Here is a 55,559-nt window from a genome sequence, read left to right as displayed (position 1 = left end):
TGGAAGAAGGCGAGCCGCGCGAGGCGGCACGTGATCCGCGCGCGTTCATCAATCCCGAACTCTCGTGGCTTAGCGAGGAAACCTCCAGCTACAACGAAGGCTGTCTGTCGATTCCTGAGCAATATGCCGAGGTCACGCGCCCGACGCGCTGCCGGGTCAAGTGGCTCGACACCACCGGCGCGACGCAGGAGGCCGAGTTCGACGGGCTGATGTCGACATGTATGCAGCATGAGATCGATCATTTGAACGGCGTGCTGTTCATCGATCACATCTCGCGGCTGAAGCGCGGGATGCTGCTCAAGAAGCTCGACAAGCTTCGCCGCGGCTGATCCGGAGCCGGGCGGGCGGCAATTAACGGTTGTCGCCGCTGCCTCGTTCGATCTATGTTCCGGGCATGATCGAATACGTCCTCGTCGCCCTGATCGCCCTCGCGCTCGGTGCCCTGCTCGGCTGGCTCGCCGGCAAGCGCGAAGCGGCCGGCTTTCGGCAGGAGCGCGACGCCCAGGTCGAGCAGTTCAAGCGCGCCATTACCGATCTCGCCGGTGCCGAGGAACGCGCGCGCGCCGCCGGGACGCTCCGCACCGAGCTGGCGCAGGCGCGCGACGAGCGCGAGGCCGCGCGCTTGCAGGTGTCGCGGCTGGAGGCCGAAGGCCGCGCCGCCGAACAGCGGATCGCCGATCTCCGCGCTGCCGCCGACGAGATGAGCCTGCGCTTCCGCGAGGTCGCGCAGAACGCGCTCGGCGATGCGCAGAAGCAATTCCTCGAGCGCGCCGAGGCGCGTTTCCGCCAGGCCGAGGAGCAATCGGGGCAGGGGCTGCGTGCGCTGCTCCAGCCGGTCAACGACCGCCTGCTCCGCTACGAGGAAGGCGTCGCCAAGATCGAGGCCGAGCGCCGCGACGCATTCGGCGAGCTGCGCGGCCAGATCGAGGCGATGCGCGTCGGGCAGGAACGCGTCTCCGGCGAGGCCGCCAAGCTGGTCAACGCGCTCCGCAACGCTCCCAAGGCGCGCGGGCGCTGGGGCGAGCAGCAGCTCCGCAACGTCCTCGAATCGTGCGGGCTCGCCGAGCACACCGATTTCCGCATGGAGGTGAGCGTCACCGGCGACGAAGGCGCGCGGCTGCGCCCAGATGCGATCGTCCGCGTGCCGGGTGGCAAGTCGCTGATCGTCGATGCCAAGGTGTCGCTCAACGCCTATCAGGACGCGTTCGGCGCGGTCGACGAGGCCGAGCGGCAGCTGGGGCTCGCCGCGCACGCCGCCTCGATGCGCGCGCACGTCAACGCGCTGGGCGCCAAGGCCTATTGGACGCAGTTCGACGACGCACCCGAATATGTCGTGATGTTCGTCCCCGGCGAGCATTTCCTGTCCGCGGCGCTCGAACATGATGCGGGACTGTGGGATTATGCCTTCGAGCGCCGCGTGCTGCTCGCCACCCCGACCAACCTGATCGCGATCGCGCGCACCGTCTCGGCGGTGTGGCGGCAGGAAAAGCTGGCGCGCGAGGCGCAGGAGATCGGCGCGCTCGGCAAGGAACTCTATCAGCGGCTCGCGGTGATGGGCGGGCATGTCGCGCGGCTCGGCAAGAACCTCGACACCGCGATGGGCGCGTACAACAGCTTCGTCGGCAGCCTCGAAAGTCAGGTGCTGACCAGCGCGCGGCGCTTCGAGTCGCTCAACATCGACACCGGCAACAAGACGATCGACACGTTGCCGGTCGGCGAACAGGCCGCGCGCCCGCTGACCAAGCTGGTCGCGGTCGAGGATGCGGCGGAATAGCGGAAGAGGGCAGCGCTATTGCTTCTTTTTCGGCGCAGAGCCCGACGTTTCTCCCAGCCAGAAGAAGCCGTCGAAGTCTGGCGTTACTTTCTCGCCCGGCAAGGCACCGATGTGGATGTAGCGCGGCCGGTGTAGATCTGGGCGATCACGATAGGGGAAATCGGCGCATTCAAGGGCATCGGGCGGCAGCGGACGTCCGACTTCGTAATGAACATCGGGCTTCGTCGAGCAATTCCATGCGGTTCCACCAGATGACCGCATATTTAGGCTGATCGTCAGCCCGGATCGCGCGAGATGATTGGCCATCGTGTCAAGTCGCCCAGCCCCCCGGTCGAGCGCGAGACGACTGGCATGGAAGTTGCCCGCCAAAACAATGACGAGATCATACGTCCCGCGCGCCTCGGCGATGCGGATGTTTTCGGCCTGAGCGGCTTCGTGTGGTCCTTGCGACGGGAGGTGTGCCCAGCGCGCCTCCTGCGCCTCGTCACGCATTCCATTGAAACTCGTGATCGAAATCGCCGCACCCCGTGTCTTAAGTCGTTGGAGCCGCACGATCATGTCGAACATCGCCCGACTGTCACGACCATCGTTGGAGAACGTCCACGCGGTTCGGAACAAGGCGTTGGCGAAGCGCCTCTCGGGCAAATTCCAGGCCTTGCGCAATGCCTCATCTTCTGTTGCGGGATGTTCAACAGCGAGCAATACCCGTTTGCCCCGCGCCGCCAACGCACAGACGACCTGCGCCACGAACGCAGGCGCCTCGCGTGTTCCATGTAGTTCCCCAAACACCACATAGCGCGGATGCAGGCCGTCGACCTCGTCCCAGCCCGGCGGCATCGGGGAACGGACGTCGGCCTTCTCAGTCGCATTGACGACGACCTTCGCTCCGGCGGGAGCGAGAGTAAGCAGCAGGAGAGGCAAAATCGACATCGGCCGATTGTATCGCAGTCGCGATCGTTACGTAAGCTGAACGATCGCTCCCTCACCAATGCCGCGCGAGCACCTCATAGGCCATCACCGCCGTCGCGACCGCGGCGTTCAGGCTGTCCGCCTTGCCCAGCATCGGCATCTTCACCAGCAGGTCGCACTCCGCCTCATATTCCTCGGGCAGCCCTTGCGCCTCGTTGCCGGTCAGCAGGAACGTCGGCGCGGCATAAGGCGCATCGCGATAGCCATTGTCGGTCTGCAGGCTCAGCCCGACCAGCTGCCCCGGCCCCTCGCGTAGCCACGTCAGGAACTCCGGCCAGATCACCCGCACGATTGGCACGGTGAACAGCGCCCCCATGCTCGCGCGCACCGCCTCGGTCGAGAAGGGATCGACGCACTCGTCGACGAGGATCAACGCCCCCGCGCCGACCGCATCGCCGGTGCGCAGGATCGTCCCCAGATTGCCCGGATCGCGCAGCCGCTCGGCGACCAGCCAGATCGGCGCAGCACTGCGGTCGAGGTCGGCGAGCACCGTCTCGAACGTGTCGAACACGCCGACCACCGCCTGCGGATTGTCCTTGCCCGACAATTTCGAGAGGATGTCGGGCGTCGTCTCGACCGCCTCGCCATAATCCGCCTCGACCGCGTCGATCAACGCGCGCACCAGCGGATGCCCCGCGCTCGCCGCCGCGAAGAACAGGATGCGCGGGATGCGCCCGGTCTCCAGCGCTTCGGTCAGGATGCGCAGTCCCTCGGCGAGGAACAGCCCTTCCTCGCGGCGATGCCGCTTGTCGCGCAACGCCTGCACGCGCTTGACCAGCGGGTTGGAAAAGGAGGTAATGACCTTGGGCATAAGAAGACCGGGCTGAGGATCAATCCTCGCCGAACTTGCCCTCGACCAGCGCGCACATCGTCGCGACCACGCCCTCAGCCTCGGCGCCATCGGCGGAAATGGTGATATGATCGCCCTTTGCGGCGCCGAGCATCATCAGTCCCATGATCGACGTCCCGATCACCTCCGAATCGCCCTTGGCGACCTTCACCGGCGCGGGCTGGCCGCTGGCGAGCGTCACGAACTTGGCGCTGGCGCGCGCGTGCAACCCGCGGCGATTGGTGACCTCGACGGTGCGCGACACCGTCATGCCGCGGCCTCGCCGAGCACCTCGGACGCCACCGAGATATACTTCCGCCCCGCCTCGCGCGCGGCAGCGACCGCCGCAACGACGGTCATCGCCTTGCGCGCCGACTCCAGCCGGATCAGCATCGGCAGGTTGATCCCCGCAATCACCTCGACGCGCCCGCGCTCCATCAGCGAGATCGCGAGATTGGATGGCGTGCCCCCGAACAGGTCGGTCAGCACGATCACGCCGCGGCCCTCGTCGACCTCGGCGATCGCCGCGGCGATATCGGCGCGGCGCGCCTCCATATCGTCCTCCGGCCCGATCGCGACGGTGCGCACCTGCCGCTGCGGGCCGACGACATGCTCCATCGCGACCACGAATTCATCGGCGAGCCGCCCGTGGGTGACGAGCACCAAACCGATCACTGGCCCCGACATTTGCTTCGACAATCCGTTCATTGACCGTGTGGGCGTCCCTCGAGCGCATCCTGCGGGGCCGCCGCAAGGTCCCGATGCACGATGGTGGGGCATAATCCCGCGTCGCGCAACCGTCCAGCGACGCGCTCGGCGACATGGACCGAGCGATGCTTGCCACCCGTACAGCCGAACGCGACCGTGACGTAAGGTTTTCCTTCCGCGCGATATCGTGGCAGCAACAGCAGCAGCAGCTCCTCGATCCTGCCGACCGCTTCCTCATAGGCCGGATCGGCGGCGATATAGGCCGCCACCGCCGGTTCCTGTCCCGTATGGGGACGCAGTGCCGGGTCCCAATGCGGGTTCCGCAGGAAGCGCATGTCGAACACCATATCGATCCCGGCCGGGATGCCGCGGGCGAAGCCGAACGATTCGATCGTCAGCGTCGTGCCGACCTCGCTGTCGCGCGCGAACGCCTCGCGCACCTGTTGCGCGAGCGTATTGGCCTTGAACGTGGTGGTGTCGATCAGCCGGTTGGCACGCTCGCGCAGCGGCGCGAGCAGGCGGCGCTCGCGCTGGATGCCTTCCACCGCCGGACGATCGTCGGCGAGCGGATGCCGGCGGCGCGTCTCGGCGAAGCGCCGCGTCAGTTCCTCGCCCGAGCAATCGAGGAACAGCAGCCCGACATTGTCGCCGCGCTGGCGCAGCTCCTCGAAGCGGCGCAGCGCGGTATCGGCATCGAAGTTGCGCGTCCGCGTCCCGAAGCCGATCGCGAGCGGGCGGGGGGCCTCGTCGGGATCGACCGGCGGCGCGACGACGCGCGGCAACAGCGACAAGGGCACGTTGTCGATCGTCTCCCAGCCGAGATCCTCGAGCGTCTTCAGCACGGTGGAGACACCGGCCCCGGCCATGCCGGTTACCAGCAGCACTTCGTTCATCGCTCGGCCTTTCCGAAAGGCGGTTGTTCGGCCAGCGCCCATTCGACCTTGATCGGGGCGGAAGGCCAGCGCGGATCGATCACGATCTCGGGAACGCGCACGCCGTGAAGGACGACCGTGCGCGGCTCGGGCATCCGCTCGTCCTCGCTGGCGAGCACCACCGACAGCGCGACCGGCACCGCCGCGCAGGCCGGGCGGGCGACGATCCCGATCCCGCGCACCTCCATCCGCCCGGCGATCGTGGCGGGGGAGCGCGCGATCAGCACGCCATCTTCTTGTGACAGCACGGTATAGTCATCGGCCACCAGAACGGCCCCGCGATCGATCAGTCGCATCGCCAGATCACTTTTGCCCGCGCCCGACGGCCCGGTCAGCAACACGCCGCGCGTGCCGATCGCGACGCAGGTCGCATGGATCGTCGCGGTCACGCGCGCGCCGCCAGCGGCAGCCGCACCACGAAGCGCGCACCGCTCAGCCGGTCCTCGCGCGATTCGACCCCGATTTCGCCCTGATGCGCCTCGACGATCGTCCGCGCGATCGCCAGCCCCAGCCCAGAATGCTGCCCGAACGTCTCCTGCGCCGGGCGTACCGAATGAAAACGGCGGAAGATCGCCTCGCGCGCTTCCTCGGGGACGCCGGGACCCTCGTCCTCGACCCAGACCTCCAGCATCGAGCGGTCGCGCCGCGCCGCGATCGTCACGGTGCCGCCCTCGGGCGAGAAGGAAATGGCATTGTCGATCAGATTGGCGAACACGCGCTCCAGCCGCGCGCCTTCGCCCGCCACGACCAGATCGTCGTCGAGCGGATCGAAACGCAGGCGCACGTCATGCGCCGGCCCGCGCGCCTCGCGCTCGGCGACCATCGCCGCCAGCATCGCCGCGACATCGACCGGATCGAAGGTCGCGCGGCTCAATTGCGCATCGAGCCGCGAGGCTTCGGAAATGTCGCTGATCAGTCGGTCGAGCCGGTGGACGTCGTCGTTGACGATCGCGAGCAGCTTGGCGCGCAGTTCCGGCTGCTCGACGCGGCTGAGCGCATCGGTGGCGGAGCGCAGCGAGGCGAGCGGGTTCTTCAATTCATGCGTCACATCGGCCGCGAACGCCTCGGTCGCGTCGATCCGCGCGCGCAGCGCCAGCGTCATGTCGGACAGCGCGCGCGCCAGCATCCCGATCTCGTCACGCCGTTCGGGCAGGCGGGGCACCGTCACCTCGCGCGCGCGGCCCAGCCTAACCCGCACCGCCGCGCGCGCCAGTGAGCGCAGCGGCACCACGATTGTCCGCGCGAGGAACAGCGACAGCCCGATCGAGATCGCGCTCGCCACCAGCACGACCACGCTCAACCGGTAACGCTCGGCGCGCACCCGCTCGGTGACATCGCGCGCATTGACCACGGTCAGCAACGCGAGACCGCGTCCGAGCGGCGCGGCAGCGGTGATGACGGGTGTGCGATCGGGCGCGCGCCACAAGGTCTGCGCGCTCGCCGCGCCCGCGAAGACCGCGCGCACGTCGGGCCAGCGTCGCCCATCGCGCTGCTCGCGATAGCCGGGGGCGAGCGGGGCGCGGACGATCCGGTCGATCGCGGCGTCGAGCCAGCGCGCGCTGCGCCGCGCCAGTGGGTCGTCGTCGGGATCGTCGAGCCGAAAATTGCCGACGCCCAGCGCGCGGCTATCGGCGAGCAGCGCGCCGCCGCGATCGTACAGCCGCACGCGCGTCCCGGTCTCCTTCGCCAGCCGCGCGATCGTCGCGTCGCGCATGTCCAGCCCAATCGGAGCCAGCGCCTCGGTCATCAGCCGCACCTCGCGCGCCGCCTGCGTCGAGCGCTGGTCGAGGATCCGGCTGCGGAACGACTCGAGATAGAAGAACCCCCCCGCCAGCAGCAGCAGCGCGAGGACGTTGACCGCCAGGATACGCGGCGTGAGCGAGACCTTCCCCGACCACGCCCGCGCCTGCTCGGCGGCGTCACTCCTCCGAAAAGCGGTAGCCGGCGCCATACAGCGTCTCGATCGAATCGAAGGCGGGGTCGGCTTCGCGGAACTTGCGGCGCACGCGTTTGATGTGGCTGTCGATGGTGCGGTCGTCGACGTAGATGTCGTCCTGATAGGCCGCATCCATTAGCTGGTTGCGGGTCTTCACGATGCCGGGGCGCTGCGCCAGCGTCTCGAGGATCAGGAATTCGGTGACGGTCAGCGTAACCGGCTTACCGTCCCACGTGACGCGGTGCCGCGCCGGATCCATCACCAGCCGCCCGCGCTCGATCGGGCCCTGCGTGTCGGCCTCGCCCTCCGCGCCGGCCTGCGCCGGCTCGGTACGGCGCAGGATCGCGCGGATGCGCGCGATCAGCAGCCGCTGGCTGAACGGCTTGGCGATATAATCGTCCGCGCCCATCGCCAGCCCGAGCGCCTCGTCGAGCTCGTCGTCCTTGCTGGTCAGGAAGATCACCGGCAACCGGCTCTTCTCGCGCAGCCGCCGCAGCAGCTCCAGCCCGTCCATCTTCGGCATCTTGATGTCGAAGATCGCGAGATCGGGCGGATTGTCGGTCAGCGCCTTCAGCGCCGCTTCGCCGTCCGAATACAGCCGGGTCATGAACCCCTCGGCCTGCAACGCGATCGACACCGACGTCAGGATATTTCGGTCGTCGTCGACCAGCGCGATCGTGGCGGTCATGGATTGGTCCCGTTCATCACGCCGGATGGGGTAAGCCAAAGCGGCGCGGTGCTCAATGGCAAGCAGATGCGCGTTTAACACGTTTGACGCGAGCGCCGGACCGGCGTATTTCGCCGCCATCGAACGCGCCCGACAAAGGGCGCACATAGGAGGACGGACCCTTGAGCCATCGCATTCCCGACGCCGGGCTGGAGACGCAGGGCATCGAAACCCGCGCCACGTTGCACTGGAACCTCGTCACCGCGCGCCTGACCGAAGCCGCGGTCGCGCGCAGCGAGGGCAAGCTCTCCGCCGACGGCCCGCTGGTGGTGGAAACCGGCGCGCACACCGGCCGCTCGGCGCAGGACAAGTTCATCGTCCGCGATGCCGAAACCGAATCGACCGTCTGGTGGGGCAAGTCGAACAAGGCGATGGACCCGGCGCATTTCGCCGCGCTCAAGGCCGATTTCCTCACCGCGCTTGGTGCCAAGAGCGACCTGTTCGTGCAGGACCTGTACGGCGGCTCGCAACCGTCGCACCGCGTTCGCGTCCGCGTCATCAACGAGCTGGCGTGGCATAACCTGTTCATCCGCACGATGCTGGTGCGTCCCGAGGAGAAGGACCTCAAGGGCTTCGTCCCCGATTACACGATCATCGACCTGCCCAGCTTCCGCGCCGATCCCGCGCGCCACGGCTGCCGCAGCGAGACGGTGATCGCGGTCAACATGACCGAGAAGCTGATCCTGATCGGCGGCACGCGCTATGCCGGCGAGATGAAGAAGTCGGTGTTCGGCATCCTCAACTATCTGCTCCCGCCGACCGGCGTGATGCCGATGCACTGCTCGGCGAACATGGGCGCGGACGGGCGTACCGCGGTGTTCTTCGGCCTGTCGGGCACCGGCAAGACGACGCTGTCCGCCGATCCCAAGCGCACGCTGATCGGTGACGACGAGCACGGCTGGTCCGACGACGCAGTGTTCAATTTCGAGGGCGGCTGCTACGCCAAGATGATCCGCCTCTCGGCGGACGCCGAGCCGGAGATCTTCGCCACCACCAAGCGTTTCGGCACCGTGCTCGAAAACGTCGTGATGGACGAGGTGACGCGCCAGCTCGACCTCGACGACAACAGCCTCGCCGAGAACAGCCGCGGCGCCTATCCGATCGACTTCATCCCGAATGCGTCGAAGGAGAATATGGGCGGCACCCCGCGCAGCATCGTGATGCTGACCGCCGACGCCTATGGCATCTTGCCGCCGATCGCGAAGCTGACCCCCGATCAGGCGATGTACCACTTCCTGTCGGGCTATACCGCGCGCGTCGCAGGGACCGAGATCGGCGTGACCGAGCCCGATGCGACCTTCTCGACCTGCTTCGGCGCGCCGTTCATGCCGCGTCATCCGTCGGTCTACGGCAATCTCCTCAAGGAGCGGATCGCCAAGGGTGGGGTCGATTGCTGGCTGGTCAACACCGGCTGGACCGGCGGCAAATACGGCACCGGCCACCGGATGCCGATCAAGGCGACCCGCGCCTTGCTCGACGCTGCGCTCGACGGCAGCCTGAACGACGCCGAGTTTCGCACCGATCCGAACTTCGGGTTCAAGGTGCCGGTGGCAGTGCCCGGCGTCGACACCGCGATCCTCGACCCGCGCGGGACCTGGGTCGACAAGGCTGAGTATGACGCGACCGCGGCGAAGCTGGTCGACCTGTTCAACGACAATTTCGCGCAATTCGCGGAGCATGTCGACGCGGGCGTCCGCGAGGCCGCGCCCAAGGCGGTGAAGGCCGACGCCTGAACCCAACCGTCGTTGCGAGCGTAGCGAAGCAATCCAGAGCGTCCGGGCTGTGGCCCTGGATTGCTTCGCTACGTTCGCAATGACGAGCGCTTCGGGAGCCGGGTCACTCCCCCCTAGCGATTTTGCCGCATCGCGGTTACATGGCGCGCCACTTCCTCACCCCACAGGATTCGGCGTTCCATGAACATCCGCCTCGGCCTTACCTTCGACGACGTCCTGCTCGTGCCGGCGGAGTCGAGCGTGCTCCCCGGCGAGGCCGATACGAGGACGCAGGTGACGCGCGGCATTTCGCTCAACATCCCCGTGCTGTCCTCGGCGATGGACACCGTGACCGAGGCCGACATGGCGATCGTCATGGCGCAACTCGGCGGAATGGGCGTGCTCCACCGCAACCTGACCGTCGACGAACAGGTCGCGGCGGTTCGGCAGGTCAAGCGCTTCGAGAGCGGGATGGTCGTCAACCCGATCACGATCGCGCCGCAGGCGACGCTGGCACAGGCGCAGGCGCTGATGGCCGCGCACCGCATCAGCGGCATCCCGGTGGTGGAGAGCGACGGCAAGCTGGTCGGCATCCTCACCAACCGCGACGTGCGTTTCGCGGAGAACCCCAACCAGCCGGTCGCCGAGCTGATGACGCGCGAGAATCTCGTCACCGTCTCGACCGGCGTCGCCAAGGAGGAGGCGCGCCGCCTGCTCCACCAGCGCCGCATCGAGAAACTTTTGGTCGTCGACGATGCCTATCGTTGCGTCGGGCTCATCACCGTCAAGGACATCGAAAAGGCGGTGATGTATCCTGAGGCGACCAAGGACGCCGCCGGCCGTCTGCGCGTCGCTGCCGCCACCACGGTCGGCGACAAGGGCTTCGGGCGCACTGAGGCGCTGGTCGACGCCGAATGCGACCTGATCGTCATCGACACCGCGCACGGCCACAACAGCGAGGTCGCGCGCGCGGTCGAGCGCGTGAAGAAATTGTCGAACGCGGTGCAGGTCGTCGCGGGCAACGTCGCGACGGGCGAGGCGACGCGCGCGCTGATCGATGCGGGCGCGGACGGGATCAAGGTCGGGATCGGCCCGGGCTCGATCTGCACCACCCGCGTCGTCGCGGGCGTCGGCGTGCCGCAGCTCACCGCGGTCATGGATTGCGCCGAGGCCGCGGCGAAGGCCGGCGTGCCGGTGATCGCCGATGGCGGGCTGCGCACCTCGGGCGATCTCGCCAAGGCGCTGGCGGCAGGTGCCTCGACCTGCATGGTCGGCTCGCTGCTCGCCGGGACCGAGGAAGCGCCGGGAGAGACCTTTCTGTATCAGGGGCGTGCGTACAAATCCTATCGCGGCATGGGCAGTGTCGGCGCGATGGGCCGCGGCTCGGCCGACCGCTATTTTCAGGGTGAGGTTCGCGACCAGCTCAAGCTGGTGCCGGAAGGGATCGAAGGGCAGGTGCCGTACAAGGGCCCGGCGCGCGATGTGATCCACCAGCTCGTCGGCGGCATCAAGGCGGCGATGGGCTATACCGGCTCGGCGACGATCAAGGACTTGCAGGCGCGCGCGCAGTTCGTCCAGATCACCGGCGCGGGGCTCAAGGAAAGCCACGTCCATGACGTGACGATCACGCGCGAGGCGCCCAACTATCCGACCCGCTGACGCACCGACACCCGCGCCGCTGTCCTACGCGGCGCGGGTCTGGCAGAAGCGGGCGATGACGCTCGCGCAAGATTGCCGGCCGATACTGCCGGGCAAAGGCTCCATCCCGGCCTCCAAATCCGTCATCCCGGCGAACGCCGGGGTCCCGCTTCTTCTTCTTGGCCGGGTGACCACGCGGTCGACATCGCACAGGTTGTCGACCGTCATCCTGCCGGTTCTCCCTCCACCCCTCAGCCCGGCGCACGCCGGGGCCCAATCACGGACCGACTCTGGCAGCGACAGAGCGCCTCCCAACTGGACGCCGGTCTGCGCCGGGGTGCCGAACGAGGTGGGGAACGCGCCTCATCGCCACCCCGCCAGCGTCTCAACATTCGCAACATTCGCGTCCATCCACTATTCGCCCTGAAGCGCGACCGGACACTCACCACCACCGCTCCGCCTCCCATCCCGAAAGCGCAACAATGACCCCCGCCGCCCGCACCCAAGCCGCGATCGACCTCCTCGACGCGATCGTCATCGCCGCACGCGAAGGCGGGGCGGCGGCTGACACGCTGATCTCCCGCTATTTCTCGCAACGCCGCTACGCCGGCTCCAAGGACCGCCGCGCGGTCCGCGAACTGGTCTATGCCGCGATTCGCCGGCTCGGCGAGCGCCCCGCCGACGGACGCGTCGCGATGCTCGCGCTCGCCGCGACCGATCCGGCGCTCGCCGCGACGTTCGACGGCTCGACCCACGGTCCTGCGCCGATCGGCGACGAGGTCCCGGCCGTCGAGGGCCTGCACCCGCGCTGGCTGAGCGAGCGGCTCGCCGCCGCCGGCATCGACGACGCAGAGCAAGCGGCGCTGATCGACCGCGCCCCGCTCGACGTGCGCCTGCACCCCGATCACGCCGATCTCGACCTGCCCGGAGCCGAGCCGATCTCCGGTCTGCCGCTCGCCCGCCGGCTCCCTGCCGGCAGCGATGTCGCCGCCCACGCCGGCGCGCTCGAGGTGCAGGACGCCGGCAGCCAGGCGGTGACGCTCGCCGCAGCGGTCGCGCCGGGCATGACGGTGCTCGATCTGTGCGCGGGGGCGGGCGGCAAGAGCCTGGCGATGGCCGCGCAGATGGCGAACGAGGGCCGGATCATCGCTTCCGACGTCGACCGCGCCCGCCTGTCGCGCCTCGCCCCGCGCGCCGAAAAGGCCGCGGCGACGATCATCGAGACGCGGCTGCTCGATCCCAACCGCGAAGTCGAAGCGTTGGCGGACGTGCAGGCGGACGTGGTGCTGATCGACGCGCCGTGTTCGGGCACCGGGACGTGGCGGCGCAACCCGGAGGCGCGCTGGCGGCTGACCCCGGCGCGGCTCGACCGGCTGATCGAAACCCAGCGCCACGTTCTGGCGATCGGTGCCGGGGCGGTGAAGCCCGATGGCGCTTTGGTCTACATCGTCTGTTCGCTGCTCGACGGGGAAGGGCCGGCGCAGGTCGACGCCTTTCTCGCTGCGCATCCCGGCTGGCAGGCGGAGCCGCTCACCTTGCCGTTCGGCCGTCCGCATCACGCCGGCACCCGCCTGACCCCGGCGCATGACGGCACTGACGGTTTTTTCGTCGCACGGCTGCGGGCGCCATGCTAACCGGGCCGGATCGTGTCGAAGCTGGAGCCGTTCATGCGTTTCACCGCCATCGCCATGGCCGCCTCGCTGGCGCTGGTGTCGATCTCCACCGCGCTCCACGGGCAGCGGCCTGACGACCAGATCGACGCGCGCAGCATGGCCTTGCTGCAACAGGGCAAGGCGGCGCGCGCGGCGGGCAATCTGGAAGGCGCGACCGATCTGCTCGAAACCGCGGTGACGGTTGACCCGCGCAACCGTCAGGCGTTCGTCGCTTTGGCCGGGGTAGCGGAAGCGCGCGGTTTGCCGGGCAAGGCGATCCGCCTCTATCGCGAGGCGCTTCTGCTCGAACCCAATGACGTCAATGCCTTGGCCGGGCAGGGCGAGGCGATGGTCGCCAAGGGCGCGGTCGAGCGCGCGCGGCAGAACCTCGCCAAGCTCCGGTCGCTGTGCAAGGGCGCTTGCCCGCAGGCGACGACGCTCGCGTCGGTCATTGCCAAGGGCCCGCCGATCACGACCGCACAGGTCGGTGCGAACACCACCACCGCCGCCACCGGGACGACGCCGACCTCGGACGATTGAGGCGCTAGCTCAAGCGCCTGGCGATCGCGACGAACTCGGCGACACTCACCGTCTCCGCCCGCCGCGTCGCCTCGATCCCCTCGGCCTCCAGCGCCTCAAGCGCGCCCGGCACCCCGCGCAGCGACTGGCGCAGCATCTTGCGCCGCTGCCCGAACGCGGCGGCGGTCACCCGCTCCAGCGCCGCCAGCGCCACACCGTCCGGCGCTGCGGTCGGTGTCAGGTGTACCACCGCCGACATCACCTTGGGCGGCGGCGTGAAGGCGGAGCGGTGTACCGGCATCGCGATCTTCGCGGTCGATCGCCACTGCGCCAGCACCGCCAGCCGCCCGTAAGCGTCGCCGCCGACCGGCGCGACGATCCGCTCCGCGACCTCGCGCTGGAACATCAACGTCAGCGATGTCCACCACGGCCGCCATTCCGCGGACAGCCAGCCGATCAGCAACGCAGTCCCCACGTTGTACGGCAGGTTGGCGACGATATGCGGCGCGCCCGCGAACAAGGTTCGGGCGTCGATTGCGGTTGCGTCGCCCTCGATCACGCGCAGCTTGCCCGGATAGGCCCCCTCCAGTTCGGCCAGCGCCGGGATGCAGCGCCGGTCGCGTTCGATCGCGGTCACCCGCGCACCCTGCGCCAGCAACGCCCGCGTCAGCCCACCGGGGCCGGGGCCGATCTCCAGCACCTCGGCGTCGGTCAGGTCGCCGGGAATGCGCGCGATCCGCCCGAGCAATTGCGCGTCGAACAGGAAATTCTGCCCCAGCGCCTTGGAGGCCGACAGTCCATGCCGCACGATCACGTCGCGCAGCGGCGGCAGCGCGGGAAGGCTCATGACGTGGCGCAGCGTGCGCGACAGGTCGCGGCCTCGTCCGCCATCAGGATCGCGGCGATCGTCGCGCCGGGGTGCGCCACACCCTGGCCGGCGATCCCGAAGGCAGTGCCGTGATCGGGCGAGGTCCGCACGATCGGCAGCCCCAGCGTCATGTTGACGCCATCGTCGAAGAACAAGGTTTTGAGCGGTACCAGCGCCTGATCGTGATACGGGCAGAGCGCAACATCGTAATGCGCCCGCGCGCGCGGATGGAACATCGTGTCTGCGGCCAGCGGCCCGCGCACGTCGATGCCCTCGTCACGAAGCTGCTCGATCGCCGGACGCATGACCTCGATCTCCTCGCGCCCGAGCGCGCCGTCCTCGCCGGCATGGGGGTTGAGCCCGGCAAAGGCGAGCCGCGGCCGCTCGATGGCGAAGTTGCGCGTCATCGCGCGCGCGGTCACACGTGCCTTGGCGAGGATCAACTCGACCGTCAGCAAGCCCGGCACGTCGGCAAGCGGCACGTGCGTCGTCATCGGCACGACGCGCAGCCCCGGACCGGCCAGCATCATCACCGCATTGTCGCGCGCGATCCCACAGCGTTCCGCGACGAATTCGGTCTGGCCGGGATAGGTGAAGCCGGTCTGGTAGAGCTGCGCCTTGGAAACCGGCCCGGTCACCAGCGCGCGCCCCGCGCCCGAGCGCACCAGCCCGGTCGCCAGTTCCAGCGCGCGCACCGCGCAGCGCGCGCCGTCGATATCGGGCACGCCGGGAACGATCTCGCCGGCGTCCTGCACGGTCAGCACCGGCAAGGCCTCGCCGAACACCTCCGGTACGGCGTTCAAGTCCGATACTGCCGCGACGGGACCGTTCCAGACGCGCGCGATCGCGCGGCGATCGCCCACGGCCACGAAAGGCGGCAGCGCGCGCTCGCGGCGCGCGTCCCATGCCTTGGCGATCGTCTCGGGACCGATCCCCGCGGGATCGCCCATCGATATGACGATCGGCCCGGTCACGCGCGTGTCCTCAACGATATTCGATGACCGCGTCGCGCCGCAGGTCGCGCAACGCCTGTTGCGCGCGCAGGTTGACGCGTTGCTGCTCGAGCTGGTTCTGGATCTGCTGCGCGCCCGGCAACTGCCCGCCCTGCGCCTCGTCGCGCCCGCACATCACGAGCGTGCGGACACCCTCGGTCGGCGAGCCGAACGGCGGCGTCGCCTGACCGACCTGAAGCTTGAGCATGATCGCCTGCAACGGCGCCGGCAGATCGCGGATGCGGATCGCGTCATTGTCGACCACCTCGGCGTTCAGCGACGCGGCGACCTTCGCGACCGAGCCGCAGCCTTGCAGCTTCTGGATCGCCTCGGCGAACGCGCTGGTGCGCGCCGTCGCCTGCGTCTGTGTCGTCCCGGCCGGGAACTTGATCGTCAGCTGCTTGAGGCTGAGCCGCGCGTCACGCGGATCGGCGGTCAGCACCTGGCGCTTGTCGACCAGATACAGGATCGAGAACCCGCCCGGCGTTGCGACCGGCCCGGCGACCTGCCCGACCTGCATCGTCTGCGCAGTCTCGGCGAGCGGCCCCGGCAGCTGCGCGGCGCGCACCCAGCCGAGATCGCCGCCCACGCCACGCGTCGACGCCTCGGAGAAGTTGCGCGCAAAATAGCTGAACGGCGCCTGGCCCTTGCTGATCTCGGCGATCAGCTGCTTGCTGTTGTCGAACACCTGCTGCTGGCGATCGGGCGTCGCGGCGAGATAGATTTCGTTGAGGTGGTATTCCTCGGTGCCCTTCGCGGCCTCGAGCCGGTCGAGGATCGCCTTCACCTCTTCGTCACCGACGTTGACGAACGGCTCGACGCGCTTGCTCAAATAGCGGTTCCACGCCAGCTCGCCCTCGATCTGGCGGCGCAGCGAGCGATCCGACGAGCCCTGTTCACGCAGCCAAGTGGTGAGCTGCGCGGGGGTCTTCTGAAGGTTGCGCGCGACCCCGGCGAACGCCTGATCGATCTCGCCCTTCGTCACCGTGATGTCCGCAACCTTCGCCTGCTGGATCTGCAGCGTCTCGTCGATCAGCTGGCGGAGTACCTGCAATTGCAGCTTCTCGCGCTCCTCGGCATTCAGCTTCGCGTTGTTCGCCGCGGCGATGAAATTGACGCGCTGGTCGACATCGGTGCCGGTGATGATCGACTCGTTGACGATTGCGGTCGCCTTGCGGACGTTCGGATCGACCTTGCCGAAGATCTGGAGATCCTTGGGCAGATTCAGCCCGGTCGTGTCGCGGGCGGTCTCAACGTCCTGTGCGAGGGCGACGCCCGTCACGCCGAGCGCCACGATCGTCCCCAGCAACCGGCGGGTCAGCGCCACGCCCTTTGTCTTCATCATCACGTCCGTCTCGAAATCCCGATGAGGTGCGCCTGTCGCCGCCGCGGCGCTTGTGCCGGAAAACAACTGAACCGCGGCTTAGCGGCCGAGGTTCTTCAAGGAAAGCGTCAACAGATAGCTGTTGCCGCTCCGCGCGTCGCCGACGTTGCGATAATCGCGCTTCCACGCCAGCCCCAGATTGAGACAATCGTCCTCATAGGCGACGCCGACGCGGTGACGGATCGGCGAAAAGCCGTCCGAGGTCGACAACGGGTCCTCGGCGCGGTTGGTCAGGTCGACGATCGCCGACCCCCATGCCGACCAGAAGCGCGTGATGCCGACGCGTCCGCCGACGCGGACTTCCTCGCGGTCCTGCAGATCCTCCAGCACGTCGATGTCGCGGTTGAGCCGCAGGTAGCCGACCGTCGCATAGGTCTGGCGCGTGCCGACCGTCGCGTCGATCTCGTTACGGCGGATCGAGAAATTGTCCTTGTCGATGCGATAGCGATGCGTGAGCGTCACCAGCTCGCCGAAGCGGATGTTGGTACGGCCGACGATGTCGGAAAAGCGGTCCGACAGGCCGGTGCCGTCGGGCAGGATGCTCGGCCGCTCGTTGAGGCGATAGCTCTGCCCGACGTTCGCGGAGATCGCGATCCGGTCGAGGTCCAGCGCCCATTCCGCGCCATAGGTGACGCGGCTCGAATCCTCCCACCGGTCATAACCCGAGAAGCGATTGAGCGCGAACAGGTTTGAATCCTCCAGATCGACCGCGCGCGCGTCCTCGTTGGGAACCTGGATGTTGCGCGTCTTCGGCGTCGCGACCACCTGCACGCGCGGGGTGAATCGCTGGAAGCCGCCGAACAGCTCACCGACGAACGGCCAGCGGACATCCGCCGCCAGCGCACCGATCAAGCGGGTCTGAAACCCTTCGATGCCGCGATAGCTGACGATCGACGTCGCCGCGACGTTCTGCGTGTCATAGGCGTCGGCGCGCCCGAACGCGGTCAGCGTCACTTCCTGTCCGAGCACCGTGATCCCGCGCCAGTCCCACCGCGCGCTGCCGAACGCGCGTTGCGTGTCCTGACCGGCCTTGCGCCCGATCGCCAGCGAGTTGAGTTGGAGCTGCAACGTGCCGCCGAGTAGCGCGTCGGGCACGCGGCGGCGATAGTCGATCTCGGGCAGCGCGACCGGCTGCATCCCCTGCTGGTCGCCGACGCGCAACGTCTGCACCGCCCAGCCGGCGATCGACAGATAGCTGTTCGGATCGACGCGTTCGAGCGCCAGCGTCGTGCGCAGCCGGTCCTCGTTCGAGATGTCGTAGCGGCGCAGGAAGGTCCGGTCGGTCACCAGCCGCAGCGACCCCGACAGACTCCAATTGGGGTCGAACTGGAAGCGTCCCGCGCCATCCAGATAGCCGCGGAACGCACGCTCGGTATCGGAGGTGGTGATATCGGCGAGGTTCTGCGTCCGCCGGCTGCTCGTCGCAAACCCGCGGATGGAATAGGCGCCCAGCTCGTTCAATCCGCTGTAGCGCGCCTCCATCATCGGCACTTCTGACGTGAAGATATGCGGGGCGAGCACGAGCGACTGGTTGGGGCCGAGCGCGAGATTGAACGGCAGCACGAGCTCGGCACCGTTGAGCCGCGTCAGACCGATTGAGGGGGTGAGCAGCCCGGTGTCGTTGCTCGCCGCGACCGAATTGCTGAACCGCGGCAAGGCCGGGCTGGTGAGCCCGAACAGATGGAAGCGCGCGCCCTCGTAATAGACGCGCTCCTTGTCGGGTCGGTAGATGACCTTGACCGCGGTGATCTTCCACGTCGGCTCACGCGGGCAGCCGTCCGATCCCGTGACGGCGCACGGCGAATAGACCGCTCGGTCGAGATTCATCGTCCCGTCCGCCTCGCGCACGCCGCGCACCGCCGCCAGGCGGCCGCCCTGCTCCAGCACGACCAGCAGGTTGTCGACGATGCCGTCTTTCAGCGTGTCGGTCAGCTCGATCGAATCGCCATAAGCGACGTCACCCTGCGGGTTGGTCACCGCGACATTGCCGGTTGCGACGACCTTCCCGCTCTTGCGGTTCCACACCACCTTCTCGGCGCGCAGCCGCTCGCCGGCGCGGCTCATCCGCACCTCGCCGGTCGCGGTCACGACGTCGACGGTATAGTCATATTCGAGCGCACCGGCGCTGAACTGCACCTGATCACTGTCGGCAGGGCTAGTCCCGGCCGCCGGCGCAGGCGCGGCGCCCGCAGGAACCTGAAGCGACTGCGCTGCGGCCGGTGCGGCCAGCGCCAGACACAGCGCAGCGCCGGCGAGAAGATCGAAACGCATCACGTCGTCGTCGTTGCCCCGTTCGCGCGACCGACCGGAAATGGCGGCCACGCCGTTGCCGCCTATCGCATCGCCACGCCGAGCCTGCAACGCTTTGCCATTTCACCGCCCGGTGCCTAGGTAGGCGGCATGTTGGAAGAGGATACAGGAATGCAGATCGCCTTCACCGCCGACCGTCCCGCCGATGCTGCGGTTCTGGCGCTGCCGGTCCGCAAGGATGCGGGCACCGCCGGGTTGATCGCCGGTGCCGACACGCTGCTGGCCGCCGCGGCGGAAGGGCAGCGCTTCACCGGCGAGGCGGGGAGCGTCGCGGAGCTGTTCGTTCCGGTCGGGCAGGGCACGCAGCGCGTGCTGCTGCTGGGAGTCGGCGCCGGGGACGATGCCGCTTTCGAGCGGGCGGGCGGGGCGCTCACCGCCCGGCTGCTCACCTCGGGGGTCACCCGGGCGGTGGCGGATGTGCACGACGCGCCGGCGCTCGCCAGCGCGCGCTTTGCGGCGGGCGTAGCGCAGCGCGCATGGCGCTTCGACGAATATCGCACCAAGCTCCCCGAGAAGCAGAAGCCGACGCTGACCGCGGTCACGATCGTCGGCGACGATGCCGAATGGACCGGGCGCGAAGCCGTAACACGCGGGCTGGGGCTGGCGCGGACGCTCGCGACGCTCCCGCCGAACATCCTCTACCCGGAAAGCTTCGTCGCGCGTGTGCTGGAAGCCGTCGACGGGCTCGGGATCGACGTGACCGTGCTCGGCGAAAAGGAGCTCGCCGATCTTGGCGCGGGCGCGTTGCTCGGCGTGTCGCAGGGCTCGCGGCGTGAGGCGCAGGTGCTGGCGCTCAAGTGGAGCGGCGCCGGGGACGACGCGCCGCTTACGGCGCTGATCGGAAAGGGCGTCACGTTCGACACCGGGGGCATTTCGATCAAGCCGGCCGCCGGCATGGAAGACATGAAGTGGGACATGGGCGGCGCGGCGGCGGTGGCCGGCGCGATGCTGACGCTCGCCGCGCGCAAGGCAAAAGCCAATGTTATCGGTGTCATGGGGCTCGTCGAGAACATGCCCGACGGCAATGCGCAGCGGCCGGGCGACGTTGTCACCAGCATGTCGGGGCAGACGATCGAGGTCATCAACACCGATGCCGAGGGCCGGCTGGTGCTGTGCGATTGCATCACCTGGGTCCAAAATACCCATAAGCCGACGCGCATCGTAGACCTCGCGACGCTGACCGGCGCGATGATCGTCGCGCTCGGTAACGAATATGGCGGGCTGTTCAGCAACGACGATACGCTTGCCGGGCAGCTGCTGGCGGCGGGCGTCGCCACCGGCGACAAATTGTGGCGCTTCCCGCTCTCGGATGCCTACGACAAGCTGATCGACTCGCCGATCGCCGACGTGAAGAACGTCGGGCCGCGTGGCGCGGGATCGATCACCGCCGCGCAATTCCTGCAGCGCTTCGTCGACGAGGGCGTCGCCTGGGCGCATCTCGACATCGCCGGCATGGTGTGGGCGGACAAGGACGGCCCGACCTGGGCGAAGGGCGCGACCGGCTATGGCGTGCGCGTCCTCGACCGGTTCGTCGCCGACACCTGCGAGGGCTAGGCCCGGGCGATGCAGGTCGACTTCTACCACCTGACCCGGATGCCGCTGGAGCGGGCGCTCCCGCAGATCGCGGCGAAGGTGGTGGCGTCGGGCGCGCGGTTGCTGATCGTCGCCGCCGATGAAGAGCGGCGCGCCGCGCTCGACCGGTTGCTGTGGAACTATGCGCCGGACAGCTTCCTGCCGCACGCGCAGCAGGGCGGCGCGGCGGACGAGCGGCAGCCGATCCTGATCGCCGCGGACGTCAATCCGGCCAATCGCGCGCGGCACATCGCGCTGGTCGACGGCGAATGGCGCGACGCGGCGCTCGACTTCGACCGCGCCTTCCACTTCTTCGACGAAGAGCATATCCGTGCCGCGCGCGCGGCGTGGAAGGAGCTGGCGGCGCGCGACGGGGTCGAGCGGCGCTATTGGAAGCAGAACGAGGCGGGGCGCTGGGAACAGACGGCCTGAGCGCTCGCTTGCATCGCCGCCCGCGCCCGCCTAGGGCGACCCCACTTTCCATCCTATCCATTTCAGGAGCCCGTGACCGTCATGGCCGCGAACCGTACCTTCTCGATCATCAAGCCCGATGCCACGCGCCGCAACCTGACCGGCGCTGTCACCAAGATGCTGGAGGAGGCCGGCCTGCGCGTCGTCGCGTCCAAGCGCATCCAGATGACCAAGGAGCAGGCCGAGGGCTTCTACGCGGTCCACAAGGAGCGTCCGTTCTTCAACGACCTGGTGTCGTTCATGACCTCGGGCCCGGTCGTCGTGCAGGTGCTGGAAGGCGAGAACGCCATGCAGCGCAACCGCGACATCATGGGCGCCACCAACCCCGAGAACGCCGCGCCGGGCACGATCCGCAAGGAACTGGCCGAGTCGATCGAGGCGAACACCGTCCACGGTTCGGACTCGGACGAGAATGCCGCGATCGAGATCGCCTATTTCTTCAAGCCGGAAGAGATCGTCGGCTGATATGGACTGGCGCCTGCGCCGTGCGGGGCCGGCGGACGCCGCCGCGCTCTCGCTGGTAGCGGGCGCCACCTTTCTCGAAGCGTTCGCGGGCATCCTCGACGGCACCGACATCGTCGCGCACGTCACCCGCAACAGCAGCGCGGCGGCGTTCGGGGCGTATCTGTTCGACGATGCGATCGCGACGCTCGCCGAAGCCGACGCCGGCGCCGCGCCGATCGGCTATACACTGCTGACCCGGCCCGATCTGCCCGTGGCGATGGAGCCGGGCGACATCGAGCTGAAGCGTATCTACGCGCTCTTCCCCACGCATGGCAGTGGCCTCGGCCCGGCGTTGATGGCACGCGCGATCGACGATGCGCGAGCGCGCGGCCACCATCGCCTGCTGCTCGGCGTCTACGGCCGCAACAGGCGTGCGCAGCGCTTCTACGAGAAGCAAGGCTTCACGGTCGCGGGTACGCGGCGCTTCCGCGTCGGCGCAACGTGGCACGACGATCTGATTTACGCGCGCGCGATCTGAACCGACATTTTCCGACTTGATCCGGTTCGTCGACGATCTTGGAGCGTGATGACGTCAATTTGATCCGTCATCGCGAGCGTAGCGAAGCAATCAGGGCGTCCGGTCCGGCCCTGGATCGCTCCGCTACGCTCGCAATGACGAACGACACGGTCGACCTCACGCCATCATGATCTAGATCCCGACGCGGAACGTGACCCGCACGTCGCGTCCGGCGAGCGGTGCGAAATCCTTCAGCACGCTCGCGGCGCGGCGCGCCTCGACGTCGAAAATGTTGTTCGCCGCCAGCAGGATGCTGCGCCGGTCGCTGCCGCCCCACGGATGGAACGACAAGGACGCGTTCACCATCGTATAGCCCTCGGTGCGCGTCTCGAACGGTGCGGTGCGGTTTTGCGCGAAGGCGCGCTCCACCTCGACGCGCGCGCCGCTGGTGTCGTTGCGCGCCTCGATCCCGCCCAGCAGACGCAGCGGCGGGATGCGCGGCACCGGGCCACGGTCGACCACCTCGGCATGGACGTAATCGCCCAGCAGGTCGGCGGTGATGACATGCGTCCCGATCGTCGCGAGCCGCGCCGAGGCATCCGCCTCGAAGCCGTAATAGCGCGCCTTGGCCTGACGATAACGGAAGCAGGGCAGCTCGACCTCACCCTGCGCCGCGGTCGCGCACGCTGTTTCGGCGACCTGTGACTCGTAGATGTAATTGTCGAACCAGTTGTAATAGGCCGACGCATCGAGGCTGAAAATCTGGTTGTGGGCATGAAGCGTCGCCTCCAGCCCCCACGACGTCTCGGCGCGGAAATCAGGATTGCCCAGCTCATACGCCTGCGTTCCGGCGTGTGGCCCGTTGGCGAACAATTCCTCCGCCGACGGTGCGCGCGCGGTGCGCGATCCGTTCAACCCGATCCGCACGCCCTCGGCGAGCGTATAGGCTCCGCCCAGCGACCCCGACCAGGTGCCGAAGCTGCGATCCGCCCCGGTGAAGCGCTCGGTGCCTTCGCGGAAGCCGGGATCGGCGGTCAGCCGGGTGTGTTCGTAGCGCAGCCCGCCCTCGGCCTTGAACCGGCCGTTCTCGAATTGCTGGAGCGTGAAGAGCCCGGTCTGTTCGGTCTGGTTGCGCGGCAGGAATGCCTCCTCGCCGACCACGTCGAAGGCACGGCTGAAATATTGCACGCCGCTGGCGCCGCGCCATGCGCCACGCTTGGCCTGCACCACCTCGAGCCGCGCCTCCAGCCCCTTGTTGTAGAAAGCGGTACCGACCGAGCCGTCTTCCTCCAGCTCGAAATGCCGGTAATTGGCATGCGCTGCGCGCACCCGGATCGCGTCGACGAAGGCGCCGTGCGGCGTCACCTCGGCGCGGAGATCGTAGCGGTTCTGCACCACGTCGAGCCGCGGCGCTTCCTGTTCCTGCCCGAGCGCGGTCGCATAGCGGACCGGCACGCCGTACACGCTGTCGTAATGGCCGTAGGAGACGCCGAGCATCCCGCCATCGGTGATGATCGACGCACCCGCGCCGGCGGTCCACGTTTCCGCAGCGCTGTTGGGCAGCTTGCCGCGCAGCGCCGCGTTCGCGGCGAAGTCGATCGGCTCGTCGCCGTCCTGCGGCACGCCCGCCAGCGCGAGCGAGGCGCGGCGCGCCGCCCGCGACAGAATGAACCCGCCGGTGCGCAGATCGTCCGCCTTAAGATACGATCCGTCGACGTGCAGGACGAGCGGCCCGGCCGCGGTCACGTCCGCCGCGCCGCCCACCGAGCGCTCGTTTGCCGCGCTGCCATAGGTGCCGATCGCATCGACCCGGGAACCGTTCTCCGGCAGCGCGCGCGGGATGCGCCGGTCGACGACGTTGACGACGCCGCCGACCGCCGACGAACCATAGAGCAACGCCGCCGGCCCGCGCAGCACCTCGACGCGCTCGGCGAGCAAAGGATCGATCACCACCGCATGGTCGACCGAGGTGTTCGAGACGTCGATCGAGCCGATCCCGTCGGTCAGCACGCGGATGCGATCGCCCTGGAAGCCGCGCAGGATCGGGCGCGACGCATTCGGGCCGAACGAGGTCGCCGATACGCCCGGCAGCCGCGCCAGCGTCTCGCCGATCGTCGGGCGCAGCTCGCGGGTCAGATTGGCCCCCGTCAGCACCGACGTGCCCTGCAGCACGTCGGTCTCGCTCGTCTGGATCGGTGCGGTGACGATCACCTCGTCCGAGCGGTGCGGATCGCCCTGGCGCGACCGGTCGACGATCTGGGCGGCGGCGGGCACGGCGAGCGGCGCAAGCGCCACCGCGGCAAACAACATGGTCTTCATGGCGACTCCCTTATCGGACCCCCATAGCGCCATGTTACAACATATCAATATCCAAACGGCTCAGCCGTTCGCCTCGCGGTCGACGCCGTCGATGATCTTGCCGCCGGCCATGAACACCACGATCGTGCACGCACCGAACATGATCCAGCCCGGCAAGCCTGGAAAGCGGTGCAGATAGGTCATGCCGCGTTCGACCGCCCCGGTGGCGATCGCATAGATCAGCATGAACGCCTCGAACTTCGTCTTGACGACGAACAGCCGCGCAAAAGCGCGCCACCAGCGTTGCAGCCGCGCCGTCACGCGCGCAACTCCGTCAGCTCCAGCTCCTCGACCAGCGCGGCGCGGGCGGTCGCGATCCGCTCAAGTACGAGAGGATCGCCGAGATCATCCGGCGCGATGGCTTCGGGCCAATGGCGGTCGATCACCGCCGCAATCCGGTCGAGCCGTCGATCGTCGACGAGGAAGCGCGGGTCGACCGTCGCCGGATCGCAGACGACGCGCAGCCGGAGGCACGCCGGGCCGCCGCCATTGGCCATCGATTCGCGGACATCGACCACCTCGACGCGCCGGACCGGGCCGTTGCCGGCGAGATGCGCCTCGATCCAGCGCCACACGCTCGGGTTGGCGCGCGCTTCCTCGGGCACGATCAGCGTCGGAACGCCATCGGGCGGGGTGACGAGCTGTGCGTTGAACAGATAGGAGCCGATCGCGTCGGCCAGGCTCACCGCCGCCGCCGGGACTTCCACGATCTCGATCTCGGGAAGCAGCCGGCGAAGATCGGCGTAGAAAACGTCACGATCCGCGAACGCCTGTTCGTGCGCCAGCAGAATGCGCTCATTGGCGACCGCGACCACGTCGTTGTGGAACGCCCCGGCGGCGATCGCCTCGACCGATTGCTGGACGAACAGCGTCCGCGCCGGATCGAGCCCGTGATGCCGCGCCACCGCGCGGCTCGCCTCGACATGCTGGCGCGCCGGGAAGGCACCACCGGACACGCCGTAGACGAACACCTCGACGCCCGGCGCATCGTGCGCGCTGCAGAGCCGCATGTGGTTGGCCGCTCCTTCGTCGCCGAACGGCGGCAAGACCGGCGGCCGCACGACGAACCGCGCGGCGTCGGCGAAGGCGACCTGCAATTGTGCGAGCGTCGCTGGCCATTCGTGGCTGCGATGCGGCATCGTCACCAGATTGGCGACGGTCAGGTGGCAGCGCCCGTCGGCGGTGTCGGGGGCGGGCGAGACGGTCGCGGCATTGGCGGCCCACATCGACGAGGCGGACAGCGCCTGCGCTTTCAGGTGTGCCGGCGCCGACTCATAGTCGATCGCGAGCCGCGCCAGCCAGCCGTGATCGGGGCGCGGCGGCGGGATCAGCACGCCCTGCACCAAGCCGAGCGCGAGATTGGCGCGCATCTTCGCCACGCCCTGCAACGCCGCCGCGCGCGGATGCGCGACCTGCCCGGCATTGGCGGTGGCGGCGAGATTGCCGGGGCTCAGCCCGGCATAATTGTGGCTGGGGCCGACGATCCCGTCGAAGTTGATCTCGCGTATCATATCCGTCCGATCCAGCTCACGCGGTCGCCTTCGCGCAGCCGTAACGCCGCCGCCGCAGCCGGGTCCAGCGTGACGCCCTCCTCGGTCGTCCCGATCCGGGCATAGGCGCACCGGAACGCCGCGAGCCGGCCGGTCGCGACCAGCGCCTCCGCGGAGCCACCCTCGCGCACCGCCACGACCGTCGCATCCTGCGCGTCGCGCAGCGTTCGGATCTGGTCGGTCTTCACCGTCATCGTCGGTCCGCCGTCGAAGATGTCGATGTAATTCTCGAACGCAAAACCTTCATTCTCCAGCATCCGCATCGCGGCGCGCCCGGAGGGATGCGGCAGCCCGATCGACGCACGCGCATGGTCGGAAAGCATCGCGGTATAGATCGGATGCTTGGGCATCAGGTCGGCGATGAATTGATGCCCGTGCACCGCATTGAACTCGTCGGCCTGCTGGAAGCCCATGCCGAAGAACCGCCCGGCGAGCCCGTCCCAGAACGGCGACCCGCCCGCCTCGTCGATCACGCCGCGCAGCTCGGCCAGCGTCCGGTCGGCGAAGCGCGGGCGATGCGCGCGGATGAACAGATAGCGGCTGCGCGCCAGCAGCAGCCCCAAACCGCCCGCGCGCTCGCCGGGGTGGAGGAACAGTCCGCCGACCTCGCTCGCGCCCTCCAGATCGGTGGTCAACGACAGCATCTCGGCCCGGAACGTCCGCGACAGCTCGCGGCTGTGCTGGGTCAGCGTGCCGAGCCGGTAGCTGTAGAAGGGATGCTTCTGCCCGACATGCGTGAACAGCTGGCATGTCCCGCGCACCTCGCCGGTGACGTTGTTCTCCAGCATCAGCACGAAGAGTTCGTCGCTCACCGCGGTGTCGTCATGTCCGAACGCGACCGCGCTGCGGTCGAGCTTCGCGGTCAGCGCGTTGCGATCGGGGGGCAGGTTGGTGAAACCGCCGCCGGTCAGCTTCGCCATCTCGTAGAGATGCGACAGATCGTGCCGGTCGGCGGCGCGGATCACGAACGTCATGCCAGCGCTCCCTCGGCCAGTCGCAGAATCGTCACCACCGACAATGCGGCGCGCTCGGCGAGGCTGTCGACGATCAGATATTCGTCGGCGGAATGGATCGCGCCGCCGCGCGCGCCCATCGTGTCGACCACCGGCACGCCGCACGCCGCGATATTGTTGCCGTCGCAGACGCCGCCGGTATCACGCCACGCGATCGGCTGGCCGAGGTCGGCGCCCGCGCCGCGGACCAGGTCGAACAGCCGCGCGGCGCCCGCGTCGATCGGTTTGGGCGGCCGGTTGAAGCCGCCATGTACCGCCACGCGCACGTCATGGGCTTCCTGCACGGCGGTGACCGCGGCATCGATCGCGAGGCGGGCGCGCGCGATCTCGGCGGCGTCAGCCGGGCGGAAGTTGACGCGCAGGACCGCGAGATCGGGAACGACATTGTTCGGGCCGCCGCCGTCGATGCGCGCCGGGTTCACCGCCAGTCGGGACGAGCGCTCGGCGTGGAGCCGTACCGCCAGCGCGCTCGCCGCGACGATCGCGTTGCGGCCGTCCTCAGGGTTGCGCCCGGCATGGGCGGCGCGGCCGCGCACCACGATCGAGAAATTGCCGGTTCCGCCGCGCGCGCCGGCCAGCGTGCCGTCGGGCAGCGCGGGTTCGTAGGTCAGCGCCGCCAGCTTGCCGCGTGCCGCCTCCGCCAGCAGTCCGGCGGACGACAGCGAGCCGGTCTCCTCGTCGGAATTGATGACCACGTCATAACCGAGCCGCGTACCGCGCGCTTCGATCGCCAGCAGCGCTTCGAGCATCAGCGCCAGCCCGCCCTTCATGTCCGCGACGCCGGGGCCGTTGAGCACACCGGGCTCGCGCCATTGCAACGACTGGAACGGGTGATCGGCGGGATAGACCGTGTCCATATGCCCGGTCAGCAACAGCCGCACCGGCGCATCGGGGCGCACCGACACCCGCAGATGCCGGCCATGCGAGAGCGGCTCGATCCGCCCGTCGGCCGCGACGCTGTCGGCTGGCGTCGGCTCGACCAACTCGATCGCGCCCGGCAGCGCGGCAAAGGCGTCGGCCAGTTCCGCCGCCATCGCCGCGCAGCCCGCGACGTTGCGCGTGCCGCTGTTGATCGCGGCCCAGCGCTCGACCCGCGCCAGCATCGCGCCCGCGTCGATCCTCTCCAGCGATGCCCGTTCAAAGGGCGATAGATTGTTCATGCCGCCACCGTAGCGACCCGATCGCCGAAACGGAACACAGCGCCGTTCACCGCGCTTCGCGACGGCATCGCCTCAGAAGGCGTAGACCAGCGACGCGCGGCTGGTGGTATCGGTCGTCACGCGCCCGTTGGGCGGTTCGCTTTCATATTGCAGCGTGTACGACAGCCGCGCCGACAACGGCCCGAGCAGCTTCGCCTCGATCGCCGACACGCTGCGGATCGTGCTGTTATAGCGTTCCCAATAGCCCGACGCGCTCTGCGTCGCCGTCAGGCCGCTGAACAAGGTCCAGTTCAGCTCCACGCTGCCGCGCGCGGCGAGACTGCCCTGCATCGTGCGATCGGTAAAGTCGGTCTGCCGGAACGCCGGCCCCAGTTCGACGTCGAGCGTCAGGCCGTTGCGGCGAAACACGCTGTAGCCCGCACCGACCGACGCCGAATAACGGTTGAAATAGCCGAGGAAGCGATCGGACTCATACTGACCGTTGCCGTAGATATAGCCACGATCGTTGAGCTTGTAGTTCGGCTGATACCCCAGCGCATAGCGTTCGCGGCTGGTCACGCCGCCGGTACGCTGGAAATCGGCCTGTGCCGTTACGCGATGCCGCCAGCGCAGCCCCTCGCGGCTCAGGTCGGCGACGCCGGTGATGCCGGTGACGTCGGAATTGCCGGTCGAGACGAATCCGCCCGCCTCGACCCGCCCGCTCCAGAGCTGGAACGCGCTGGCCTGGCGTACCCGCTCGTTGCGCGCGCGGGCGCGGGCTTCCTTCCACTCGGTCGCGCGGCGCAGCACCAGGTCGCGCGAGCCCGGATCGCCCGCGCGCGCATATTTGACGAGCGTGTCGACACCACCTTCGTCGCCGGCCTGCATCGCGGCATCCAGCATCGCGCGCATTTCCGGCGAGATTTCCGGGCCGGGGATCCTGCCGAGCGTGACCCCGACATCGTTGAGCACCGGTTCCGGTACGTCGAGCGGCGGCGCGGTGATGAGGACCTGCTCGACCTCCAGTTCGGGCCGTTGCAGCGTCGTCTGCCGCCGCGCGCGCCGCGCCGATGCGCGTCGTCGCGCCGGCGCGACAGCCGGCTCCGGCAGCGCGGCAAGGCACACCGTCCCGATCAGCACCGACAGCATCGCGCGGGGCCGCCGTTCAGCGCGGCGTCGCGCCGCCACCCGGCAGATGCGGGGCAAAAGCGGCAAGCACGTCGCGATACAATTGCGCCTTGAACGGCACGATCAGCTGCGGAAGGTCGGCGGGCGCCGCCCAGCGCCACGCGCGGAACTCCGGATGCGGCGTGTCGATATGGATGTCGCTGTCCTCGCCATCGAAGCGGAACAGGAACCAGCGCTGCCGCTGTCCGCGATATTTCCCCTTCCAGACCTTGCCGATCATCTCGGGCGGCAGGTCGTAGCAGAAGTCCTCGGGTGCCTCGGCGATCAACGTCACCTTGTCGGCGGTGACGCCGGTTTCTTCCCACAATTCGCGAACGGCAGCGGCTTGCGCATCCTCGCCGGGATCGATCCCGCCCTGCGGCATCTGCCACGCCTCCAGGACATTATCGATCCGCTGACCGACGAACACCTGCCCGTCGCGGTTGATGAGCATCATGCCCGCGCACGGGCGATAGGGCAGGGAGTCTGGCGCAGTCATGCCGGTCGAATAGGCCGCACCTCGAAGCGCTTCAAGCCGCCGCTTGCGCGATTGCGATAGCGTGCGGCGCCGCTGCGACCGCCGCGCGCACCGCGGCCAGAAATGCCGCGAGATCCTGCTGGCTCGACGGGATCGCACGCCGCAGCGTCGCAAAGCCGTGGATGTTGCCGCGCGCTTCCTGATAAGTGACGGGTACGCCCGCCAGCGCAAGCGCCGCAGCATAGGCGCGCGCCTGGTCGCGGAGCGGATCGAGCCCTGCCGCGACGATCACCGCCGGCGGCATCCCCGCCAGATCGGCGACGATCGGCGAGAAGCGCATGTCCTGCGGATCGGGGCGATAATGGTCGCCGAACCACGCCATCGTCTCGCGCGTCAGCAGAAAGCCGTCGCAGAACGCATCGAACGACGCGTAGGAGCGGGTGGCGTCGGTCGCCGGATAGATCGGTGCCTGGACGATCACCGGCGCGGCGGCCGGCCGGTCGCGCAGCGCCATGCTCGCCACGATCGCCAGATTGCCGCCCGCGCTGTCGCCGCTCAGCACCAGCCCGGTGACGGTCCGTTCCAGCGCCGCCGGACTCTCCGCCACCCACCGTACCGCCGCCTCGGCATCCTCGACCGCGGCGGGGAAGGGCGCTTCCGGAGCGAGCCGATAGTCGACCGAGATCACCGGCAGATCGAGCTGCCGCGCCATCTCGGCAGCGAGGCTGGCGTGGCTGGTGACGTTCCCGACCACCCAGCCGCCGCCATGAAAGAACACCAGTGCCGGACCGGCGGGGCGCTCGGCGCGCGCATCGAACAGCCGCGCGGGCAGCGCGCCGGCCGGACCGGGGATCGTCAGGTCGCGCACCACCGCCAGATCGCCGCGCGGCGGATCGGCGACGTCGCACATCGCCAGCATCGCGGCGCGCGCCTCCGCCACACTCATCTGATGGGTGCGCGGGCCGGGCAGGTTGTTGAGATAGCCGAGGAAAGCAGCGACATCTGGGCGGACGAACGGCGGCTTGGCGATGGTCGGTTCGGTCATTCGCTACTCCTGCGCGGGCGCGCCAATCCCTATCTTAGGCCGATGATCGCCATCGTCCACCATCCCGATTACGTTACCGAGGCACCCGCGCGCAGCACCTATCGCTGGGGCAAGAATGGCGCGATCCGCGATCTGCTCCGCGCCGAGGGCGAGCGGATCGCCTGGCACGAGCCCGAGCCGATGCCGCAACGCTGGCTGGAGGCCGCGCACGACCCGGACTATGTCGCGCAGGTGCTCGCCGCGCAGGTTCCTCCGCTGAAGGAGCGGCGGATCGGCTTTCCCGTCACGCCGCTCGTCGCGCGCCGCGCGCAGATGGTGCCCGGCGGTACCTATCTCGCCGCCTTGCTCGCGATCGAGCATGGCTTCGCCGCCAATACCGCGGGCGGCAGCCATCATGCGCTGGCGGACACCGGCGCCGGCTATTGCGTGTTCAACGATCTGGCGGTCGCCGCGTTGCGGCTGGTCGAGGAAGGCACGACCGCGCGCGTGCTGATCGTCGATGTCGACGTGCATCAGGGCGACGGAACCGCGGCGCTGACCGCCGGGCATCCGCAGATCGCGACCTATTCGATCCATGCCGAGAAGAACTTTCCCGCGCGCAAGGCGCAATCGACGCTCGACGTGCCGCTCGCCGATGCGGTCGGGGACGACGCTTATCTGGCGGTGCTCGAGGAGACGCTCGCGCCGATGATCGCCGACTGGCAGCCGAGCCTGATCCTCTATCAGGGCGGTGTCGACCCGTTCGCGGGCGATCGGCTCGGGCGGCTGGCGCTGAGCGAGGAGGGGCTGGTCCGGCGCGACCGGCTCGTCGCGCGGCTGGCGATCGCCGGCGGCGTCCCGCTCGCCTGCACGGTCGGCGGCGGCTACGGCGACGACGTTATGGCGATCGCGGCGCGGCATGTGCGGGTGATTTCGACGCTCGGCGAAGCCTTTGCCGGAACCGTGCGGGCGGATCGTTCGTAGCGCGAACGATGACCACCTTGCTCTGGCTGCGACAGGATCTGCGGCTCCACGATCAACCGGCGCTCGTCGCCGCCGCGCAGCAGGGGCCGGTGATGCCGGTCTATATCCTCGACGACGACGCGCCCGGTGCGTGGCGGATCGGCGGCGCGCAGCGCTGGTGGCTGCATCACAGCCTTGCCGCGCTCGACAAGACGCTCCGCGACCAGGGCAGCCGGCTGATCCTGCGCCGCGGCGATGCCGTGTCGATCCTCAATGAACTTGCCGAGGCAACCGGCGCCGAGGCGATCCACGCGATCCGCCACTATGAGCCATGGTGGCGCAAGGCGGAGACCGCGCTCGGCGAGCGGCTGTGCCTTCACGACGGCAATCATCTCGCCCCGCCCGAGCAGGTCAGGACCGGATCGGGCGGGCAGTTCCGCATCTATTCCGCCTTCTGGAAGGGCCTGCAGGAGCATCTGCCCCCCGAGAAGCCGCTGGCCGTGCCGGACGAAATCCCTGTCCCCAAACACTGGCCGAAGAGCGATACGCTCGCCGACTGGCAGCTGCTGCCGACCAAGCCGGACTGGTCGGGCGGGTTCGACTGGACGCCGGGCGAGGACGAGGCGCACCGCAAGATCGCCGATCTCGACCTCGACGGCTATGACGATCGCCGCAACCTGCCGGCGGAGGAAGGCACGTCGCGCCTGTCGCCGCACCTCCACTTCGGCGAAGTGTCGCCCCGCGCGGTCTGGCACGATACTGCCGCGGACGATGTCACCTTCCGCAAGGAGCTGGCATGGCGCGACTTCACCGATGGCGTCGTGCTCGCCTTGCCCGATTATGCCGACAAGAACGGCCGCGACGCCTTCGACAGGCTGCCGTGGCGCACCGGCACGGCTGCCAGGGCCGACCTTCGCGCGTGGCAGACCGGACACACCGGCTATCCGATCGTCGATGCCGGGATGCGGCAGCTGTGGCAGACCGGCTGGATGCACAATCGCGTGCGGATGATCACCGCCTCTTTCCTCATCAAACATCTGCTGATCGACTGGCGTGAGGGCGAGCGCTGGTTCTGGGACTGCCTGGTCGACGCGGACTATGGCAACAACGCGGTCAACTGGCAGTGGGTGGCGGGCACCGGGATCGACGCCAACATGTTCGGGCGGATCATGGCGCCGCTCACCCAGTCCGAGAAGTTCGACGCGGGCGATTACATCCGTCACTGGGTGCCGGAGCTGAAGGATGTCCCGGACGCCGCGATCCACGATCCCGACGCCGCCGGCTGCCGCCCCGACGCTTACCCGCCGAAACTGATCGGTCATCGCGAGGCACGCGAACGCGCGCTGGCGGCGGGCAGGAAGGTGCGTTAGGGCGCGTCCGCCATGGACGCGGCCACCTCTCATCCTTCGCCTGCCCGGGGCCGGGCGCGGCTGTTCGCGCCGGTCTGGCACCGCATCCTCGACCGCATCGACCGCGGGCTGCGCGAGGGCGCGATCGAGGCGCAGTTGCCCGATGGCACCCGGCGGCTGCTCGGCGGCCAGGCGGCGGGTCCGATCGCGACGGTGCGGCTGGTACGATGGCGCGCGTTGTGGCGCCTCGTCACCGCCGGGTCGATCGGCTGGTATGAGGGCTGGGCGGCCGGCGACTGGACGAGCCCCGATCCGGTGCCGGTCTTCGATCTGTTCGTTCGCAACCGCGCCGCGCTCGGCAATGTCGCGCGCGCCAAGCACGTCGCGCGGCTGGCGGTGTGGCTCGGGCATCGGCTGCGTCGCAATCATCGCAGCGGTGCGCGGCGCAACATCGCCGCGCATTACGATCTCGGCAACGACTTCTACCGCGAATGGCTCGATGCGACGCTTACCTATTCCAGCGCGCTCGGCGTGGCGGAGGGCGAACCGTTGGAGATCGCGCAGCAGCGCAAGCTCGACGCGATCCTCGCGCGCACCGCGACCAGCACAGGACAGTCGATCCTCGAGATCGGCTGCGGCTGGGGTTCGTTCGCCGCGACCGCCGCTGCCGCGGGGATCGCGGTCCACGGGCTGACGCTTTCGACCGAACAGCGCGATCAGGTGCGCGCGCGTGGGCTTCCGGGCGTGACGGTGGCGCTGACGGACTATCGCGACGTCGCGGGCAGCTATGACGCGGTCGCCAGTATCGAGATGGTCGAGGCGGTCGGCCCGGAATATTGGCCCGTCTATCTCGCGACGATCGCGCGCGTGCTGAAGCCGGGCGGTCGCGCCGCGCTGCAATTCATCACCATCGCCGACGATATCTGGGATGCCTACAATGGCAGCGCCGACTTCATCCAGCGCTACGTCTTCCCCGGCGGCTCGTTGCTCTCCGCCAGCCGCTTCCGCGCGCTGGCCGAGGCGCACGGGCTGGCGTGGCAGGACGAGCAGCGCTTCGGGCGCGATTATGCCGAGACGCTGCTCGACTGGCGTCGCCGCTTCGACCGCGCTGCGGCGGACGGACGATTGCCCGCCCGCTTCGACGCGCGCTTCCAGCAGCTTTGGCGCTATTACCTGATGTATTGCGAGGGCGGGTTCCGCGGCGGCGGCATCGACGTGATGCAGGTGACGCTGGTCAAGCCCGGCTGACGGGAGCCGTCGCCCGAACCTTGTCCGGCGCGACGGTGGCTCGACCTTAGCCCACCCGCTCGCGATGGTTCGCCGGAAAGCCCTCGACCGCCAGCGCCACGATCCGCGCCGCGACCGTCTCGGGCGGCTTGACCGAAGCGGGATCTTCGCCGGGATAGGCGCGCGCGCGCATCCTGGTCCGCGTCGCACCGGGATCGAGCACCGCCACCCGGAGCTTGCTGACCTCGGCGGTTTCGTCGCCATACGCCTCGAGCAAGGTCTCGAACGCCGCCTTCGATGCGCCATAGGCACCCCAATAGGCGCGCGGCGCGCGGCCGACCGACGAGGTGACGCCGATCACCCGCCCCCCGGTCGAACGTCGCAGCATCGGGTCGAACGCCTGGATCAGCGCCACCTGCGCCGAGACGTTGAGCGTCAGCACCTGCGCCAGCTCCTTGGCGTCGATCGCCGGCACCGCGGCGAGCGACCCGAGCATCCCGGCGTTGAGGACCATCACGTCGAGCGCCTGCCAGCGCTCGCCGATTGCGGTCGCCAGCCGGGCGATCGAGTCGCTCTGCGCGAGATCGAGCGGCGCGATCGTCGCCGACCCGCCCGCGTCGAAGATCCGCTGTTCGACCTCTTCCAGACCGCTGGCGGTGCGCGCGGTGAGGACGACGTGCGCGCCCTGCTCCGCGAGGGCGATCGCGGTCGCCGCCCCGATCCCGCGGCTGGCGCCGGTCACCAGCGCCAGCTTGTCCTGCAGTAGCTTGTCCATGTGCGTCAGTTCACCCGCTCGGCGAGCATCGCGAACTGGTCGACCGCGCTCGATTCGTCATGATCGGTCAGCGTCGTCGGATAATCGCCGGTAAAGCACGCATCGCAATAGCGCGGCCGCCCTTCCGCCCGCTGCGCCTCGCCGAGTGCCTTGTAGAGCCCGTCGATCGACACGAACGACAGGCTGTCGGCATGGATGAAGTCGGTCATGCCACCCAGATCCAGCTTCGCCGCGAGCAGCTTGGCACGCTCGGGCGTGTCGACGCCGTAGAAGCAGCTGTGCCGGGTCGGGGGCGAGGCGATCCGCATATGGACCTCCGCCGCGCCCGCCTCGCGCATCATCTGCACGATCTTGAGCGAGGTGGTGCCGCGCACGATCGAATCGTCGATCAGCACGACCTTCTTGCCCTGGATTAGCGCGCGATTGGCATTGTGCTTCAGCTTGACGCCGAGGTGCCGGACCTTGTCGCCGGGCTGGATGAAGGTGCGCCCGACATAATGCGAGCGGATGATTCCCAGCTCGAACGGGATGCCCGATTCCTGCGCGTAACCGATCGCCGCCGGCACGCCCGAATCGGGCACCGGGATGACGAGATCGGCATCGACCGGCGCCTCGATCGCGAGCTGCGCACCGATGTTCTTGCGCACCGAATAGATCGAATGATCGTCGACAATCGAATCGGGACGCGAGAAATACACCCATTCGAAGATGCACGGCCGCGGCGCGACCTCCTCGAACGGCCGGATCGACCGCAACTCGCCGTTCTGGACGATCACCAGCTCGCCCGGCTCGACCGAGCGTTCGAAGGTCGCCCCGACCACGTCGAGCGCCACCGTCTCGCTGGCGAAGATATAGGTCTCGCCGAGCTTGCCCATCACCAGCGGACGGATGCCGAGCGGGTCACGGCACGCGATCATGCCATCCGGGGTCATCACGATCAGCGCATAGGCGCCCTCGACCTGCTTGAGCGCGTCGATGAACTTGTCGAGCAGGGTGCGATACTGGCTGGTCGCGACGAGATGGATGATCGTCTCGGTGTCGGAGGTCGACTGGAAGATCGACCCGCGCCGCACCAGCTCGCGCCGCAGCCGCATTGCGTTCGAGATGTTGCCGTTGTGCGCGATCGCGAACCCGCCCGACTGCAATTCGGCATAGAGCGGCTGGACGTTGCGTAGCGCGGTCTCGCCGGTGGTCGAATAGCGGACGTGCCCGCACGCGACATCGCCGGCCAGCGCGCGGATCACGTCGTCGCGGTCGAAGTTGCCGGCGACATGGCCCATCGCGCGATGCGTGTGGAAGACATGGCCGTCGAAGCTGGTGATGCCCGCGGCCTCCTGGCCGCGGTGCTGGAGCGCATGAAGGCCGAGCGCGACGAGCGCGGCCGCGCCCTCCGAGCCCGAAGCACCGAAGATGCCGCATTCCTCATGCAGATGGTCGTCGTCGAACGGATGTGTGGTCAGCATAAGCGGTGGGAGGCTCGCGTTGTGCGGGGCTGCATATAGCGACCGTCGCGCGAATGTCATCAACCGCCGCGGACCGGATGGCGATATCGCGCGTTGTGACGCGCCGCGCGCTGTTCTACGCCAGCGCCGAGATGAGCGATCCACGAGAGATTGGCAGCGATTTCCTGCCCAGATTCGATGCCGCCGGGCTGGTCACGGCGGTGGTGACCGATCGCGAGGGCGGCGGCGTGCTGATGGTGGCGCATATGAATGCGGAAGCCATCGCCGCGACCCGCGCGAGCGGCGAGGCGACCTTCTTTTCACGCAGCCGCGGGCGGCTTTGGAAGAAGGGCGAGACCTCGGGCAATGTGCTGCGCGTCGTCGAGATGCGCGTCGACTGCGATCAGGACGCGCTGTGGATCGTCGCCGACCCCGCCGGACCGGCCTGCCACACCGGCGCGCCGAGTTGCTTCTACCGACGCCTGACCGACTCGGGGCTGGAGCGCGTCGACGGATGATGCGCGCGGCGGTGGCGCTGTCGCTCCTGCTGGCCGCCTGTTCCCCCGCGCGCGACGTTCGCGATGAGGATGCGGCCGGCAAGGCGCTGGAGACCGCCGCCCGCGCCGCCGGGATCGTTGGCGATAGGGCCGATGCCACCGGCATCTATGCGGTCGGCGAGGATCGGCTCTGCCTGACCGGCACCGCACCGCGCTATCGGATCGGTGTCAGCGTCGACTTCGGCGAGGGGCAGCGCTGTGTCGCGCACGGCACGGCACAGGGGCGCGACGCGCTCGCCATCGATCTCGGCGACGGCTGCCGCTTCACCGCATCCCGCAACGGCGACCGATTGTTGTTCCCGGTGCGCACCCCGCCGGCGTGCGCGCGTGCGTGCCAGGGCCGCGCGACGCTCGACACGCTCGTCCTCCACCGGTTGAGCGAAGCGAGCGGCGAGGCGACCCGGTTGCGCGGTGCCGATGGCCGGTTGCTCTGCGCTGATTGACGTTCACGTAAAGGGAAGGTATGTCTCGCCTCATGAGCGCTTCTGCTGCCTATGCCGTCGTTTCCCCACGGCCTGACCGTGAAACGTTCACGATCACCGATCTGTCGGCGGAGTTCGGCGTCACGCCGCGCGCGCTGCGTTTCTACGAGGACGAGGGGCTGATCGCGCCGGAGCGGCGTGGGCTGGTCCGCATCTACTCGCATCGCGACCGGGCGCGGCTGGCATGGATCCTGCGCGGCAAGCGCGTCGGGTTCAGCCTCGCCGACATTCGCGAGATGATCGACCTCTACGATCTCGGCGACGGTCGCCAGACGCAGCGCGCGGTGGCGATCCAGCGCTGCCGCGACCGGATCGCGGCGCTGGAGCAGCAGAAGCACGACCTCGACGCCGCCATCAGCGAGCTGACCGAATTCGTCGGTGTGCTCGACGGTGGTGCAACCAGGAAAGAGTGAGACGATGCCGCAGTATACGCCGCCGATCCGCGACACCCGCTTCGTGCTCGAACATGTCGTCGGGCTCGACCGCTATGCCAACGTTCGCGGCTTCGCCGCCGCTACCCCCGACACGGTCGAGGCGGTGCTCGAGGAAGGCGGCCGGTTCGTTGCCGAGGTGCTGTTCCCGCTCAACCAGTCTGGCGATCAGGAAGGCTGCACGCGCCACGAGGACGGCAGCGTGACGACCCCGAAGGGCTTCAAGGAAGCCTATGCCAAGTTCGTCGAATCGGGCTGGGGCACGCTCAGCGCGCCGGAGGCGTTCGGCGGGCAGGGGATGCCGCACGTCGTCTCCACGGCGTTCCAGGAATATATGATCTCCGCCAACATGGCATTCGCCATGTACCCCGGCCTCGCGCACGGCGCGATCGCCGCGTTGGTCGTGAAGGGCAGCCCGGAGCAGCAGCAGAAATATCTGCCGCGGATGGTGTCGGGCGAGTGGGGCGGCACGATGAACCTGACCGAGCCGCAGTGCGGCACCGACCTCGGGCTGATCCGCACCCGCGCCGAGCCGCAGGCCGACGGCAGCTACAAGCTTACCGGCACCAAGATCTTCATCTCGGCGGGCGAGCACGACCTGACCGACAACATCATCCACCTCGTGCTCGCCAAGACGCCGGGCGCGCCGGACAGCTCGAAGGGCATTTCGCTGTTCGTGGTCCCCAAGGTGCTGGTCAACGACGATGGATCGCTGGGCGAGCGCAATGCGGTGTCGTGCGGCTCGATCGAGCACAAGATGGGCATCCACGGCAATTCGACCTGCGTCATGAACTATGACGGCGCGACCGGCTGGCTGGTCGGCGAGGAGATGAAGGGGCTCGCCGCGATGTTCATCATGATGAACGCGGCGCGGCTCGGGGTCGGCTTGCAGGGTCTCGGCGTTGCCGAGACCGCCTATCAGAACGCCGTCCAATATGCGCAGGATCGTCGGCAGGGCCGTGCGCTCACCGGCCCGGCCGAGCCGGGCGAGAAGGCCGACGCCTTGTTCGTCCACCCCGACGTCCGCCGGATGCTGATGGATGCCAAGGCGTGGACCGAGGGTCTGCGAGCGCTGTGCCTGTGGGGGGCGCTCCAGGCCGATCTCGAGCACAATGCCGATGCCGAGGAGGACCGTCAGCTTGCGGGCGATCTGCTCGGGCTGCTCACCCCGGTCATCAAGGGCGTCGGCACCGATCGCGGCTATCAGATCGCGACCAATGCGCAGCAGGTCTATGGCGGGCACGGCTACATCCGCGAGTGGGGCATGGAGCAGTACGTTCGCGATGCGCGGATCGCGATGATCTACGAAGGCACCAACGGGGTGCAAGCAATGGATCTCGTCGGCCGCAAGCTCGCGCAGAACGGCGGCCGCGCGGTGCAGGCCTTCGGGCGGCTGGTGATGGAGGAGATTGCGGCGGGCAAGGCCAACCCGGCGGTTTCGGAGATCGCGCAGCGGCTCGAAAAGGCGGCGGGCGAGTTGCAGGCCGCGACGATGTGGTTCCTCGCCAATGGCATGAAGGACCCGAACAACGTCGGCGCAGGCGCGGTGCCGTACATGCATCTGGTCGGCACGGTCGCGACCGGGCTGATGTGGCTGCGGATGGCGACCGCGGCGGCGAGGCTGAAGGACGGGGGGCAGGGCGATGCTGCGTTCCTCGACGCCAAGCTGGTCACCGCCCGCTATTTCGCCGAGCGTGTGCTGCCCGAGGCGGGTTCGCTGCGCCGCCAGATCGAGGGCGGCGCGGAGGCGATCATGGCGTTGCCGCCGGAGATGTTCGCGGCGGCGTGAAGTATCTCTGCGGGCCTGCGCAACCGGCGCGGCCCGCCCGGCCGTCACAGCGCGGCGAGGTTATCCCCGGCGTCTTGATCCGTCGCTGGTCTGCGTCGTGATCCGTGCAATGACGGACAGACGGTCGCTTCGCTCCAGTGCAATTCAGCCGACGAACCCGGCGTCGCGCCAGACCTGATCCCTGGGCCGGCTTGTTCCCCGCCATCCCCGCAGGCTGCATACGCAATCACAGCCCAATCGGCCCACGCACGCCGGACAAAAAAATAGCGGCCCAAGGGCCGCTATTCCTTCTCCCGAAGGAGAAAACAGCTCAGTTGCTGTCCGAGCTATCGTCTTCGTCAGCGACGACAACGATGCCGGCCACGACGGCCGCAGCTGCCAGAACCGCAACGATCACGCCGCCACCGGCGAGCTCGTTCTTCTTGGCCGACGGGGCCGAAGCGCGGACCGACTTGGCGACCGAGAGGCTTGCTGCCGAGTTGGCAGGCGCGGCCATCGCCGGAGCAACCGCCAGCGTGGCGGCGGCGGCAGCGAGCATGTACTTCGCAATACGCATGTTGAACTCCCTTTGCGTGCAGGGCATCTCATAGCTGCGCGAGTGGAAATTGCAAGCGCGGATCGCCGCGATGCATCATGTGTTCAGGATCCAGGTTTGACAATCCTCGATGCCGATTGCGGTCAGCTTCCCCGAGGCGTAGGCGCCCGTGTCGACGCCGATCCGGTTGGGACGGCGATCGACCTCCGGGGTGATTGTATGCCCATGGACGATCATTTTCGGAAAGGCGCCGCGATGGTCGAGGAAGCTGTCGCGAATCCAGCGCAGGTCGCTCGGCTTCTGCTCGTCGAGCGGCACGTCGGGGCGGACGCCGGCATGGACGAACGCATAGTCGCCCGAGACGATCAGGTCCTCGAAGCCTTCGAGGAAGGCGCGATGCTCCGGCGGGACCAGCGCATCCATCCGCTCGGCAAGCTGCGGATAGTCGAGCGAATCATATTCGGCGCGGCTGACTCCGTAGCTCAGCACCGTCTCCTTCCCGCCGACCCGGCAGAACATGCGCAATGCGTCCTTCGCGCCGCCGAGCGCATGTAGGAACAGCTCCTCGTGATTGCCCTTGAGGAAGCGCACCCGCGGCCGTTCCTGCGCCAGCCGCATCAATCGCGCGATCACTCCGGCCGAGTCGGGGCCGCGGTCGACGAGGTCGCCGAGGAAGATCAGGCTGGTTTCGGCTGCGCCGCGTTGCGCGTCGTCGGCATCGATCATCGCCAGCAATCGATCGAGCTCGGCGCGGCAACCGTGGATGTCGCCGATGGCATAGATCCGGCTACCCGGCGCAGGAGCATAGGCCGGGCCGACGGCGACACGGGACGAACGAAGCAGCTTCTTGAGCATGGAGAAGGCGAGGACCAGCGATGTCGGATTGGAGGCGGTGCTTAGGCCGATCATCCCGTCATCGCAAGCACGCGCCGGCCGATCGTGCGGGACGGTGACCGTTACGCTAACGAATTGCGAACCCTGCCGCCCGCCGGTAGAGAGCCCGCGCCAACAGGAGGACCGAATGACCATCAAGCCGGTACGCAAGGCGATTTTCCCCGTGGCGGGGCTCGGCACCCGTTTCCTCCCCGCCACCAAGGCCATGCCCAAGGAGATGCTGACGGTCGTCGACAAGCCGCTGATCCAATATGCGGTCGAGGAGGCGCTGGAGGCGGGGATCGAGCAGATCATCTTCGTCACCGGCCGCGGCAAGGGCGCGCTCGAAGACCATTTCGACATTTCGTTCGAGCTCGAAACGACGATGCGAGCGCGCGGCAAGAGCCTGTCGGTGATCGAGAACATCCGCCAGCAGCCGGGCTCGCCCGTCTATGTCCGCCAGCAGGAGCCGCTCGGGCTCGGCCATGCGGTGTGGTGCGCGCGCGACATCGTCGGCGACGAGCCGTTCGCGGTGCTGCTCCCCGACGAGCTGATGGTCGGCACGCCGAACTTCATGGCGCAGATGGTGCAGGCCTATGACAATGTCGGCGGCAACGTCATCGGCGCGCTCGAGGTCGCTCCCGAAGAGACCGACAAATACGGCATCATCTCGCCGGGCGCGCGCGACGGCGCGCTGACCGAGGTGACCGCGCTGGTCGAGAAGCCCGCCAAGGGCAGCGCCCCGTCCAACCTGATGATTCCGGGCCGCTACATCCTCCAGCCCGAGGTGATGAAGATCCTCGACGCCAAGGAGAAGGGCGCGGGCGGCGAAATCCAGCTGACCGACGCGATGGCCAAGCTGATCGGGCAGCAGCCGTTCCACGGCTTCACCTTCAACGGGGAGCGGTTCGACTGCGGCGACAAGACCGGCTTCGTCACCGCCAATCTCGCGCTGGCGATGGCACGGGCAGACATCGGCCCGGCCGTGCGCAGCTTCGCGGAAGCGCGGCTCGTCTGATCCTTACCCGCGTGTCGTGCCGCACGCGCGGCACGCGGGATCGGGCGGCAGCGCCAGCGTGCGAAAGCGCAGCGACAGGAAGTCGAGCAGCATCAGCCGTCCGGCGCTGTCGTCGCCGAACGGCACGATCTGCCGGATCGCCTCCAGCGCCGCCATGCTGCCGACGATCCCGGTCACCGGGCCGAGCACGCCTTCCTCGGCGCAGGTCAGCGCGTCGCGCGCGGGCGCATCGCCGACGAAGCAGCGATAACAGGGCTTGTCCGGCTCCCAGCCGCGATACACGCCGAGCTGCCCCTCGAACCGCCCCACCGCCGCCGAGACGAGCGGAATACGGCGCGCCAGTGCTGCATCGGCCACCAACAGCCGCGTGTCGAAATTGTCGCAGCCGTCGACGATCACGGTCGGAGCGTCCTCCAGCAACGCGCCGACGGTCTCGGCGCTGACGCGGGTGACGACCGCGCGCGCGGTGACATGCGGGTTGAGCCGCGTCACCGCCGCGGCAGCCAGTTCGGCCTTGGGGCGACCGACATCGGTGGTGGCGAACAACGTCTGGCGTTGCAGGTTGCTGAGATCGACGCGATCGTCGTCGACGATCGTCAGCTGGCCGATCCCGGCCGCCGCCAGATACTGGATCACCGGCGAGCCGATCCCGCCCGCGCCGACCACCAGCACCTGCGCCCGCGCCAGCCGCAACTGCCCGGTGCCGCCGATCTCCTGCAGAACGATGTGCCGCGCGTAGCGCGCGAGTTCGTCGGTGCCGAGCATCACGGCGATGTCAGCGCGACGGTCGTGACGTACCAGGTGTCGATGGAACCAGGCCGCGTCTTGTCGCGCGCGGCGCGTAGCACGATCCCGGCGGCGAATTGCTCGATCGAGGGGCAGCCGATCGCGCGCGGCACGATCCGCCGCACCTGTCCGCCTTGGGTGACGAGCACCACGAGGTCGAGCATCCGCTCCGTCGGCGACAGCGCGCAGCGCTCCGCCGCCACCTCGCGCCGGACGAACTCGGTCAGCTGCACCGGCGGTGCGGCGGCAAGGCCGAGCTGTAGACGCGGCAGCGGCGTCCAGTCGGTCGGGGGATTGAGCGACGGCGCTTGTCCGAACAGCAGGAGCGCGGCGAGGATCATTGCCCCGTCGACCCGAACCCGCCGCTTCCGCGCTCGGTGTCGTCAAGCGTATCGACCTCGACGATCGCCGCCGCGGTGACGGCGGCCGGAACGAGCTGCGCGATCCGTTCGCCACGGCGGACCGCAAAGGGTTCGGTGCCGAGGTTGGCGAGAATCACCTTCACCTCGCCGCGGTAATCGGCGTCGATCGTGCCCGGCGTGTTGAGGCAGGTGATGCCGTGCTTCAACGCCAGCCCGGAGCGTGGTCGCACCTGCACTTCGAAGCCGTTCGGGATCGCGATCGCGTATCCGGTCGCGACCGCCGCCCGCGCACCGGGCGCAAGCGTCACATCCTCGGCAGCGACCACGTCCATTCCGGCGGCGCCCGTCGTGGCATAAGCGGGAAGCGGCAGTCCCTCGCCATGCGGCAAGCGGCGCAGCGCGATCCTGATCGGTTCAGAGCGCATCGGCAATCCTGTCGGCAAGTCGTTCGGCTACGGCGATTTTCGCAAGGCTTTCCCAGCTTTCAATGTCATCGGCGGTGATGAGGTGTACGGTGTTGCTATCGCCGCCCATCACGTCGCCGGATACGTCGTTGGCGACGATCCAGTCGGCACCCTTGCGCCGCCGCTTGGCCTGCGCATGGTCGAGCACCTGCTCGGTCTCGGCCGCGAACCCGATCAGCAATCGCGGCCGGCGTCGATCATGCGCCAGCGTGGCGAGAATGTCCACGTTGCGCGCGAGCCGCAGCGGGGCGGGGGCGTCATCGCCCTTCTTGAGCTTCTGCGCGCTGATGTCTGCCGCACGCCAGTCGGCGACGGCCGCGACCATCACCGCGGCGTCGGCGGGCAGTGCCGCTTCGACGGCCTTGGCCATTTCCGACGCTGTTTGAACATCCTGGCGGACGACGTTCGCGGGTGTGGGAAGATCGACCGGACCGGCGATCAGCGTCACGCGCCCACCGCGCCGCGCCAGCGCCGCGGCGATCGCAAAGCCCTGCTTCCCCGACGAGCGGTTCGCGATGTAGCGGACCGGATCGATCGGCTCGTGCGTCGGCCCGGCGGTGACGACCACATGTCGTCCCTCCAGCGATCGCGGCACGGGGGTGAGCGCCGCGGTGATTCGTGCGACGATCGCCGACACGTCGGGCAGGCGGCCCGGGCCGACTTCGCCGCACGCCATCGCGCCATCGTCGGGGTCGAGCACCGTCACGCCGTCACTCCGCAGTCGCGCGACGTTGCGCTGCGTCGCCGGGTGCAGCCACATGCGGACGTTCATCGCGGGCGCGACCAGCACCGGCTTGTCGGTGGCGAGCAACAGGGTCGTGGCGAGATCGTCGGCGAGCCCCGCCGCCATCCGCGCGAGCAGATCGGCGGTCGCGGGGCAGACCACGACCAGATCGGCCTCGCGGCTCAGCCGGATATGCCCCATCTCGGCCTCGTCCTTCAGGTCCCAGAGCGTCGTATGGACCTTGTTCTCGCTGAGCGCCGCCAGCGTCATCGCGGTGACGAAATGCGCGCCGCCATCGGTAAGCACGCAGCGCACCTCATGCCCGGCGCCACGCAGCGCGCGGATCAATTCGCATGCCTTATAGGCGGCGATCCCGCCACCGACGATCAGCAGGATCCGGCTCATCGCACCACCCTCGTCACCGTTATGCGCCGCCGGTCGAACGCCGCGCGCCACAGGGTCGCGAACGCCGCTGGCGTGAGTGCCAGCCCCGGCGCGACCAGCGCCATCGCCAGTGTCGCCGAACGCACACCTAGCACATTGTCGAGCGCGACGCCTGCAACCAGCAACGCCAGCACCCGCGGCCCGAGCGGATCGGCCACGATCGCCCAGCCGAACGCGGCGAGCACCAGCAGCGGCGCCGCGATGGTCGCGGGCACATCGGGGAAGGCGGCACCGATCAGCCGCGCGAGCGCGCCGTCGGCCACCAGCGGCGCTGCCGGGAGCGATGTCGCACCCAGCGCTTGCAGATGCAGCGCGAACGCCAGCGCCGCGACGCCGAACCCGCCCAGCCACAGCAGCGGCTCGCGCCGGTCGCCGTCGAGCAGCGCCAGCGCCCCCATCGCGGCCAGCGTCACCAGCGCAGCCGGATCGATCAGCGCCGCGGCGCAGGCGATGGCCACCGCGGCCATGACGCGCCCGCGCGCCCGCGCCACCAGCGCGATCGCGGAACACAAGGCTGCCAGCGCGGCATGGGGCGCGGCCAGCCACAGACCGGCGGTCGCGACGATCCCGAATGCGAGCAGACTGACGATCAGCAACGCCCCGGCACTGCGCGCCAGCAACCCGCCGAGCCGCAACCCCCCGACCCACAGCAACCCCGTCAGCCCCACCGCAACCAAGACGGTCAGCCCCCACACCGGCAACGCGGCCGCGACCACCGCCAGCGTCGACGGCAGCGCCCGTGCGGCACGCGCATCGGACTCGGTCCGCAGTAGGTCGCGCGCCGCGTCGTAGAAATCGCCGCCGTGCCGCAGCGTGGCGACGATCGCATCGTGGAGAAATTCGGGCGGAGTGCTCGCCGCAGGGACCAGCAAGGCGGCGGCGAGCGTCGCCACCAGCAGTCCGCCCAGCGCCATGCGCGCCGGGCCGCGCCCGATCCCGCTCAGCCGGTCGGGTGTCACCAGCCAGCGCGCCGCCGTTCCGGGTCGCCCCGGTGCGGCTACCATCCGCCCGCCAGCATCATGCCCGCGACGCCTGCGAGCACGCCGAGCGCCCCGACCAGCGCATAGCGCCACCCGCCGCCGACGCGGACGCGCTCGATCTCGCGCAGTGGCGGGCGCGGCGGAGCCCCGCCGGGGGCGGGGTAACGCGCCTCGATCCGCCGCACCAGCTCGGGCAGCCGCGCCAGCGTTCGCACATCGGCGACCAGCCGGTCGGCGATCGCCGCTTCGGGGCCGAGCTCGGTGCGGATCCAGTCCTCGACCAGCGGCGCGGCGGTCACCCAAAGGTTGATGTCGGGGTCGAGCCCGGTGGCGACGCCCTCGACCATCACCATCGTCTTTTGCAGCAGCAGCAGATGCGGCTGGGTCACCATGTCGAAGTCGCGCGTGATCCCGAACAGCCCGTCGAGCATCATCCCGATCGACATGTCCTTGACCGGCAGCCCGCGCATCGGCTCGCCGACCGCGCGCAACGCGGTCGCGAATTCCTCGACGCTATGGTGCGAGGGAACGTATTGCGCCTCGAAATGAATCTCGGCGACGCGCCGGTAATTGCCGGTGATCAGCCCGTAGAGGATCTCGGCCAGCCAGACACGCGCGCGCCGGTCGATCCGCCCCATGATCCCGAAGTCAATCGCGGCGACGCAATTGCCGGGCAGCGCGAACAGATTGCCCTGGTGCATGTCGGCGTGGAAGAAGCCGTCGGCGATCGCTTGCCGCAGAAAGGCATGGACCAGCACCCGCGCCAGCTCGGGCAGGTCATAGCCCGCCGCGACCAGCGCCTTGCGATCCGACAATTTGATGCCGTCGATCCACTCGATCGTCAGCACCTTGCCGGTGGTGCGCGCCCAGTCGACCGCGGGGACGAAGAAGTTCGGCTCCGAGGTCATCGTCTCGGCCAGTTCGGATGCCGACGCCGCCTCGCGCGTGAAATTCAGCTCGCGCGCCGTCCAGCGCTTGAACGTCTCGATCACCAGTCGCGGCTGGAGGCGCGCGATCTCGCCGCCCATCGGCTCGATCTGCGCCGCGGCCCATTCATAGGTCTCGATCGCGCGCGCGAAATCTTCCTCGACGCCGGGGCGCAGCACCTTGACCGCGACGCGCCGCCCGTCGGTGGTGACCGCGCGGTGCACCTGCGCGATCGAGGCCGCGCCGACCGGCACTTCCTCGATCTCGGCGAACAGCGATTCCAGTGGCCGCCCGAAGCTGCCACGCATCGTCTGCGCGATCGTCGCATAGGGGACCGGCGGCACCGCATCCTGCAAGCGCAACAGATCGGCCGCCGCCGCCTCGCCGACCAGATCGGGACGCGTGGCGAGCGTCTGGCCGAACTTGATCGCCGCCGGCCCCAGCGCCTCGAACGCATCGGCGTAGCGCGGCACCTCGGGGACGCGCGCGCCCAGCCGCGCGACGCGCAGCAACCGGCGCAGCCGCGGCGGCGTGTTGAGGTCGCGCTCCAGCCCGCGCAGCGCACCATGGCGCGCCAGCGTCCGGCCCCATTTCAGGAGCCGCCAGGTGTGGACCAGCGAGGAGGTCAAATCTTCCAGCCGCTATGGATCGCGACCAGCCCACCCATGATCGGCTCGACCTTCGTCTGGACGAAGCCGGCCTCGCCCACCATCCGCTCGAACGTCGGCATGTCCGGGAAGCGGCGGATCGACTCGATCAGATAGCGGTAGCTGTCGGCGTCGTTGGCCAGCAACTGGCCCAGCTTCGGCACCAGATGGTGCGAGTAAGCGTCATAGACCTCGGCGAACCCCGGCCAGACGTTCGTCGAAAATTCGAGGCAGAAGAAGCGCCCGCCGCGCCGCAGCACGCGATGCGCCTCCCGCAGCGCCTTGGGGATATCGGTGACGTTCCGGATCCCGAACGCGATCGTATAGGTGTCGAAGAAGCGGTCCGGAAAGGTCAGCGTCTCGGCATTGGCCTCGGTCCACACCAATCCGTCGATCCCGCGCTGCTGCGCGCGGCCGATCCCGACCTCCAGCATCTCGGGATTGATGTCCGCGACCGTCACCGACGCGCCGCTCTCGGCGAGACGGAAGGCGATGTCGCCGGTGCCGCCGGCCATGTCGAGGATCTGCTCGCCCGCACGCGGTTTCACGCGGCGCACGAAGCGGTCCTTCCACAGCCGGTGCATGCCCCCGGACATGGCGTCGTTCATCAGGTCGTAGCGGCTGGCGACATTGGAGAAGACGCCGCGTACGCGGGCGGTCTTTTCGGTCGGGGTGACGTCTTCGTAGCCGAAGGAGACGGTTTCGCTCATGGCGCTCGCTCTAGCCGCCATGAATGCAAGCGGCTAGGGGGCAGAGATGCCGGAATTGCCAGAGGTTGAAACCACCGTGCGAGGCCTGCGCCCGGTGCTGGAGGGGCAGGTGCTGACCCGTGTCGAGCCGCGTCGCGACAATCTGCGCCGCGCCTTTCCCGCCGATCTGCGCCAGCGGCTGACCGGCGCGCGCGTCATCGGGCTGCGGCGGCGCGCCAAATATGGCGTGATTGATACCGACCGCGACGACTCGCTGATCTTCCATCTCGGCATGTCGGGGCGCTGGCGTGTCGATCCGACCGAGCTGTTGCCGCACGATCATCTCGTGCTCGCGACCGAGGCGGGGCGGGTGTTGGCGCTCAACGACCCGCGGCGCTTCGGCTCGGTCGATCTGGTGCCGACCGCCGACGTCGCGGCCTTCCCGGCGTTCCGCCTGCTCGGCCCGGAGCCGCTCGGTGATGAATTTACCCCCGAGCATCTACGCCATGCGCTGGCGGGACGGCGGCTGTCGATCAAGCTGGCGTTGCTCGACCAGCGGATCGTCGCCGGGCTCGGCAATATCTATGTCTGCGAGGCGCTGTACGACGCGCGCATCGATCCGCATACGCCTGCCGGGTCGCTCGAGGCGGCGGCGCTGGCGCGGCTGGTGCCGGCGGTGCAGCTGGTGCTGGAAGCCGCGATCGAGGCGGGCGGATCGTCGCTGCGCGATTACGCGCGCCCCGATGGCGAGCTCGGCTATTTCTCCAAGCAATTCGCGGTCTATGGTCGCGCCGGCGAACCGTGCGCCTGCGGGGGAACGGTGGAGCGTTATGCCGAGGGCGGACGCTCGACCTTCTGGTGTCCGCGCTGCCAGCGGAGTTGACGCTGGCGCAGGGGCGGGCTATGGGCCGCGCCTTACGAGGGTGCAGGGCTTCCCCAGCGCCTTTTTCCATCGATCCGTAACTTATCAGAGGACGTTCATGGCGAACACGCCGCAAGCCAAGAAGCGCATCCGCCGCAACCAGCGCCGGGCCGAAATCAACGGTGCCCGTGTGGGTCGTATCCGGACCTTCGTGAAGAAGGTCGAGGCCGCGCTGGCAGCGGGTGACAAGACCGCGGCGACGACCGCGCTGGCAGCGGCGCAGCCGGAAATGCAGCGCGGCGTGGCGAAGGGTGTGCTTCACCGCAACACCGCGTCGCGCAAGTTCTCGCGCCTGACCAAGCGGGTTGCCGCGCTGGCCTGACGCCTGCGACGCATCGCGTATCGAACGCCCGTCGGGACCTGCCCGGCGGGCGTTTTTGCGTCTGTGACCCGTCGCGCGAGGAACAAAATAGCATCCCTCTAAAAGGCTCGGAATCCTCGCGATTCGCAGATACGACCTCGCGACGGCGTCAAGGTTTATCGCGCATTATCAATGGGTTACGAGAAATATGACGCATTTGTGCCGCTGAGGGCGAGTCAATCCGCTTTATTTCGATATCGTACCCGTTCGCGGGGTTGATCGACTCACCCGCCTGTTCCTAATCCTCTCGAACCGCGCCGCCATCCGTGCTGCGCGGCATAAGGACAATGTTCGGACGCCAACGCGCTAGGGGCCGCGGGCAGGGGGACGTTTGACTTTTTGAACTGGGGCTCCGCGAACCAAGCGTTTGCGGTGACGGGAGAATCGTGCGTGACGCAAGTGGCTGTAGTGGATGACGGGATGAGCGAACTGGCCCGGGCCTGGGGCCGGGTCCGCGCCAACCTGCGCCGCTCGGCCGGTGCGCGTGTCTTCGACCAGTGGCTCGCGCCGGTCGCGCTGGCGGAGGGCGAGGACAGCGTCGACGTGCGGCTGACGTTGCCGTCGGCGTTCATGACCAATTGGGTGAAGAGCCACTACGCCGATCGCCTGCTCCACGAATTCCGCGCCGTGCTGCCCGGCGTGCGCAGCGTCGCGATCGACACCGTGGCACGCGCCGCGGCGCCGGTCGTCCTCGCCGCGCCGGTCGCGGCGGCAACGGCACCGACACCCGCCGCCCGGCCCGTCGCCGTCACGGCCGGCGTGAGTGGCGGTGCCGCCGAGCGGCCGGCGCTCGACCCGCGGCTGACCTTCGACCGCTTCGTCGTCGACGCCTCGAACATGGTCGCGCTCAACGCCGCGCAGGCGCTGGCCGCGCCGGGCGCGGTGCGGTTCAGCCCATTGTTCATCCATGGCGGCACCGGGCAGGGCAAGACCCACCTGATGAACGCGATCGCGCACCGCTTCCTCGCGGATCATCCGCAGGCGCGCGTGATGCTGCTGTCGGCCGAGCGCTTCATGTTCGAGTTCGTCGCCGCGATGCGCGCACGCGATACGTTCGCGTTCAAGGCGAAGCTGCGCAGCTGCGACCTGCTGCTGATCGACGATCTGCAGTTCATCGCCGGCAAGGACGTCACCCAGGACGAGTTCTTCCATACCGTCAACGAGATCATGGCGGCGGGCAAGCGGCTGGTGATCGCCGCCGACCGCGCGCCGCAGGCGCTCGACGGGATCGAGCCGCGCATCCTCGGCCGGCTCGGCTCGGGGCTGGTGGTCGATATCCGGCCGTCCTCGCCCGAACTGCGCCGCACGATCCTCGCGCGCCGCGTCGCCGAAATGCCCGACACCCGGGTGCCCGACGACGTACTCGACCTGCTGGCGGCGCGCATCACTGCGAGCATCCGCGAGCTGGAAGGCGCGCTGACCCGCGTCACCGCTTATGCGATGCTGACCGGACAGCCGATCGATCTGGCGTTCGCGACGCAGACGCTCGGCGACATGCTGCGCGGGCATCAGCGGCGCGTGACGATCGACCAGATCCAGAAGCTGGTTTGTGAGCATTTCGAGCTCAAGCCGCTCGACCTGCTCTCGGCGCGTCGGGCCCGCGCGGTCGCGCGGCCGCGGCAGATCGCCATGTATCTCGCCAAGCGGCTCACCACCCGCTCGCTGCCCGAGATCGGCCGCAAGTTCGGGGGGCGCGACCATTCGACGGTGATCCATGCCGTGCGCCGCATCGAGGCGTTGCGTGACAGCGACCGCGAAGTCGATCAGGCGGTGCACGTGCTGCTCGGCCAGTTGGAGGCCTGACTCGCCGGGGCGGTCGCGGGCGACACCCGGGACCGCTCTCCGCGCGGGCGACGTGGCAGCGGGGGGCGCTCACGCCGCCTGCCGATACCCCTCTTCGTCCGCCTCGTTCGCGACCGGTGCCGGCACCTCGTTCGCCGTCGCCCGGTTGCGGTTCGGGAACAGCAAGCGGCTGACCAGCGCCAGCACGCCGAGCGCGGCATAGGCGAGCAGGACCTTCTCGAGCGAGAAGAGCAGCGCGACCGCAAAGCCGAGCCGCAGCCACAATGGATTGAAGCCGAAGTCCTCGCCGAGCGCGGCGCAAACGCCGAAGAGGTTGTCGCGGGCGGCGGCGGGGGTGGCAGTGTGGTCGGTCATGTCTCGCTCCGTTGTTGCGAGACGATCAGCAAGACCGATGCCAAATGCTGGGAGCGCCCTTTTCCACGGTTTTTCCGCGCGCAACCGACCGTCCGACAGCGGAAATCACCGATAGTTGGCGCGCGACATGGCGTCACGCGCCATGCCGGTCAGATCAGCAGCCCCATCGCTTCCTGTGCCTGGCGCAAGGTCGGTGCCGCCAGCGCCGCCGCCCGTTCGGCCCCGTCACGGAGGATGGCGTGGATCGCGCCGCGATCGTTCAGCAGCCGCAGCATCTCGTCGCGAATCGGACCGAGTTTCGCGACCGCCAGATCGGCGAGATCGGGCTTTAACTGCCCGAAGCCCTTGCCGGCATAGTCCGCCAGCACCGCATCTGGCGTGCGATCGGCGAGCGCGGCGAAGATCGTCAGCAGGTTGCGGGCTTCCGGCCGGCCTTCCAGCTCGGCGAGCGTCGCCGGCAACAGGTCGGGATCGGTCTTGGCCTTGCGGAATTTGTCGGCGATCACCTCGTCGCTGTCGACCAGCTTGACCACCGATTGCTCGGACGGGTTGGACTTCGACATCTTCACGCCGGCATCGCGTAGCGACATGATCCGCGGCGCGGCCTTGCTGACCAGCGGTTCGGGCAGCGTGAACAGCTCGACACCGAAATCGGTGTTGAACTTGGTCGCGATGTCGCGAGTCAGCTCCAGATGCTGCTTCTGGTCCTCGCCGACCGGGACGTGCGTCGAATTGTACAACAGCACGTCGGCGGCCATCAGCACCGGATAATCGTACAGCCCGACCGACGCGCCCTCGCGGTTCTTGCCGGCCTTGTCCTTGAACTGCGTCATGCGGTTCAGCCAGCCGACCCGCGCGACATTGTTGAGCAGCCACGCCAGCTCGGCATGGGCGGGCACGCGCGCCTGGTTGAACACGATCGAGCGTGCCGGGTCGATCCCGGCCGCGATCAGCGTCGCGGTCATCTCGACGGTATTGGCGGTCATCTCGGCGGGCGCGATGAACTCGGTCAGGCCGTGGAGGTCGGCGATGAAATACATCGTCTCGCCGCCGGACGCCTGGATGTCGTCCTGCATCGCCACCCATTGCTTCACCGCGCCGAGATAATTGCCGAGGTGGAGATTGCCGGTCGGTTTGATGCCGGAAAGGACGCGCATGTTGGTCATCAGCTGGAGGCTCTGCGACGAAGGAGGGTCTTGAGGTCGGCGAGGCGATACGCGCCGGTGACGACGCACGCCAGCGCATAGATGGCGAAGCCCGCGCCGACGAGCACGGTAAGCGCTGCGCCGCGGACGACGAAGCTGCCGGTGAGATATGGCGCGACAAGCGGCGCCACCAGCAACAGCGCGACGCCCATCAACAGCGCGGCGAGCGCGAGGCGCGGGACCTTGCGCTTCACCTGTGGATCGAGCGCGAAATGACCACGCCGCACCAGCACCACATAGAGCGAGACGACGTTGATCGTGGAGGCCAGCGCGGTGGCGAGCGGCGGGCCGATTTGCCCGATGTCCCAATGCGCGAGCGTTGGGATGAGGATCAGATTGCCGACCAGATTGATCGCGACGGAATAGAGGGCGAGCCGCACCGGCGTCTTCGTGTCCGCGCGCGCGTAGAAACCGGGGGTCAGCACCTTCACCAGCACATAGCTGGGCAGGCCGAGCGAGAAGGCGGCGAGCGCCTGCGCCGCGCGTACCGTGTCGCCGTTGTCGAACGCACCATGCTGGAACAGCCCGCGGACGATCGACTCGGCGGCGAAGACGAAGGCGGCGGTGGCGGGCAGGGTGAGGAACAGCGCGAGTTCGAGCCCGCGATTCTGCGTCTCCATCGCCTCCGCCTCGCGCCCCTGCGACAGCAGCCGCGACACGACCGGCAACAGGATCGTGCCGAGCCCGATGCCGATCAGCCCGAGCGGCAATTGGTTGAGCCGGTCGGCATAATAGATTGCGGACACCGAGCCGGCCGACAGCAGTCCGGCGGCCAATGCGGTCGAGATCGCGAGATTTATCTGCGCCGCGCCCGCGCCTGCGGCTGCGGGAACGATCAGCTTCAGCATCTGCTTTACGTCATCGTCAATACGCGGGCGCCGCAGCCGCAGGCTCACGCCAGCGCGGCGACAGGCCCACCACATCCATGCGAGCTGCAACGCACCGCCGACGGTCACCGATATCGCTTGCCCCCGTGCGGTCGCATAGGGATCGCCGCCATGAAAGAAGATCAGCGCGCTCACCATTGCGATGTTGAGCAGGATCGGTGCGGCGGCATTGACCCAGAAGCGATGCAGCGAATTGAGGATGCCGCCGAGCAGCGACACCAGCGAGATCAGCAGCAGATAGGGAATGGTGAAGCGCGACAGCATCACGGCAAACGCAAATTGCGCCACGCTCGGATTTTGATGCCGAAAGCCTAGCGAAAGGCCGTATGTAAGGGGCCACGCCGCCGCCAGCATCAGCACGGTCATGATGACCAGCACCGGGAACAGCAGCGCCAGCGCGCGCTCGGCGAAATCGACTCCTGCCGCGGTGCCACCGCCTTCCGCGACCTTGCGGTTGAAGAGCGGGATGAACGCCGCGGAGAAGGCGCCTTCCGCGAAGAGCGCGCGGAACATGTTGGGGAGCCGGAAGGCGACGAAGAATGCGTCCGACGCGAAGCCCGCGCCGACATAGCTCGCCTGCAAGGTGTCGCGCGCCAGCGCCAGCACGCGGCTGACCAGCGTCAGGCCACCGATCGACCCCAGGGCGCGGGCGAGGTTCATCCGCCGATCCTCACCCGCTCGTCTGGCTTACGCCTGGCCCGCGTCTTCGGCGCCGAACGACACGCCCTGCGCCTGCGCCTGCTGGAGGAACAACGCGTTGAAGTCGATCGGCTCGAGCAGCAGCGGCGGGAAGCCGCCGTCGCGGATCGCATCGGCGACGACGCGGCGCGCGAACGGGAAGAGCAGCCGCGGCCCCTCGCCGAGCAGGAACGGCTGGACATGCTCCGCCGGGACGTTGCGCAGCCCGAACAGCCCGCCATAGGACAGTTCGGCGATGAACGCGGTCTTGCCGCCGGTGGTCGCGCGGACGTCGATCTTCAGCGTCACCTCATGGACCTCGTCGGCGACCTGCGCCGCGCCGATGTCGAACTGGACGTTGATCTCCGGGGCCTGCGGCTCCTGATAGATCGCCGGCGCGTTCGGATTCTCGAACGACAGGTCCTTCACATATTGCGAGATCAGCCCGGCAGCCGGCGCCGTGTCGGCGCCGTTGGCGAGCGGTTCGCCGCCGGCGTTGCCAAATTCGTCCATCATCCAACCCCTATCGTCAGCCGAGGCGCGCGCCGGTGCGGCGCCGCGCGGGAAAGTGTCGGGCGGTTAGCAGTGCCCCGCCGGTGTGACAATCGTGGATGCGGGGGGGGGTGGATACAATGAAGGGGTTGGGCGATTTGATGTTCGGTGCCCACGCGCCTATGTACGCACACCAGCTTACTGGAGTTGCCGTGTTCTACGTTGTCCTGCTCGCCATGGTCGCCGGCTTTCTGGCGCTGCGACTCTATTCGGTTCTGGGCAAGCGCTCCGGCCATGAACAGCCGTTGCCCAAGCCTCCCGAGGAACGCGTGGCGTCGGCCGTTGCGCCGCGGGCGATCGAGCCGGCTGCCGAAATGCGCGAGCCGGCGGCGCGACCGTTCGACAGCGCGACCGAGCCCGGCCTTCGCGCGATCGTATCGGCCGAGCCCGGGTTTGACGTCACCCGCTTCCTCGAAGGCGCGAAGTCGGCGTATCGCATGATCCTCGAGGCGTTCTGGCGCGGCGACGAGGCAGCGCTCCGCGAGCTGGTGAGCGACGACGTCCATGCCGCCTTTGCCGAAGCGATCGAAACCCGCACGGCGCAGGGACAGGTGCTCGACAACCGCCTGATCGCGATCGAGCGTGCGACGATCGTGTCGGCCGGGGTCGCAAACGGAGAGGCGCGCGTCGCGGTGCGCTTCGACGCGGAT

At 68.6% G+C, this 55,559-nt stretch carries 58 protein-coding genes (2 of these 58 running past the window's edge); 22 read left to right on the top strand and 36 right to left on the bottom strand.

The genetic code is table 11. The features are described 5' to 3' along the window. A protein-coding gene (def, locus tag FHS97_RS01270) for a peptide deformylase (RefSeq protein WP_184032577.1) crosses the window boundary here: on the top strand, positions 1-329 show its 3' portion. 202 nt of this gene lie to the left of the window's left edge; the window shows 329 of its 531 coding nt (coding positions 203-531); its start codon lies beyond the left edge, outside the window; its stop codon occupies positions 327-329. A gap of 65 nt (positions 330-394) precedes the next feature. After that, complete coding sequence (locus FHS97_RS01265) at positions 395-1,774, top strand: DNA recombination protein RmuC (RefSeq protein ID WP_184032575.1); 1,380 nt, start codon at positions 395-397, stop codon at positions 1,772-1,774. A 15-nt stretch (positions 1,775-1,789) separates the two neighbouring features. Here the strand turns inward: FHS97_RS01265 and FHS97_RS01260 are convergent, their stop codons facing one another. The 8 genes from FHS97_RS01260 to FHS97_RS01225 are packed head-to-tail and all read right to left on the bottom strand — an operon-like array spanning position 1,790 to position 7,836. After that, positions 1,790-2,704 (bottom strand): hypothetical protein, encoded by a 915-nt coding sequence (locus FHS97_RS01260; RefSeq protein WP_184032574.1) that lies wholly within the window; start codon positions 2,702-2,704, stop codon positions 1,790-1,792. Between the two features lie 52 nt (positions 2,705-2,756). Beyond that, positions 2,757-3,554: a TrmH family RNA methyltransferase gene (locus FHS97_RS01255; RefSeq protein WP_184032573.1), complete on the bottom strand. Its 798-nt coding sequence runs from the start codon at positions 3,552-3,554 to the stop codon at positions 2,757-2,759. A gap of 19 nt (positions 3,555-3,573) precedes the next feature. Continuing rightward, the gene (locus tag FHS97_RS01250; protein ID WP_184032572.1) at positions 3,574-3,843 is read right to left on the bottom strand and encodes an HPr family phosphocarrier protein; all 270 of its coding nucleotides are present in this window, start codon (positions 3,841-3,843) and stop codon (positions 3,574-3,576) included. Next, positions 3,840-4,247 carry a PTS sugar transporter subunit IIA gene (locus FHS97_RS01245; protein WP_028965961.1) on the bottom strand — a complete coding sequence of 136 codons (408 nt, stop codon included), beginning with the start codon at positions 4,245-4,247 and terminating at the stop codon, positions 3,840-3,842. The genes FHS97_RS01250 and FHS97_RS01245 overlap by 4 nt, the downstream gene beginning before the upstream one ends. 29 nt (positions 4,248-4,276) lie before the next feature. Continuing rightward, positions 4,277-5,173 carry an RNase adapter RapZ gene (gene rapZ, locus FHS97_RS01240; RefSeq protein WP_184032571.1) on the bottom strand — a complete coding sequence of 299 codons (897 nt, stop codon included), beginning with the start codon at positions 5,171-5,173 and terminating at the stop codon, positions 4,277-4,279. Then, complete coding sequence (locus tag FHS97_RS01235) at positions 5,170-5,601, bottom strand: HPr kinase/phosphorylase (RefSeq protein ID WP_184032570.1); 432 nt, start codon at positions 5,599-5,601, stop codon at positions 5,170-5,172. Before FHS97_RS01235 ends, rapZ begins: the two co-directional genes overlap by 4 nt. Then, entirely contained in the window at positions 5,598-7,163 is a 1,566-nt protein-coding gene (locus FHS97_RS01230) for a sensor histidine kinase (protein WP_184032569.1), read from the bottom strand. Before FHS97_RS01230 ends, FHS97_RS01235 begins: the two co-directional genes overlap by 4 nt. Continuing rightward, positions 7,132-7,836, bottom strand: a complete 705-nt coding sequence (locus tag FHS97_RS01225; protein WP_184032567.1) for a response regulator transcription factor — start codon at positions 7,834-7,836, stop codon at positions 7,132-7,134. The genes FHS97_RS01230 and FHS97_RS01225 overlap by 32 nt, the downstream gene beginning before the upstream one ends. Before the next feature lie 161 nt (positions 7,837-7,997). Between FHS97_RS01225 and FHS97_RS01220 the strand changes: the two genes are divergently transcribed. Together FHS97_RS01220 and guaB are read left to right on the top strand one after the other, a co-directional pair. Further along, the gene (locus FHS97_RS01220; RefSeq protein WP_184032565.1) at positions 7,998-9,608 is read left to right on the top strand and encodes a phosphoenolpyruvate carboxykinase; all 1,611 of its coding nucleotides are present in this window, start codon (positions 7,998-8,000) and stop codon (positions 9,606-9,608) included. 180 nt (positions 9,609-9,788) lie between these two features. Next, positions 9,789-11,246: an IMP dehydrogenase gene (gene guaB, locus FHS97_RS01215; RefSeq protein ID WP_184032563.1), complete on the top strand. Its 1,458-nt coding sequence runs from the start codon at positions 9,789-9,791 to the stop codon at positions 11,244-11,246. 24 nt (positions 11,247-11,270) lie between these two features. On the opposite strand, the gene FHS97_RS01210 is transcribed toward guaB, so the two are convergent. Beyond that, positions 11,271-11,453 (bottom strand): hypothetical protein, encoded by a 183-nt coding sequence (locus FHS97_RS01210; RefSeq protein WP_184032562.1) that lies wholly within the window; start codon positions 11,451-11,453, stop codon positions 11,271-11,273. 254 nt (positions 11,454-11,707) lie between these two features. Between FHS97_RS01210 and FHS97_RS01205 the strand changes: the two genes are divergently transcribed. After that, positions 11,708-12,859: an RsmB/NOP family class I SAM-dependent RNA methyltransferase gene (locus tag FHS97_RS01205; protein ID WP_184032560.1), complete on the top strand. Its 1,152-nt coding sequence runs from the start codon at positions 11,708-11,710 to the stop codon at positions 12,857-12,859. 33 nt (positions 12,860-12,892) lie between these two features. Then, positions 12,893-13,417: a tetratricopeptide repeat protein gene (locus tag FHS97_RS01200; RefSeq protein WP_184032558.1), complete on the top strand. Its 525-nt coding sequence runs from the start codon at positions 12,893-12,895 to the stop codon at positions 13,415-13,417. Between the two features lie 4 nt (positions 13,418-13,421). On the opposite strand, the gene rsmA is transcribed toward FHS97_RS01200, so the two are convergent. The 4 genes from rsmA to FHS97_RS01180 form a co-directional block, all read right to left on the bottom strand. Beyond that, complete coding sequence (gene rsmA, locus FHS97_RS01195; protein ID WP_184032556.1) at positions 13,422-14,243, bottom strand: 16S rRNA (adenine(1518)-N(6)/adenine(1519)-N(6))-dimethyltransferase RsmA; 822 nt, start codon at positions 14,241-14,243, stop codon at positions 13,422-13,424. Further along, positions 14,240-15,238 carry a 4-hydroxythreonine-4-phosphate dehydrogenase PdxA gene (gene pdxA, locus FHS97_RS01190; RefSeq protein WP_184032554.1) on the bottom strand — a complete coding sequence of 333 codons (999 nt, stop codon included), beginning with the start codon at positions 15,236-15,238 and terminating at the stop codon, positions 14,240-14,242. The genes rsmA and pdxA overlap by 4 nt, the downstream gene beginning before the upstream one ends. Before the next feature lie 10 nt (positions 15,239-15,248). Continuing rightward, positions 15,249-16,601 (bottom strand): peptidylprolyl isomerase, encoded by a 1,353-nt coding sequence (locus FHS97_RS01185; protein ID WP_184032552.1) that lies wholly within the window; start codon positions 16,599-16,601, stop codon positions 15,249-15,251. A gap of 78 nt (positions 16,602-16,679) precedes the next feature. Further along, positions 16,680-18,911, bottom strand: coding sequence for an LPS-assembly protein LptD (locus FHS97_RS01180; RefSeq protein ID WP_184032550.1), 2,232 nt, complete (start codon positions 18,909-18,911; stop codon positions 16,680-16,682). A 150-nt stretch (positions 18,912-19,061) separates the two neighbouring features. On the opposite strand from FHS97_RS01180, the gene FHS97_RS01175 reads away from it, so the two are divergent. The 4 genes from FHS97_RS01175 (at position 19,062) to FHS97_RS01160 (ending at position 21,975) form a co-directional block, all read left to right on the top strand. Continuing rightward, positions 19,062-20,504, top strand: a complete 1,443-nt coding sequence (locus FHS97_RS01175; protein WP_184032548.1) for a leucyl aminopeptidase — start codon at positions 19,062-19,064, stop codon at positions 20,502-20,504. 9 nt (positions 20,505-20,513) lie between these two features. Beyond that, the gene (locus FHS97_RS01170; protein ID WP_184032546.1) at positions 20,514-20,954 is read left to right on the top strand and encodes a DNA polymerase III subunit chi; all 441 of its coding nucleotides are present in this window, start codon (positions 20,514-20,516) and stop codon (positions 20,952-20,954) included. An 81-nt stretch (positions 20,955-21,035) separates the two neighbouring features. Beyond that, positions 21,036-21,458, top strand: a complete 423-nt coding sequence (gene ndk, locus FHS97_RS01165) for a nucleoside-diphosphate kinase (RefSeq protein ID WP_066707774.1) — start codon at positions 21,036-21,038, stop codon at positions 21,456-21,458. A gap of 1 nt (position 21,459) precedes the next feature. Then, the gene (locus FHS97_RS01160) at positions 21,460-21,975 is read left to right on the top strand and encodes a GNAT family N-acetyltransferase (RefSeq protein WP_184032544.1); all 516 of its coding nucleotides are present in this window, start codon (positions 21,460-21,462) and stop codon (positions 21,973-21,975) included. A gap of 171 nt (positions 21,976-22,146) precedes the next feature. Here the strand turns inward: FHS97_RS01160 and FHS97_RS01155 are convergent, their stop codons facing one another. From FHS97_RS01155 to FHS97_RS01120, 8 genes are all read right to left on the bottom strand, one after another. Further along, on the bottom strand, positions 22,147-24,273 hold the full coding sequence (locus tag FHS97_RS01155; RefSeq protein ID WP_184032542.1) for a TonB-dependent receptor: 2,127 nt from the start codon (positions 24,271-24,273) through the stop codon (positions 22,147-22,149). A gap of 60 nt (positions 24,274-24,333) precedes the next feature. Next, on the bottom strand, positions 24,334-24,573 hold the full coding sequence (locus FHS97_RS01150) for a hypothetical protein (protein WP_184033071.1): 240 nt from the start codon (positions 24,571-24,573) through the stop codon (positions 24,334-24,336). Further along, on the bottom strand, positions 24,570-25,823 hold the full coding sequence (locus FHS97_RS01145) for an N-succinylarginine dihydrolase (RefSeq protein ID WP_184032540.1): 1,254 nt from the start codon (positions 25,821-25,823) through the stop codon (positions 24,570-24,572). The genes FHS97_RS01150 and FHS97_RS01145 overlap by 4 nt, the downstream gene beginning before the upstream one ends. Then, on the bottom strand, positions 25,820-26,836 hold the full coding sequence (locus FHS97_RS01140; RefSeq protein ID WP_184032538.1) for an arginine N-succinyltransferase: 1,017 nt from the start codon (positions 26,834-26,836) through the stop codon (positions 25,820-25,822). Before FHS97_RS01140 ends, FHS97_RS01145 begins: the two co-directional genes overlap by 4 nt. After that, the gene (locus FHS97_RS01135; RefSeq protein ID WP_184032536.1) at positions 26,833-28,035 is read right to left on the bottom strand and encodes a hydrolase; all 1,203 of its coding nucleotides are present in this window, start codon (positions 28,033-28,035) and stop codon (positions 26,833-26,835) included. The genes FHS97_RS01140 and FHS97_RS01135 overlap by 4 nt, the downstream gene beginning before the upstream one ends. A gap of 72 nt (positions 28,036-28,107) precedes the next feature. Next, the gene (locus FHS97_RS01130; protein WP_246346359.1) at positions 28,108-29,229 is read right to left on the bottom strand and encodes a DUF481 domain-containing protein; all 1,122 of its coding nucleotides are present in this window, start codon (positions 29,227-29,229) and stop codon (positions 28,108-28,110) included. Beyond that, on the bottom strand, positions 29,180-29,680 hold the full coding sequence (locus tag FHS97_RS01125; protein WP_184032534.1) for an RNA pyrophosphohydrolase: 501 nt from the start codon (positions 29,678-29,680) through the stop codon (positions 29,180-29,182). The genes FHS97_RS01130 and FHS97_RS01125 overlap by 50 nt, the downstream gene beginning before the upstream one ends. A gap of 31 nt (positions 29,681-29,711) precedes the next feature. Further along, the gene (locus FHS97_RS01120) at positions 29,712-30,704 is read right to left on the bottom strand and encodes an alpha/beta hydrolase (RefSeq protein WP_184032532.1); all 993 of its coding nucleotides are present in this window, start codon (positions 30,702-30,704) and stop codon (positions 29,712-29,714) included. A gap of 42 nt (positions 30,705-30,746) precedes the next feature. Here FHS97_RS01120 and FHS97_RS01115 point away from each other — a divergent pair, with 42 nt between their 5' ends. Genes FHS97_RS01115 through FHS97_RS01105 form a run of 3 tightly spaced genes read left to right on the top strand, consistent with a single transcriptional unit; the run spans position 30,747 to position 34,243 of the window. Next, complete coding sequence (locus FHS97_RS01115; RefSeq protein WP_184032531.1) at positions 30,747-31,667, top strand: histone deacetylase family protein; 921 nt, start codon at positions 30,747-30,749, stop codon at positions 31,665-31,667. An 8-nt stretch (positions 31,668-31,675) separates the two neighbouring features. Next, positions 31,676-33,016 carry a cryptochrome/photolyase family protein gene (locus tag FHS97_RS01110; protein WP_184032529.1) on the top strand — a complete coding sequence of 447 codons (1,341 nt, stop codon included), beginning with the start codon at positions 31,676-31,678 and terminating at the stop codon, positions 33,014-33,016. A gap of 12 nt (positions 33,017-33,028) precedes the next feature. Further along, positions 33,029-34,243 (top strand): SAM-dependent methyltransferase, encoded by a 1,215-nt coding sequence (locus tag FHS97_RS01105; RefSeq protein WP_184032527.1) that lies wholly within the window; start codon positions 33,029-33,031, stop codon positions 34,241-34,243. Positions 34,244-34,289: 46 nt separating this feature from the next. Here the strand turns inward: FHS97_RS01105 and FHS97_RS01100 are convergent, their stop codons facing one another. Both FHS97_RS01100 and purF read right to left on the bottom strand, forming a co-directional pair. After that, positions 34,290-34,997, bottom strand: coding sequence for an SDR family NAD(P)-dependent oxidoreductase (locus tag FHS97_RS01100; RefSeq protein ID WP_184032526.1), 708 nt, complete (start codon positions 34,995-34,997; stop codon positions 34,290-34,292). A 5-nt stretch (positions 34,998-35,002) separates the two neighbouring features. Continuing rightward, positions 35,003-36,460 (bottom strand): amidophosphoribosyltransferase, encoded by a 1,458-nt coding sequence (purF, locus tag FHS97_RS01095; RefSeq protein WP_184032525.1) that lies wholly within the window; start codon positions 36,458-36,460, stop codon positions 35,003-35,005. A gap of 131 nt (positions 36,461-36,591) precedes the next feature. Between purF and hisI the strand changes: the two genes are divergently transcribed. From hisI to FHS97_RS01075, 4 genes are read left to right on the top strand one after another with little or no spacing between them, the layout of a single operon-like run. After that, positions 36,592-36,957, top strand: a complete 366-nt coding sequence (gene hisI / locus FHS97_RS01090; RefSeq protein WP_184033014.1) for a phosphoribosyl-AMP cyclohydrolase — start codon at positions 36,592-36,594, stop codon at positions 36,955-36,957. 11 nt (positions 36,958-36,968) lie between these two features. Continuing rightward, entirely contained in the window at positions 36,969-37,439 is a 471-nt protein-coding gene (locus FHS97_RS01085) for a hypothetical protein (protein WP_184032523.1), read from the top strand. A gap of 32 nt (positions 37,440-37,471) precedes the next feature. Continuing rightward, positions 37,472-37,891 carry a MerR family transcriptional regulator gene (locus FHS97_RS01080; RefSeq protein WP_184032522.1) on the top strand — a complete coding sequence of 140 codons (420 nt, stop codon included), beginning with the start codon at positions 37,472-37,474 and terminating at the stop codon, positions 37,889-37,891. A 4-nt stretch (positions 37,892-37,895) separates the two neighbouring features. Next, positions 37,896-39,698, top strand: coding sequence for an acyl-CoA dehydrogenase C-terminal domain-containing protein (locus FHS97_RS01075; RefSeq protein WP_184032521.1), 1,803 nt, complete (start codon positions 37,896-37,898; stop codon positions 39,696-39,698). A 310-nt stretch (positions 39,699-40,008) separates the two neighbouring features. Here FHS97_RS01075 and FHS97_RS01070 read toward each other — a convergent pair whose 3' ends face one another. Beyond that, the gene (locus tag FHS97_RS01070; protein ID WP_159757539.1) at positions 40,009-40,254 is read right to left on the bottom strand and encodes a hypothetical protein; all 246 of its coding nucleotides are present in this window, start codon (positions 40,252-40,254) and stop codon (positions 40,009-40,011) included. Positions 40,255-40,329: 75 nt separating this feature from the next. After that, the gene (locus FHS97_RS01065) at positions 40,330-41,142 is read right to left on the bottom strand and encodes a metallophosphoesterase family protein (RefSeq protein ID WP_246346358.1); all 813 of its coding nucleotides are present in this window, start codon (positions 41,140-41,142) and stop codon (positions 40,330-40,332) included. Between the two features lie 112 nt (positions 41,143-41,254). Between FHS97_RS01065 and galU the strand changes: the two genes are divergently transcribed. Then, positions 41,255-42,124: a UTP--glucose-1-phosphate uridylyltransferase GalU gene (galU, locus tag FHS97_RS01060; protein ID WP_184032520.1), complete on the top strand. Its 870-nt coding sequence runs from the start codon at positions 41,255-41,257 to the stop codon at positions 42,122-42,124. 3 nt (positions 42,125-42,127) lie between these two features. On the opposite strand, the gene FHS97_RS01055 is transcribed toward galU, so the two are convergent. The 7 genes from FHS97_RS01055 to FHS97_RS01025 are packed head-to-tail and all read right to left on the bottom strand — an operon-like array spanning position 42,128 to position 48,168. After that, the gene (locus FHS97_RS01055; protein ID WP_221233058.1) at positions 42,128-42,889 is read right to left on the bottom strand and encodes a HesA/MoeB/ThiF family protein; all 762 of its coding nucleotides are present in this window, start codon (positions 42,887-42,889) and stop codon (positions 42,128-42,130) included. Beyond that, a complete protein-coding gene (locus FHS97_RS01050) occupies positions 42,889-43,251 on the bottom strand; it encodes a hypothetical protein (protein WP_184032518.1) in 363 nt (120 codons plus the stop codon). The genes FHS97_RS01055 and FHS97_RS01050 overlap by 1 nt, the downstream gene beginning before the upstream one ends. Next, entirely contained in the window at positions 43,248-43,697 is a 450-nt protein-coding gene (gene dut, locus FHS97_RS01045) for a dUTP diphosphatase (protein WP_184032517.1), read from the bottom strand. The genes FHS97_RS01050 and dut overlap by 4 nt, the downstream gene beginning before the upstream one ends. After that, positions 43,687-44,865: a bifunctional phosphopantothenoylcysteine decarboxylase/phosphopantothenate--cysteine ligase CoaBC gene (gene coaBC / locus FHS97_RS01040; RefSeq protein ID WP_184032516.1), complete on the bottom strand. Its 1,179-nt coding sequence runs from the start codon at positions 44,863-44,865 to the stop codon at positions 43,687-43,689. The genes dut and coaBC overlap by 11 nt, the downstream gene beginning before the upstream one ends. Continuing rightward, a complete protein-coding gene (locus FHS97_RS01035; RefSeq protein WP_184032515.1) occupies positions 44,862-45,908 on the bottom strand; it encodes a hypothetical protein in 1,047 nt (348 codons plus the stop codon). Before FHS97_RS01035 ends, coaBC begins: the two co-directional genes overlap by 4 nt. Beyond that, positions 45,902-47,440 carry a 2-polyprenylphenol 6-hydroxylase gene (gene ubiB, locus FHS97_RS01030; protein ID WP_184032514.1) on the bottom strand — a complete coding sequence of 513 codons (1,539 nt, stop codon included), beginning with the start codon at positions 47,438-47,440 and terminating at the stop codon, positions 45,902-45,904. Before ubiB ends, FHS97_RS01035 begins: the two co-directional genes overlap by 7 nt. After that, entirely contained in the window at positions 47,437-48,168 is a 732-nt protein-coding gene (locus FHS97_RS01025; protein WP_184032513.1) for a class I SAM-dependent methyltransferase, read from the bottom strand. Before FHS97_RS01025 ends, ubiB begins: the two co-directional genes overlap by 4 nt. A 46-nt stretch (positions 48,169-48,214) precedes the next feature. Between FHS97_RS01025 and mutM the strand changes: the two genes are divergently transcribed. From mutM to dnaA, 3 genes are all read left to right on the top strand, one after another. Then, positions 48,215-49,030, top strand: coding sequence for a bifunctional DNA-formamidopyrimidine glycosylase/DNA-(apurinic or apyrimidinic site) lyase (gene mutM, locus FHS97_RS01020; protein ID WP_184032512.1), 816 nt, complete (start codon positions 48,215-48,217; stop codon positions 49,028-49,030). A gap of 97 nt (positions 49,031-49,127) precedes the next feature. Further along, a complete protein-coding gene (rpsT, locus tag FHS97_RS01015) occupies positions 49,128-49,391 on the top strand; it encodes a 30S ribosomal protein S20 (RefSeq protein WP_028965918.1) in 264 nt (87 codons plus the stop codon). Positions 49,392-49,850: 459 nt separating this feature from the next. Beyond that, positions 49,851-51,233, top strand: a complete 1,383-nt coding sequence (gene dnaA, locus FHS97_RS01010) for a chromosomal replication initiator protein DnaA (protein ID WP_184032511.1) — start codon at positions 49,851-49,853, stop codon at positions 51,231-51,233. Positions 51,234-51,302: 69 nt separating this feature from the next. On the opposite strand, the gene FHS97_RS01005 is transcribed toward dnaA, so the two are convergent. The 4 genes from FHS97_RS01005 to secB form a co-directional block, all read right to left on the bottom strand. After that, positions 51,303-51,587, bottom strand: a complete 285-nt coding sequence (locus tag FHS97_RS01005; RefSeq protein WP_184032510.1) for a PspC domain-containing protein — start codon at positions 51,585-51,587, stop codon at positions 51,303-51,305. A 149-nt stretch (positions 51,588-51,736) separates the two neighbouring features. Next, positions 51,737-52,744, bottom strand: coding sequence for a tryptophan--tRNA ligase (gene trpS, locus FHS97_RS01000; protein WP_184033011.1), 1,008 nt, complete (start codon positions 52,742-52,744; stop codon positions 51,737-51,739). A gap of 8 nt (positions 52,745-52,752) precedes the next feature. Then, positions 52,753-54,339, bottom strand: a complete 1,587-nt coding sequence (gene murJ, locus FHS97_RS00995) for a murein biosynthesis integral membrane protein MurJ (RefSeq protein WP_184032508.1) — start codon at positions 54,337-54,339, stop codon at positions 52,753-52,755. Between the two features lie 27 nt (positions 54,340-54,366). After that, positions 54,367-54,870, bottom strand: coding sequence for a protein-export chaperone SecB (gene secB / locus FHS97_RS00990; RefSeq protein ID WP_184033009.1), 504 nt, complete (start codon positions 54,868-54,870; stop codon positions 54,367-54,369). Positions 54,871-55,061: 191 nt separating this feature from the next. Here secB and FHS97_RS00985 point away from each other — a divergent pair, with 191 nt between their 5' ends. Next, positions 55,062-55,559 carry the 5' portion of a Tim44/TimA family putative adaptor protein gene (locus FHS97_RS00985; protein ID WP_184032507.1) on the top strand. Its footprint extends 147 nt past the window's final position, so 498 of the gene's 645 nt are visible here — the first part of the coding sequence; the start codon lies at positions 55,062-55,064; its stop codon lies beyond the right edge, outside the window.

The organism is Sphingomonas endophytica (assembly GCF_014199415.1).
Lineage (GTDB): Bacteria > Pseudomonadota > Alphaproteobacteria > Sphingomonadales > Sphingomonadaceae > Sphingomonas > Sphingomonas endophytica.
This window is presented reverse-complemented; position numbering and strand designations above follow the sequence as displayed.

Coding starts and splice junctions, on each gene's coding strand:
- FHS97_RS01265 (WP_184032575.1), top strand. CDS start 395: ATGATCGAATACGTCCTCGTCGCCCTGATCGCCCTCGCGCTCGGTGCC.
- FHS97_RS01260 (WP_184032574.1), bottom strand. CDS start 2,704: ATGTCGATTTTGCCTCTCCTGCTGCTTACTCTCGCTCCCGCCGGAGCG.
- FHS97_RS01255 (WP_184032573.1), bottom strand. CDS start 3,554: ATGCCCAAGGTCATTACCTCCTTTTCCAACCCGCTGGTCAAGCGCGTG.
- FHS97_RS01250 (WP_184032572.1), bottom strand. CDS start 3,843: ATGACGGTGTCGCGCACCGTCGAGGTCACCAATCGCCGCGGGTTGCAC.
- rapZ (WP_184032571.1), bottom strand. CDS start 5,173: ATGAACGAAGTGCTGCTGGTAACCGGCATGGCCGGGGCCGGTGTCTCC.
- FHS97_RS01230 (WP_184032569.1), bottom strand. CDS start 7,163: ATGGCGCCGGCTACCGCTTTTCGGAGGAGTGACGCCGCCGAGCAGGCG.
- FHS97_RS01225 (WP_184032567.1), bottom strand. CDS start 7,836: ATGACCGCCACGATCGCGCTGGTCGACGACGACCGAAATATCCTGACG.
- guaB (WP_184032563.1), top strand. CDS start 9,789: ATGAACATCCGCCTCGGCCTTACCTTCGACGACGTCCTGCTCGTGCCG.
- FHS97_RS01210 (WP_184032562.1), bottom strand. CDS start 11,453: ATGACGGTCGACAACCTGTGCGATGTCGACCGCGTGGTCACCCGGCCA.
- FHS97_RS01205 (WP_184032560.1), top strand. CDS start 11,708: ATGACCCCCGCCGCCCGCACCCAAGCCGCGATCGACCTCCTCGACGCG.
- FHS97_RS01200 (WP_184032558.1), top strand. CDS start 12,893: ATGCGTTTCACCGCCATCGCCATGGCCGCCTCGCTGGCGCTGGTGTCG.
- rsmA (WP_184032556.1), bottom strand. CDS start 14,243: ATGAGCCTTCCCGCGCTGCCGCCGCTGCGCGACGTGATCGTGCGGCAT.
- FHS97_RS01185 (WP_184032552.1), bottom strand. CDS start 16,601: ATGATGAAGACAAAGGGCGTGGCGCTGACCCGCCGGTTGCTGGGGACG.
- FHS97_RS01180 (WP_184032550.1), bottom strand. CDS start 18,911: ATGCGTTTCGATCTTCTCGCCGGCGCTGCGCTGTGTCTGGCGCTGGCC.
- FHS97_RS01175 (WP_184032548.1), top strand. CDS start 19,062: ATGCAGATCGCCTTCACCGCCGACCGTCCCGCCGATGCTGCGGTTCTG.
- FHS97_RS01170 (WP_184032546.1), top strand. CDS start 20,514: ATGCAGGTCGACTTCTACCACCTGACCCGGATGCCGCTGGAGCGGGCG.
- ndk (WP_066707774.1), top strand. CDS start 21,036: ATGGCCGCGAACCGTACCTTCTCGATCATCAAGCCCGATGCCACGCGC.
- FHS97_RS01160 (WP_184032544.1), top strand. CDS start 21,460: ATGGACTGGCGCCTGCGCCGTGCGGGGCCGGCGGACGCCGCCGCGCTC.
- FHS97_RS01155 (WP_184032542.1), bottom strand. CDS start 24,273: ATGAAGACCATGTTGTTTGCCGCGGTGGCGCTTGCGCCGCTCGCCGTG.
- FHS97_RS01145 (WP_184032540.1), bottom strand. CDS start 25,823: ATGATACGCGAGATCAACTTCGACGGGATCGTCGGCCCCAGCCACAAT.
- FHS97_RS01140 (WP_184032538.1), bottom strand. CDS start 26,836: ATGACGTTCGTGATCCGCGCCGCCGACCGGCACGATCTGTCGCATCTC.
- FHS97_RS01135 (WP_184032536.1), bottom strand. CDS start 28,035: ATGAACAATCTATCGCCCTTTGAACGGGCATCGCTGGAGAGGATCGAC.
- FHS97_RS01125 (WP_184032534.1), bottom strand. CDS start 29,680: ATGACTGCGCCAGACTCCCTGCCCTATCGCCCGTGCGCGGGCATGATG.
- FHS97_RS01120 (WP_184032532.1), bottom strand. CDS start 30,704: ATGACCGAACCGACCATCGCCAAGCCGCCGTTCGTCCGCCCAGATGTC.
- FHS97_RS01115 (WP_184032531.1), top strand. CDS start 30,747: ATGATCGCCATCGTCCACCATCCCGATTACGTTACCGAGGCACCCGCG.
- FHS97_RS01110 (WP_184032529.1), top strand. CDS start 31,676: ATGACCACCTTGCTCTGGCTGCGACAGGATCTGCGGCTCCACGATCAA.
- FHS97_RS01105 (WP_184032527.1), top strand. CDS start 33,029: ATGGACGCGGCCACCTCTCATCCTTCGCCTGCCCGGGGCCGGGCGCGG.
- FHS97_RS01100 (WP_184032526.1), bottom strand. CDS start 34,997: ATGGACAAGCTACTGCAGGACAAGCTGGCGCTGGTGACCGGCGCCAGC.
- purF (WP_184032525.1), bottom strand. CDS start 36,460: ATGCTGACCACACATCCGTTCGACGACGACCATCTGCATGAGGAATGC.
- hisI (WP_184033014.1), top strand. CDS start 36,592: ATGAGCGATCCACGAGAGATTGGCAGCGATTTCCTGCCCAGATTCGAT.
- FHS97_RS01080 (WP_184032522.1), top strand. CDS start 37,472: ATGAGCGCTTCTGCTGCCTATGCCGTCGTTTCCCCACGGCCTGACCGT.
- FHS97_RS01075 (WP_184032521.1), top strand. CDS start 37,896: ATGCCGCAGTATACGCCGCCGATCCGCGACACCCGCTTCGTGCTCGAA.
- FHS97_RS01070 (WP_159757539.1), bottom strand. CDS start 40,254: ATGCGTATTGCGAAGTACATGCTCGCTGCCGCCGCCGCCACGCTGGCG.
- FHS97_RS01065 (WP_246346358.1), bottom strand. CDS start 41,142: ATGATCGGCCTAAGCACCGCCTCCAATCCGACATCGCTGGTCCTCGCC.
- galU (WP_184032520.1), top strand. CDS start 41,255: ATGACCATCAAGCCGGTACGCAAGGCGATTTTCCCCGTGGCGGGGCTC.
- FHS97_RS01055 (WP_221233058.1), bottom strand. CDS start 42,889: ATGCTCGGCACCGACGAACTCGCGCGCTACGCGCGGCACATCGTTCTG.
- FHS97_RS01050 (WP_184032518.1), bottom strand. CDS start 43,251: ATGATCCTCGCCGCGCTCCTGCTGTTCGGACAAGCGCCGTCGCTCAAT.
- dut (WP_184032517.1), bottom strand. CDS start 43,697: ATGCGCTCTGAACCGATCAGGATCGCGCTGCGCCGCTTGCCGCATGGC.
- coaBC (WP_184032516.1), bottom strand. CDS start 44,865: ATGAGCCGGATCCTGCTGATCGTCGGTGGCGGGATCGCCGCCTATAAG.
- FHS97_RS01035 (WP_184032515.1), bottom strand. CDS start 45,908: ATGGTAGCCGCACCGGGGCGACCCGGAACGGCGGCGCGCTGGCTGGTG.
- FHS97_RS01025 (WP_184032513.1), bottom strand. CDS start 48,168: ATGAGCGAAACCGTCTCCTTCGGCTACGAAGACGTCACCCCGACCGAA.
- mutM (WP_184032512.1), top strand. CDS start 48,215: ATGCCGGAATTGCCAGAGGTTGAAACCACCGTGCGAGGCCTGCGCCCG.
- rpsT (WP_028965918.1), top strand. CDS start 49,128: ATGGCGAACACGCCGCAAGCCAAGAAGCGCATCCGCCGCAACCAGCGC.
- dnaA (WP_184032511.1), top strand. CDS start 49,851: ATGAGCGAACTGGCCCGGGCCTGGGGCCGGGTCCGCGCCAACCTGCGC.
- FHS97_RS01005 (WP_184032510.1), bottom strand. CDS start 51,587: ATGACCGACCACACTGCCACCCCCGCCGCCGCCCGCGACAACCTCTTC.
- trpS (WP_184033011.1), bottom strand. CDS start 52,744: ATGCGCGTCCTTTCCGGCATCAAACCGACCGGCAATCTCCACCTCGGC.
- murJ (WP_184032508.1), bottom strand. CDS start 54,339: ATGAACCTCGCCCGCGCCCTGGGGTCGATCGGTGGCCTGACGCTGGTC.
- secB (WP_184033009.1), bottom strand. CDS start 54,870: ATGGACGAATTTGGCAACGCCGGCGGCGAACCGCTCGCCAACGGCGCC.